General features: G+C 62.6%; 51 protein-coding genes, 1 tRNA gene and 3 pseudogenes (2 of these 55 cut by a window edge). 24 read left to right on the forward strand and 31 right to left on the reverse strand.

What is annotated here, in order from left to right:
* Both F3W81_RS09135 and hpbA read right to left on the reverse strand, forming a co-directional pair.
* A protein-coding gene (locus F3W81_RS09135) for a glycoside hydrolase family 99-like domain-containing protein (RefSeq protein ID WP_193083278.1) crosses the window boundary here: on the reverse strand, positions 1-908 show its 5' end (the start). 2,350 nt of this gene lie to the left of the window's left edge; 908 of the gene's 3,258 nt are visible here — the first part of the coding sequence; it begins with the start codon at positions 906-908; its stop codon lies beyond the left edge, outside the window.
* Positions 909-1,148: 240 nt separating this feature from the next.
* Positions 1,149-3,185 carry an N-methyl-L-proline N-demethylase HpbA gene (hpbA, locus tag F3W81_RS09140; RefSeq protein ID WP_193083279.1) on the reverse strand — a complete coding sequence of 679 codons (2,037 nt, stop codon included), beginning with the start codon at positions 3,183-3,185 and terminating at the stop codon, positions 1,149-1,151.
* A gap of 306 nt (positions 3,186-3,491) precedes the next feature.
* Here hpbA and F3W81_RS09145 point away from each other — a divergent pair, with 306 nt between their 5' ends.
* Positions 3,492-4,133, forward strand: coding sequence for a TetR/AcrR family transcriptional regulator (locus tag F3W81_RS09145; RefSeq protein ID WP_193083280.1), 642 nt, complete (start codon positions 3,492-3,494; stop codon positions 4,131-4,133).
* Between the two features lie 48 nt (positions 4,134-4,181).
* On the opposite strand, the gene F3W81_RS09150 is transcribed toward F3W81_RS09145, so the two are convergent.
* From F3W81_RS09150 to F3W81_RS09160, 3 genes are all read right to left on the reverse strand, one after another.
* Positions 4,182-5,033: a fumarylacetoacetate hydrolase family protein gene (locus F3W81_RS09150; RefSeq protein WP_193083281.1), complete on the reverse strand. Its 852-nt coding sequence runs from the start codon at positions 5,031-5,033 to the stop codon at positions 4,182-4,184.
* 98 nt (positions 5,034-5,131) lie between these two features.
* Positions 5,132-6,154, reverse strand: a complete 1,023-nt coding sequence (locus F3W81_RS09155) for an NAD(P)H-quinone oxidoreductase (protein ID WP_226941928.1) — start codon at positions 6,152-6,154, stop codon at positions 5,132-5,134.
* Between the two features lie 51 nt (positions 6,155-6,205).
* Positions 6,206-7,183, reverse strand: a complete 978-nt coding sequence (locus tag F3W81_RS09160) for a VOC family protein (protein ID WP_193083282.1) — start codon at positions 7,181-7,183, stop codon at positions 6,206-6,208.
* A gap of 200 nt (positions 7,184-7,383) precedes the next feature.
* Here F3W81_RS09160 and F3W81_RS09165 point away from each other — a divergent pair, with 200 nt between their 5' ends.
* On the forward strand, positions 7,384-8,151 hold the full coding sequence (locus F3W81_RS09165) for a helix-turn-helix domain-containing protein (RefSeq protein WP_193083283.1): 768 nt from the start codon (positions 7,384-7,386) through the stop codon (positions 8,149-8,151).
* Positions 8,152-8,200: 49 nt separating this feature from the next.
* Here F3W81_RS09165 and F3W81_RS09170 read toward each other — a convergent pair whose 3' ends face one another.
* The 9 genes from F3W81_RS09170 to F3W81_RS09210 all read right to left on the reverse strand — a co-directional run bounded on the left by F3W81_RS09170 (position 8,201) and on the right by F3W81_RS09210 (position 18,113).
* Complete coding sequence (locus F3W81_RS09170; RefSeq protein ID WP_193083284.1) at positions 8,201-9,211, reverse strand: TRAP transporter substrate-binding protein; 1,011 nt, start codon at positions 9,209-9,211, stop codon at positions 8,201-8,203.
* 101 nt (positions 9,212-9,312) lie between these two features.
* Complete coding sequence (locus F3W81_RS09175; protein WP_193083285.1) at positions 9,313-10,614, reverse strand: TRAP transporter large permease; 1,302 nt, start codon at positions 10,612-10,614, stop codon at positions 9,313-9,315.
* A 27-nt stretch (positions 10,615-10,641) separates the two neighbouring features.
* Positions 10,642-11,199 (reverse strand): TRAP transporter small permease, encoded by a 558-nt coding sequence (locus F3W81_RS09180; RefSeq protein WP_193083286.1) that lies wholly within the window; start codon positions 11,197-11,199, stop codon positions 10,642-10,644.
* Positions 11,200-11,242: 43 nt separating this feature from the next.
* Entirely contained in the window at positions 11,243-12,841 is a 1,599-nt protein-coding gene (locus tag F3W81_RS09185) for a bifunctional 3-(3-hydroxy-phenyl)propionate/3-hydroxycinnamic acid hydroxylase (RefSeq protein WP_193083287.1), read from the reverse strand.
* 119 nt (positions 12,842-12,960) lie between these two features.
* Positions 12,961-14,622: a sulfatase-like hydrolase/transferase gene (locus F3W81_RS09190; RefSeq protein WP_193083288.1), complete on the reverse strand. Its 1,662-nt coding sequence runs from the start codon at positions 14,620-14,622 to the stop codon at positions 12,961-12,963.
* A 424-nt stretch (positions 14,623-15,046) separates the two neighbouring features.
* The gene (locus F3W81_RS09195; RefSeq protein WP_193083289.1) at positions 15,047-15,721 is read right to left on the reverse strand and encodes an SDR family oxidoreductase; all 675 of its coding nucleotides are present in this window, start codon (positions 15,719-15,721) and stop codon (positions 15,047-15,049) included.
* A 325-nt stretch (positions 15,722-16,046) separates the two neighbouring features.
* Entirely contained in the window at positions 16,047-16,250 is a 204-nt protein-coding gene (rpsU, locus tag F3W81_RS09200; protein WP_193083290.1) for a 30S ribosomal protein S21, read from the reverse strand.
* 889 nt (positions 16,251-17,139) lie between these two features.
* Entirely contained in the window at positions 17,140-17,436 is a 297-nt protein-coding gene (locus F3W81_RS09205) for an AzlD domain-containing protein (RefSeq protein WP_193083291.1), read from the reverse strand.
* Positions 17,433-18,113, reverse strand: a complete 681-nt coding sequence (locus F3W81_RS09210) for an AzlC family ABC transporter permease (protein WP_193083292.1) — start codon at positions 18,111-18,113, stop codon at positions 17,433-17,435. The genes F3W81_RS09205 and F3W81_RS09210 overlap by 4 nt, the downstream gene beginning before the upstream one ends.
* A 103-nt stretch (positions 18,114-18,216) precedes the next feature.
* On the opposite strand from F3W81_RS09210, the gene F3W81_RS09215 reads away from it, so the two are divergent.
* Both F3W81_RS09215 and F3W81_RS09220 read left to right on the forward strand, forming a co-directional pair.
* On the forward strand, positions 18,217-18,669 hold the full coding sequence (locus tag F3W81_RS09215; RefSeq protein WP_193083293.1) for an Lrp/AsnC family transcriptional regulator: 453 nt from the start codon (positions 18,217-18,219) through the stop codon (positions 18,667-18,669).
* Positions 18,670-18,767: 98 nt separating this feature from the next.
* Positions 18,768-19,961, forward strand: a pseudogene (locus F3W81_RS09220) (IS3 family transposase).
* A 249-nt stretch (positions 19,962-20,210) separates the two neighbouring features.
* Here the strand turns inward: F3W81_RS09220 and F3W81_RS09225 are convergent.
* From F3W81_RS09225 to F3W81_RS09245, 5 genes and pseudogenes are all read right to left on the reverse strand, one after another.
* Positions 20,211-20,687: pseudogene (locus F3W81_RS09225) on the reverse strand (transposase); the annotation flags it as partial.
* 251 nt (positions 20,688-20,938) lie between these two features.
* Positions 20,939-21,895 carry an ABC transporter ATP-binding protein gene (locus F3W81_RS09230; protein WP_193083294.1) on the reverse strand — a complete coding sequence of 319 codons (957 nt, stop codon included), beginning with the start codon at positions 21,893-21,895 and terminating at the stop codon, positions 20,939-20,941.
* Positions 21,892-23,781, reverse strand: coding sequence for a dipeptide/oligopeptide/nickel ABC transporter permease/ATP-binding protein (locus tag F3W81_RS09235; protein WP_193083295.1), 1,890 nt, complete (start codon positions 23,779-23,781; stop codon positions 21,892-21,894). The genes F3W81_RS09230 and F3W81_RS09235 overlap by 4 nt, the downstream gene beginning before the upstream one ends.
* Complete coding sequence (locus F3W81_RS09240; protein WP_193083296.1) at positions 23,778-24,725, reverse strand: ABC transporter permease; 948 nt, start codon at positions 24,723-24,725, stop codon at positions 23,778-23,780. The genes F3W81_RS09235 and F3W81_RS09240 overlap by 4 nt, the downstream gene beginning before the upstream one ends.
* An 86-nt stretch (positions 24,726-24,811) precedes the next feature.
* Positions 24,812-26,395 carry an ABC transporter substrate-binding protein gene (locus F3W81_RS09245; RefSeq protein WP_193083297.1) on the reverse strand — a complete coding sequence of 528 codons (1,584 nt, stop codon included), beginning with the start codon at positions 26,393-26,395 and terminating at the stop codon, positions 24,812-24,814.
* Between the two features lie 102 nt (positions 26,396-26,497).
* On the opposite strand from F3W81_RS09245, the gene F3W81_RS09250 reads away from it, so the two are divergent.
* Positions 26,498-27,205, forward strand: a complete 708-nt coding sequence (locus tag F3W81_RS09250; protein WP_193083298.1) for a DUF1028 domain-containing protein — start codon at positions 26,498-26,500, stop codon at positions 27,203-27,205.
* Positions 27,206-27,221: 16 nt separating this feature from the next.
* Here the strand turns inward: F3W81_RS09250 and F3W81_RS09255 are convergent, their stop codons facing one another.
* Positions 27,222-27,995, reverse strand: a complete 774-nt coding sequence (locus tag F3W81_RS09255) for a FadR/GntR family transcriptional regulator (protein ID WP_193083299.1) — start codon at positions 27,993-27,995, stop codon at positions 27,222-27,224.
* A gap of 597 nt (positions 27,996-28,592) precedes the next feature.
* Here F3W81_RS09255 and F3W81_RS21160 point away from each other — a divergent pair.
* Positions 28,593-29,959: pseudogene (locus F3W81_RS21160) on the forward strand (IS481 family transposase).
* A gap of 425 nt (positions 29,960-30,384) precedes the next feature.
* On the opposite strand, the gene F3W81_RS09265 reads toward F3W81_RS21160, so the two are convergent.
* On the reverse strand, positions 30,385-31,296 hold the full coding sequence (locus F3W81_RS09265) for a LysR family transcriptional regulator (RefSeq protein WP_193083300.1): 912 nt from the start codon (positions 31,294-31,296) through the stop codon (positions 30,385-30,387).
* A 93-nt stretch (positions 31,297-31,389) separates the two neighbouring features.
* Between F3W81_RS09265 and F3W81_RS09270 the strand changes: the two genes are divergently transcribed.
* Positions 31,390-32,271, forward strand: coding sequence for an aldo/keto reductase family oxidoreductase (locus tag F3W81_RS09270; RefSeq protein ID WP_193083301.1), 882 nt, complete (start codon positions 31,390-31,392; stop codon positions 32,269-32,271).
* Positions 32,272-32,469: 198 nt separating this feature from the next.
* Here F3W81_RS09270 and F3W81_RS09275 read toward each other — a convergent pair whose 3' ends face one another.
* The gene (locus tag F3W81_RS09275; RefSeq protein WP_193083302.1) at positions 32,470-33,093 is read right to left on the reverse strand and encodes a TetR/AcrR family transcriptional regulator; all 624 of its coding nucleotides are present in this window, start codon (positions 33,091-33,093) and stop codon (positions 32,470-32,472) included.
* Positions 33,094-33,241: 148 nt separating this feature from the next.
* On the opposite strand from F3W81_RS09275, the gene F3W81_RS09280 reads away from it, so the two are divergent.
* The 3 genes from F3W81_RS09280 (at position 33,242) to F3W81_RS21165 (ending at position 34,589) form a co-directional block, all read left to right on the forward strand.
* Positions 33,242-33,643 (forward strand): RidA family protein, encoded by a 402-nt coding sequence (locus F3W81_RS09280; protein WP_193083303.1) that lies wholly within the window; start codon positions 33,242-33,244, stop codon positions 33,641-33,643.
* Positions 33,644-33,824: 181 nt separating this feature from the next.
* Entirely contained in the window at positions 33,825-34,214 is a 390-nt protein-coding gene (locus F3W81_RS09285) for a hypothetical protein (RefSeq protein ID WP_193083304.1), read from the forward strand.
* A 99-nt stretch (positions 34,215-34,313) separates the two neighbouring features.
* A complete protein-coding gene (locus F3W81_RS21165; RefSeq protein ID WP_407692477.1) occupies positions 34,314-34,589 on the forward strand; it encodes a tyrosine-type recombinase/integrase in 276 nt (91 codons plus the stop codon).
* A gap of 81 nt (positions 34,590-34,670) precedes the next feature.
* Here F3W81_RS21165 and F3W81_RS09295 read toward each other — a convergent pair.
* From F3W81_RS09295 to F3W81_RS09305, 3 genes are all read right to left on the reverse strand, one after another.
* Positions 34,671-34,746, reverse strand: a tRNA-Thr gene (locus F3W81_RS09295).
* Positions 34,747-34,814: 68 nt separating this feature from the next.
* Complete coding sequence (locus tag F3W81_RS09300) at positions 34,815-36,485, reverse strand: ABC transporter permease (protein ID WP_193083305.1); 1,671 nt, start codon at positions 36,483-36,485, stop codon at positions 34,815-34,817.
* 186 nt (positions 36,486-36,671) lie between these two features.
* Positions 36,672-36,935 carry a DUF2312 domain-containing protein gene (locus F3W81_RS09305; protein WP_193083306.1) on the reverse strand — a complete coding sequence of 88 codons (264 nt, stop codon included), beginning with the start codon at positions 36,933-36,935 and terminating at the stop codon, positions 36,672-36,674.
* A gap of 164 nt (positions 36,936-37,099) precedes the next feature.
* Between F3W81_RS09305 and F3W81_RS09310 the strand changes: the two genes are divergently transcribed.
* Entirely contained in the window at positions 37,100-37,315 is a 216-nt protein-coding gene (locus F3W81_RS09310; protein ID WP_193083307.1) for a hypothetical protein, read from the forward strand.
* A 256-nt stretch (positions 37,316-37,571) separates the two neighbouring features.
* On the opposite strand, the gene F3W81_RS09315 is transcribed toward F3W81_RS09310, so the two are convergent.
* Positions 37,572-37,796 (reverse strand): hypothetical protein, encoded by a 225-nt coding sequence (locus tag F3W81_RS09315; RefSeq protein WP_193083308.1) that lies wholly within the window; start codon positions 37,794-37,796, stop codon positions 37,572-37,574.
* Between the two features lie 243 nt (positions 37,797-38,039).
* Here F3W81_RS09315 and F3W81_RS09320 point away from each other — a divergent pair, with 243 nt between their 5' ends.
* Genes F3W81_RS09320 through F3W81_RS09335 form a run of 4 tightly spaced genes read left to right on the forward strand, consistent with a single transcriptional unit; the run spans position 38,040 to position 40,212 of the window.
* Complete coding sequence (locus F3W81_RS09320; RefSeq protein ID WP_193083309.1) at positions 38,040-38,903, forward strand: MBL fold metallo-hydrolase; 864 nt, start codon at positions 38,040-38,042, stop codon at positions 38,901-38,903.
* A gap of 16 nt (positions 38,904-38,919) precedes the next feature.
* Complete coding sequence (locus F3W81_RS09325) at positions 38,920-39,345, forward strand: YeeE/YedE family protein (RefSeq protein WP_193083310.1); 426 nt, start codon at positions 38,920-38,922, stop codon at positions 39,343-39,345.
* Positions 39,345-39,776 (forward strand): DUF6691 family protein, encoded by a 432-nt coding sequence (locus F3W81_RS09330; protein WP_193083311.1) that lies wholly within the window; start codon positions 39,345-39,347, stop codon positions 39,774-39,776. The genes F3W81_RS09325 and F3W81_RS09330 overlap by 1 nt, the downstream gene beginning before the upstream one ends.
* A 10-nt stretch (positions 39,777-39,786) precedes the next feature.
* Positions 39,787-40,212: a TIGR01244 family sulfur transferase gene (locus F3W81_RS09335; protein ID WP_193083312.1), complete on the forward strand. Its 426-nt coding sequence runs from the start codon at positions 39,787-39,789 to the stop codon at positions 40,210-40,212.
* A gap of 186 nt (positions 40,213-40,398) precedes the next feature.
* On the opposite strand, the gene F3W81_RS09340 is transcribed toward F3W81_RS09335, so the two are convergent.
* From F3W81_RS09340 to F3W81_RS09360, 5 genes are all read right to left on the reverse strand, one after another.
* A complete protein-coding gene (locus tag F3W81_RS09340) occupies positions 40,399-41,517 on the reverse strand; it encodes a flagellar motor switch protein FliM (RefSeq protein WP_226941930.1) in 1,119 nt (372 codons plus the stop codon).
* A gap of 171 nt (positions 41,518-41,688) precedes the next feature.
* The gene (locus tag F3W81_RS09345; RefSeq protein ID WP_193083314.1) at positions 41,689-44,376 is read right to left on the reverse strand and encodes an ATP-binding protein; all 2,688 of its coding nucleotides are present in this window, start codon (positions 44,374-44,376) and stop codon (positions 41,689-41,691) included.
* Complete coding sequence (locus tag F3W81_RS09350; RefSeq protein ID WP_226941931.1) at positions 44,376-44,705, reverse strand: hypothetical protein; 330 nt, start codon at positions 44,703-44,705, stop codon at positions 44,376-44,378. The genes F3W81_RS09345 and F3W81_RS09350 overlap by 1 nt, the downstream gene beginning before the upstream one ends.
* Positions 44,702-45,070 (reverse strand): response regulator transcription factor, encoded by a 369-nt coding sequence (locus tag F3W81_RS09355; RefSeq protein ID WP_193083315.1) that lies wholly within the window; start codon positions 45,068-45,070, stop codon positions 44,702-44,704. Before F3W81_RS09355 ends, F3W81_RS09350 begins: the two co-directional genes overlap by 4 nt.
* A gap of 123 nt (positions 45,071-45,193) precedes the next feature.
* A complete protein-coding gene (locus tag F3W81_RS09360; protein WP_193083316.1) occupies positions 45,194-46,528 on the reverse strand; it encodes a helix-turn-helix transcriptional regulator in 1,335 nt (444 codons plus the stop codon).
* A 216-nt stretch (positions 46,529-46,744) separates the two neighbouring features.
* Between F3W81_RS09360 and F3W81_RS09365 the strand changes: the two genes are divergently transcribed.
* The 9 genes from F3W81_RS09365 to accC all read left to right on the forward strand — a co-directional run.
* A complete protein-coding gene (locus F3W81_RS09365) occupies positions 46,745-48,088 on the forward strand; it encodes a substrate-binding protein (RefSeq protein WP_193083317.1) in 1,344 nt (447 codons plus the stop codon).
* A 149-nt stretch (positions 48,089-48,237) separates the two neighbouring features.
* Positions 48,238-49,269, forward strand: a complete 1,032-nt coding sequence (locus tag F3W81_RS09370; RefSeq protein WP_193083318.1) for a branched-chain amino acid ABC transporter permease — start codon at positions 48,238-48,240, stop codon at positions 49,267-49,269.
* A gap of 3 nt (positions 49,270-49,272) precedes the next feature.
* Entirely contained in the window at positions 49,273-50,475 is a 1,203-nt protein-coding gene (locus F3W81_RS09375; RefSeq protein ID WP_193083319.1) for a branched-chain amino acid ABC transporter permease, read from the forward strand.
* A gap of 9 nt (positions 50,476-50,484) precedes the next feature.
* Positions 50,485-51,246 carry an ABC transporter ATP-binding protein gene (locus F3W81_RS09380; RefSeq protein WP_193083320.1) on the forward strand — a complete coding sequence of 254 codons (762 nt, stop codon included), beginning with the start codon at positions 50,485-50,487 and terminating at the stop codon, positions 51,244-51,246.
* A 14-nt stretch (positions 51,247-51,260) separates the two neighbouring features.
* Positions 51,261-52,016 (forward strand): ABC transporter ATP-binding protein, encoded by a 756-nt coding sequence (locus F3W81_RS09385; protein WP_193083321.1) that lies wholly within the window; start codon positions 51,261-51,263, stop codon positions 52,014-52,016.
* Between the two features lie 131 nt (positions 52,017-52,147).
* Positions 52,148-54,100, forward strand: coding sequence for an acetate--CoA ligase (gene acs / locus F3W81_RS09390; RefSeq protein ID WP_193083322.1), 1,953 nt, complete (start codon positions 52,148-52,150; stop codon positions 54,098-54,100).
* A gap of 208 nt (positions 54,101-54,308) precedes the next feature.
* Positions 54,309-54,923, forward strand: a complete 615-nt coding sequence (locus F3W81_RS09395; RefSeq protein WP_193083323.1) for a PRC-barrel domain-containing protein — start codon at positions 54,309-54,311, stop codon at positions 54,921-54,923.
* Positions 54,924-55,186: 263 nt separating this feature from the next.
* Positions 55,187-55,681 carry an acetyl-CoA carboxylase biotin carboxyl carrier protein gene (gene accB, locus F3W81_RS09400; protein WP_193083324.1) on the forward strand — a complete coding sequence of 165 codons (495 nt, stop codon included), beginning with the start codon at positions 55,187-55,189 and terminating at the stop codon, positions 55,679-55,681.
* An 8-nt stretch (positions 55,682-55,689) separates the two neighbouring features.
* Positions 55,690-56,767: the 5' portion of an acetyl-CoA carboxylase biotin carboxylase subunit gene (gene accC / locus F3W81_RS09405; protein WP_193083325.1), read on the forward strand. It continues 272 nt past the right edge of the window; 1,078 of the gene's 1,350 nt are visible here — the first part of the coding sequence; it begins with the start codon at positions 55,690-55,692; its stop codon lies off the right edge, out of view.

A 56,767-nucleotide genomic window follows, 5' to 3' on the forward strand; every position in this document is an offset into this window, starting at 1 on the left:
TCGGCATGACGCGCTGCAAGTTGCTGCTCCAGATTGGCGACTCGTGCCTCTGCCTGCTGCGCCTTTTCGCCCAGTTCCCGCACTTGTGCCGAGATCTGATCTCGTGTGGTGATGAGGCCCGCAATCTGTTCCTCGGCTGAGGCCCGGTAAGCCTCGGACGAGGCGCGATAGGCTTCCGCGACATAGGGCTGCAACGTGCTTTGCGGTATTTCATAGGCTGAATGCGGGAAATCCGGCAAATCGTCATCTGATGCCAAAATCAGATCATAGCGGGCCTCGGGGACGCCCGGTTGGGACTCGTTGCCCGCAAAGACGAAAAACGGGGCGCTGTCGGTATCATTGGCAATGAGAGAGGCCGCACTGAGACGCTGGCCAAAATGCTTGGAATTCCTGAAATGACGGCCAACCAATTCAATGAACTCTTCAGTGTAGAGTTCGCGAACATGGAACGGGTTCGAATAGCCCGGCTTATCCGAATATTCGAGTTTGCTCGGGCTGGAAATCAGCAGAACTCCGCCAGGGCGCAGGACACGTTTAAGCTCCAGAAGCATCTCCTCGTGTTCGACGAGGTGTTCAATGGTCTCGAACGATACGATCATATCCACCGCATCATCTGAGACGGGAATATGTTTTGCGCCACCCACGCGGAATGAAACGTTTGGGTCCGGATAATGAAAGGCAGCGTGTTCGACGGCTGCTGCACTAATGTCGACGCCAATGACAGACTTGGCGGCCCCCATCAAAATCTTTGTGCCGTACCCCTCGCCACAGGCAATATCGAGTACGTCCAGACCTGCGGCGATTCTTCTGGCCAGCTGGTAGCGATGAAGGTGCTCCAATTCTATCGTACCAGCGAATTGCGGCAGATATCTTTCTCCGTCCGGCAGAAGCTCAGGAGGTTTTTTCATTTTTCTCACTTTGATGAATTTATTTCCGACCAGAGGTCAGCGCAGGATTTACGCGACTTTAATGGGCTGAATTAAACAAAGCAAGAAACTCCCTGCTCGGTCCCGCCAGGGCGCGTGAAACCGCAGAGGCCTTTGGCAGCGGAGGCAAATTTTGCGGAAACGTCAAATCCGTTCGGGATCAAAGCGGGCCGGCGCCCTGATACCGTCAGGTCAGAGCGCCAGAATAAGCTTGGTGCGCGATCAGAGGTCCTTCACGAGCCGGAGCGCGTCGTAAATCGCCGCATGGGTGTTGCGACTGGCCACGGCATCGCCGATGCGGAACAGCCGGAACGCCCCATCGGGGTTGGTGGCGACAGTCTGTGCATGCCCCGCGATCAGCGCCTGGTAGTCCACTTCGCCGAGGTTGAGGCTCTGCGGTTTCAGCGCGAAATAGAGATCATCGAGCGGACGGGTACCGTGGTTGACCACCACCTGATCGACCAGACGCACCCGCACCGCGTCGCCATAATCGCTGCCGACGGTGGCTTCGAGCTGATTGCCCGAGACGGCCACCGATTTCAGCCGCCAGGTCACGGTGAAGGTCGTTTCGCGCCCCTGAAGGCTGCGCATGTAGGGCACGAGGTTCATCGCCATGACCTCGGGTGCAAAGCTGCGATCGGGCGTCATGATCTCAACCTTCGCGCCAGTCGCCGAGATCAGATCAGCCGCCTGAATGCCCGCATTGTCACCCGCATCATCATAGACCAGAACATTGGTGCCCGGTTTGACATCGCCCGCCAGAATATCCCAGGCGGAGACGACATGTTCGTTTCCAGCCTCCAGAACCTCGGTATGGGGAAGGCCCCCCGTGGCGATGATCACCTCGTCAGGCCGGGTCGCGAGGATATCGTCTTCGTTGGCGAAGGTGTTGAAATGAAAGGTGACATCGTGCTTGGCGCATTGCATCATCCGCCAGTCGATGATCGAGATCATCTCGCGGCGACGCTCCTGCAGGCTGGTCAGGCGAATTTGGCCGCCCGGCTTGGCGGCAGCCTCAAACACGGTCACGGCATGGCCACGCTCGGCCGCGACGCGGGCGGCTTCCAGACCGGCGGGACCGGCGCCGACGATGGTGATGCGCTTCTTGACCTCTGCCACAGGGATCGTCTGCGGCATCGTTTCCTCGCGCCCGGTCGCGGCATTGTGGATGCAGAAGGCCAGACCGCCCTGATAAATCCGGTCGAGACAGTAGTTGGCCCCGACGCAGGGGCGAATGTCATCTTCGCGCTTCTCGCGGATTTTGCGCACGATATGGGGATCGGTCATATGGGCGCGGGTCATGCCGATCATGTCGACCTTGCCCGCGGCGATGGCATGGCGGGCGGTCGCCACGTCCTGAATCTTGGCGGCGTGGAAGGTGGGAAAGTTCGTCGCCTTTCGGATCTCGCCCGCGAAATCGAGATGCGGCGCGCTTTTCATGCCCTGGATCGGGATGACATCGGTCAGGCCCGCATCGGTGTCGATATGGCCCCGCACGACGTTGAGGAAATCGACAAGACCACTGTCCTTGAAAAGGCGTGAGGCCTCGAAGCCGTCTTTGGCGTCAAAGCCGCCTTTCAGCAGTTCGTCGCCAGTATAGCGCACACCGACCAGAAACGCCTCGCCGCAGCGGCGACGAATTTCCGCAAGCACCTCGAAGGTAAAGCGCAGGCGATTTTCCAGGCTGCCGCCATAGGGCCCGTCGAGGTCATTGGTCAGAGGCGACCAGAACTGGTCCATCAGATGCCCGTAGGCCTGAATTTCGATCCCGTCGAGCCCGGCAGCCTGCATCCGTTCGGCCGCATCGGCGTAGTCCCCGATGATCCGGGCGATATCCCAGTCCTCCAACTTCTTGGGAAAGGATCTGTGCGCAGCCTCACGTTCATGACTGGGCGAGACGACGGGCAACCAATCCGCCTTGTCCCATCTGGTGCGCCGCCCAAGGTGCGTCAGCTGGATCATCACCGCGCAGCCCTCGTCGTGGCAGGCATCCGAGAGCTTTTTCATGTGGCCGACGACTTCGTCTTTCCAGGCCAGAATATTGTTGAACACCGGTGGGCTGTCGCGCGCAACCGAAGCCGAGCCGGCGGTCATGGTCAGGGCGACACCCGCACGGGCGCGCTCCAGATGGTAGTTCAGATAGCGCTCCTTCGGCATGCCGTCCTCGGGATAGGCCGGCTCATGACTCGTGATCATGATGCGGTTTTTCAAGGTCAGGTGCTTGAGCTGAAAGGGCTGAAGAAGCGGATCGGTCGACATGTCAGATGCATTCCCAAAGTCTGCCACCACTGGCGATTGCCAGCAGATTTCTGAAAATGTTCACACCTGTCAATATAAAGTTCATTGATGTCTATTTATGCCATCTCAGACGTCTGAATGGCGGGCGGTCGCCTTTCGCCAAAGACAGCGTATCATTCTAATGGCTTGGCCTGCGTCGTTGCGCATTTGCCCTCGGACCTTTCGATGCGGGGCACGGAGAACGCCGTACAGGGAATGGACATCAACGCACATTTTACAGACAGTGCCTGAGGCGTGCGACCCTGCACCCGCGACGCGGAGATGAAGATGACGCAAGACACGGTGCAGGATCGCGGCTGGCGCGGCTCTCGGGAGCTTTGGCTGGATGCGGCCTATGACGTGCTTGTCGAGAAAGGTATCGATGCGGTGAAGATCATGCCGCTCGCCTCTGCGCTGAAGTTGTCGCGCACCAGTTTCTACTGGTTCTTCAAGGATCGCAAACAGCTTCTGGACGGCCTGCTGCAGCGATGGGAAACCACGACCACCCATCATCTTGTGCGCGCCACCACCGAGTTTGCGGCGACCGAAACTGAGGCGATGCTGAACGTGATCTCGTCCTTCCTGTCGGATACGGATTTCGATTCACGGCTAGAGTTGGCGGTGCGCAGCTGGGCCCAGCAGGACCCCGAGGTGCAGGACCGCCTGCAACGTGCGGATGGCGAGCGTCTGACGGCGCTTCGGGCCCTGCTGGAGACATGGGGACATTCCCCCATCGATGCGGATGTGCGGGCGCGGGCGATCTATCTGGTGCAGCTGGGTTATATCTCGACCCGCGTGCGCGAGGATATCGACGAGCGGCTGGCGCGTTTTCCGCATTATGTCGAGATCTATACCGGCAAGCGCCCCCCTGAGCATGAGATGGCCCGCTTCAAGGCCAAGATTGGTTACACGGCTGCGAAACCGGGCTGAGCTGATGCCCGTCCCGACGGGGCAACCGGGTCGGGACGGGCGCGCTCCTCAGGACTGATCGCGGATCGGGTTCGACAGGATGCCGATGCCCGAAATTTCGACCTCGATCAGATCACCGTCGGCCATGAACAGCTTGGGGTCGCGGAACAGGCCGACGCCGCTGGGTGTGCCCGTGGCAATGATGTCGCCCGGCAAAAGCTCGGTCACGATCGAGAGGTAGGCGATCAGTTCGGGGATCGAGAATGCCAGATCGCTGATCGGGGTCGATTGCACCACCTGGCCATTGAGACGGGTTTCCATCGTCTGTGCCGCCGGGTCCGTCATCTCGTCCACAGTGACCAGCCAGGGGCCCATGGCGCCGCTGTCGACAAAGTTCTTCCCCGCCCAGAACTGCGAGGTGTGCCGCTGGTAATCGCGCACCGAGCCGTCGTTGAAGCAGCTGTAGCCCGCGACGTGGTCCATCGCGTCCGCTTCGGAAATGTCGCGGCCCCGGGTGCCGATGATGACCGCCAGTTCGCCTTCGAAATCGAACCAGTCCGAGGCGCGCGGGCGGATCATCGGGACGTCGTGGCCGACGATGGAGGACGGATAGCGGGTGAAGATCGACGGCTTGGCCGGTTTGTCGCGCCCGGTTTCCTTGATGTGGGTCATGTAGTTCAGGCCGATGCAGATGATCTTGTCGGGGTTCGGTACCGGCGAGACCAGCGTGACATCGGACAGGGCGATCGCTTCGCCGGACTGCGCCGCCGTTGCGACCTCGGACAGGGCGCCGGCCGCGAGGACCGCGCGCAGATCGGGATATTTGCCGCGCAGCGCTGCGCCGGCATCGTGCAGCTGGCCCGCGTGCACGACCCCGTACGAGGCTGTTCCGTCTGAGGTGATGTAGGAGGATATCCGCATGGTTGTGATCCTGTTACTGCGTTTCGTCACCGTGATAGGTGTGCTGTCAGGCCGGGGCCTCTGCTGCGTGGCGCATGTCCACTAGATGGACAGTGGCGTCAGGAAGCGACCGCGAGGACGATCTTGCCGATGTGGCGCCCCTCCTCCATCTGGCGGTGCGCCGCTGCGGCTTGTTCCAGCGGGAAGGTCGCGGCGAGGTGCGGGCGCACCCGGGTGCCCAGCAGGGGCAAGACATCGCGGCGCAGCATCTGCGCCACCTTGGCCTTGCGCGACAACGCCAGAGGGCGCAGCAGGGACCCGGTGATCCTGATGCGCTTGGCCATCAGCGCCTTCAGAGGGACATTCAGCGTGGCGCCGCCACCACCGGAGAGGTGGGCGATACAGCCATCGGGTGCCATCATGGCCAGATCAGCCGCCAGATGCGCCCCGGCAGAGACGTCGAGCAAGGCTGAGATCCCGACGTCGCCCGTGGCCTTCAGCACCTTTTGCGCCAGATCCGGGTCGTTATAATGGAAGGCGTCAAGGGCGCCAAAGCGCCGGGCCGCTTCGATCTTGTCGGCACTGCCAGCCGTGGCAATCACCCTGTAGCCAAGCGCTGACATGGCCTGAAGAGCCAGATGGCCGACGCCGCTGGTGCCACCATGGATCAGAGCGACGCCCGAAGTCTTCAGCTCCATCAGGGCGAAGAAGTTCCACCAGGCGGTGAACAGCGCCTCTGGCACGGCGGCGGCGTGCAGCATGTCCAGACCTTCGGGTACCGGCATCGTGACGGCGGCCTCGGCCAGAGCGAAGGGCGCATAGCCACCGCCCTGAAGCAACGCCATCACCGCATCCCCGATGCCGAACTGCGTCACACCGGCCCCGAGGGCGGCGACATGGCCCGCCGCCTCAAGCCCCGGAACCGGCTGACCATCATGGTGAATACCCGCGGCGCGCTGGAGGCAGTCGTGGCGGTTGATCCCTGCGGCAGCGACCCGGATCAGGATCTGGCCGGGCCCCGGCGCCGGGACGGCGACCGTGGCGGGGTGCAGAACCTCTGGCCCCCCGGCCCCGGTGATCACGATGGCGGTCTGTTCGGTTGGCAGTTTGTGGGAAATGGTCATCGGGCTATGGGCGATCATGGATCCCCCCTCCTGTCAGTTTGGCGTAAATGAAGATCGCGTGGGCGGGCGCTATTCGCGGCGCACGACACTGTCCAACCAGGCGCAATCGGGGACCGGGTCGCCCGCGCGCCTGCCCCGTCGTGCCGCATCCATGCGCATCTCGCGCAGGCTGTCGCGTGCCGGGTCGCCTTCGGGCAGATAGAGCCGGTCATGGCCCCAGTAGCTGGGTCCGTCCGTGGTCTCATGCGGCTGCCAAGTGTCGGGATCGATGACCCGCGCACCCCAGCCGTATTCGACGAAAAAGCCCGAGGGGCTGGTGGCGTAAAAGCTCATCATGTGGTCGTTGGAGTGACGGCCCAGCGTATAGGCGACATTGCCGTCGGCCTGCGCCAGATCATAGCCCTGCCCGACATCATCCAGCGACTGCAGCTCAACCATGAAATGGTGCAGGCCCTTGCGACCGCTGCCCACCATCGCAAAGCTGTGGTGGCGTCCGTTCAGGTGAAAGAAGTAGAGCTGATAGGGCTGCATGCCATAGTCGGTCACGCTGAAGCCCAGCAGATCGCGATAAAACGGCAGCAGAGCCTGCGCATCCGTGACGTGCAGGACCGCATGGCCCATCCCCAGAGTGCCGGTCTTGAAGCCCGAAATCGGACGCGCCGGCACGAAGGGGTCGGTGGCGATATGCGGCGCGCAGAACACCTCGATGTGGTTGCCATCCGGGTCGCTGAACGAGATCAGAGACCCCACCAGCCGCTGGTCGGCCAGCGCGGCGCTTTCGAGCCGCACCGCCACGCCCGCGTTTTCAAGCCGCGTGGCGAGACGATCCAGCTCGGCGGGGCTGTCGACTTCCCAGCCCATGAAGTCCAGCCCTTCGCTGCCGACATCCGTGACCATGAGGCGTTGCTTGCGGTCATCCATGCGAAAGGCGGCAGACCCCGCACCACGGTCGACCTGCTGCATGCCCAGAAGCTGCGTCGCAAAGCCGCCCCACTCCTCGGTCCGGGAGGAGCGGATGCCGATATAGCCGAGGGATTTGAGTGCCATCAGTCGATCTCCTGCGCGGTAAGGAGGCGCGCGAGCGCCCCTGTCCCGGCATGGGTAGCGCCCTGCTGGCCCCGAGGCGCGGCCAGCGCCGCAGCTGTCCGCCCTATGGACAGACCCGAGGCGCAGAAGCCCGCAAGCCTTGTCCGGGTGCAGCATGGCCGATACCACCAGAGCAGGTGAGGCATGCGGAGGAGAAGGCCATGGCGGGTTTCGGATCAGTCAGATCGCTTGAGCGCGGCTTGCAGGTGCTGCAGGTGGTCAATCAACGCAATGGCCTGAAGGCGGCGGAAGTGGCGGCAGAAACCGGGATTCCGCGTCCGACCGTCTATCGTCTGCTGGAAACGCTGGAGGGGCTGGGTTTTGTCGGGCGCGATCATTCCTCCGACAAGTGGCGCCCGACACTGCAGACGAAATCGCTGAGCTCGGGCTTTCGCGACGAGGACTGGGTGTCACAAAGTGCCGTGCCGGAAATGGTGCGGCTGGGACGGGAAATCCTGTGGCCGCTGGATCTGGTGATCTTCAACGACCACCGCATGGAAATCCGGGAATCGACTCATAACATCAGCCCGTATTCGATCGATCACGGCATGGTCGGTTTGATGCTGCCGGTGCTGGAGACGGCGGGCGGACGGGCTTACCTCGCGTTTTCGCAGGAAGAGGAAAGTGCCCAGACGATCCGCGGCTTGCTGGCCAAAGAGAGACAGACGCACCCGGTCATGCTGAGCGACGGGCCGCTGGAGTACGTCCTTGAGCAGTCTCGAAAGCTCGGCGTCGGTTTCCGCAGAGAAGGCTATCGACTGGCCACCCAAAGCATCTCTGCCCCGATCTTTCGCGACACACGGGTCATTGCCTGCCTGACGATCATCTGGACCGGAAGTGCCCTGTCTTTCGACAGCGCGGTCGAGCGGTATCGCGACAAGCTGGTGGCGACGGCGCGGCGGATTTCGCTGGCCCTGGAGCAGGTCTAGCACCACGGCCGGCAGGCGCGAGCGGCAAAGCCCGCGCCCTGTCGTCAGCTCATTGCGCGGTGCCGGCCTTGGCGAGCGCGGCCTTGAAGGCATCGTAGATCTGCTGGCCGTTCTCTGTGTCTGCGATCCAGTCTGTCGTCGCGACCGAGACCGCATCCTGCCACTGCGCCGCGAGGGCCGCATCCGGCGCAACAAGGTCGATGTCGTATTTACCGAGGATGCGGGCACGGGCTTCGGCCACGTTCTCATCAAAGGATGCCCCGAAGCGCTGCGAGAAGGCCGCGCCGGAATTGGCGTCTATCGCCGCGCGGGCCGTGTCGGAGAGGCTGTCGTATTTTGCCTTGTTCATCACGATCAGCATCGGCGTCGCGCCCAGCGGCAAATCGACATAGGTCTTGATCACCTCATCGACGCGGAAGGTCTCGATCGCGCCGAACTGCACGAACGTGCCGTCGATCAGCCCGCGATTGATCGCTTCGGCCATGGTTGGGCCGGTGATCCCGCCGACAGGCACCGCATCCAGAGCACTGATCGCCGACAGCATGACCGGCCCCGGCGCACGCACGTTCAGGCCCTTTAGATCGCCGGGCGCCGTAATGCTGGCAGTGCTGGCAAAGCCGTTCGGAGAGGACGTCATGATGCCGATCATCTTGAAGTTCGCATAATCGCCGCTCAGCACGCCCTGTTCGTAGAGATCCCACATGGCGTCCGACCCGATGGTGGCACTCGGCACCAGAAACGGCAGTTCGGCCACGGTGCCCTCGTTGAAGCGGCCGGGCGTATAGCCCGGAATGACCCAAGCGATATCCGCGACGCCATCCTCGACCAGCTTCAGCTGTTGCGCGGGATTGCGCCCCAGAGTGCCGCCTGGAAAGATCTGGATGTCCAGTTCTCCGCCCGAGGCCGCGTTCACATCCGCCGCCCAGGGCGTGAGGATGTTCTTTGTCACATGCGCAACCGGCGGCTCGAAGCTGGACAGGCGCAGAATTTCTGCGTTGGCGCCGCTGGCCACCGTGACGATGGCAAGCGACGCGGCAAGTCCGATCCCTTTGAGTGTCATGATTCCCTCCCTTTTAAACGATGTATTGAGCAACACTGTGTCTGGCTTGGCGGATCCGCTCGACCGGGCTGCTCGGGGTGTCCACCTGCTGAACAGATCCCTCACCCCAGCACCGATGGCAGCCAGAGTGTCAGCGACGGGAACAGCACCAGCACCGTGAGGCGCACCAGATCGGCGATCAGGAAGGGCACGATGCCGCGATAGATCGTGGTGATCGGGATGTCGCGATGCATGGAGTTCAGCAGCATGACGTTGATCCCGATGGGCGGAGAGATCATGCCGATACCGATCACCACCACGTTGATGATGCCCCACCACACGAGATCGTAGCCCATGCCCTGGATCACCGGGATGACAAAGGGCAGCGTGATGACCATGGCCGCCACCTCGTCAAAAAACGCGCCGAGCAGAATATAGAGCAGCAGGATCCCGAAGATGACCACAAGGGGATGCAGCCCCGCGCCCGAGATGGCACCGACCAGAAAGGACGCCCCCCCCGTGACGGAAATGAAGTAGGAAAAGATCGTCGCGCCAAAGACCATGATGTAGATCATCGCGGTGGAGCCGCTCGCCTCGGCCATCACCCGCAGGAAGGTCGCGCGGCTCAGCCGGCGGCGCAACAGGGCGAAGATGAAGGCGATGACGACGCCAATGGCCGCGGCTTCGTTGACCGTGAAGATGCCCGAGTAGATGCCGCCCAGCACCACGACTGCCAGCAGGATCACGCCCCAGGCCCGACCGATGGCGGCGAGCCGGTCGCGCAGCGGCATCTTGTCCGACCTTGGTGCATGGTCGGGGTGGCGGATCGCGGTGATCTGCACGGCGATGGCGTAGAACACCACGGCAAGGAGCGCTGGAATGATCGCGGCCGTGAACAGACTGAGCACGGATTGTTCGGTCAGCACGGAATAGAGGATCATCATCGCCGAGGGTGGCACGATGATCCCCAGCGTCCCACCCGCCGCAATCGCTCCGGAGGCGAGGCTGGGGTGATAGCCGCGCGACAGCATCTCCGGCATTGCGACGCGCCCGAAGGTCGCCGTCGTGGCCACGCCGGACCCGCAGATCGCCCCAAAGCCCGCACTGGCCAGAACGGTCGTCGTCGCCAGCCCGCCGCGCCGGTGACCGAACAGCGCGCCGGCCATGTCATAGACGTCCGTCGCCAGCCCGCTGGCGGCCGCAAGGCTGCCCATCAGCATGAACAGCGGGATCACCGCCAGATCGAGCGAGCCCATGGCCGAGGCAGGCTCGCTTGCCATCAGCGACAGCGCCGGGCCCCAGCCGACCACCTGGGCAAAGCCGGTCATGCCGACCAGCGCCATCGAAATGCCGATGGGCACATGCAGAACGATCAGCAGCATCATTGCGCAGCAGCCCAGCAGGGCGAGAATAAGCGGGTCCATCATCGTGTCCTTGATCCTGAGCGCATTTCAGAGCGGGGTGCCGGTATCGTCCGGCGCGACCGCGACAGCGTCGGTGTCTAGACCAAGACCGCTGGCCCTGCCCCGCACCAGCGCGGCAAGGTCGAAGACAAAGACCATCGCCTGCACGAAAGCAGCGAGCCACATCATCAGGGCGGCGACGCTCCACCACGGCCAGACCGGCCATCCCAGAACCCAGGTCCGATCACCATTCGCCTGCAGCGAGGCGGCATAGGGTACGAACTCCCAGGCGATCAGCAGGATGAACAGCAGGGTCAGCGCACTGGAGAGCGCCTCGAGCAGGCGATGCAGTGTCTTGCCGCCAAGCGAGCCGAAGACCTCGACCCGGATGTTCTGTTTCATGGCCAGATTGGCGGGGATGCAGGCGGCGATCACCACCGCCATCACCACCGAGCTGACATCGTTGACGCCCTGTATCGGGGCCTTAAAGAGCCAGCGCATCAGAACATCCGTCGTCGTCATCAGCGCCAGAATCAGCAGGCCTGTGAAACCCAGCAGGGCCAGCCCGCGGGCCAGCAGATGGGACCGGGTCCAGATCATCTTCATTGTCGTCCTCCCTCACTCTCACGCGACCCGCAAGGCCGCCTCGTCACGCCAGCGGAGCACGGCCCTGCGGGTGATCACCGTCGTCGCGCAGTAGTCCGCCATAGCGCGCCAGCCCCTCCTCCAGCGCGTCGGGGAACATCGCGGCGGCGCAGTAGCGGTCCGGGCGCACCAGAAGGATCTGGTCGCGATGGGTCAGGAAAGGCCGGGCAATCGCGCTGTCCTCGGGGATCAGCCCCGTGCCAGTCCCCATGGTCGAGAGGCAGACGCGCGAGAGAGGCAGGCCCAACAGGCTGTCCTGGTCCAACCCTTCCAGCGCTGCGGTTGCCAAGGGCCCCTGCGCGATCAGCGCGAAGCCCGCGCCAAGCGCGCTGTCCAGCCGCCCGAGGTCACGGATCCAGGGCTGCGGGATCATTTCGCCCACCAGCGAGGCTTCGAACAACGGCGCCTCAAGATCCAGGAAAAGGCCCTGTCCATAGCGCGGCTTGGGCTTGAAGCGCATCTGGATCAAGTAGTCGCGGACATTGGGAAACGGCGCCAGCGCCTTCAGCAGCAGATCACGAAACACGATCTGGTCGCGCCCTGATGGCATGACAATACTGCCCATGGCGACGGCCAGCTGGATCATGTCCCAGGCGGGCTTGCGCCGTTCGTCATCGTAGCTGTCCATGATCTGCGGCGCGACACCGCCCCTGACGATGGCTGCGATCTTCCAGGCGACGTTGTGGGCATCGCGCAGCCCGGCGTTCATGCCCTGCCCGGCAAAAGGCGGTGTCAGATGCGCGGCGTCCCCCAGCAGCAGGCAGCGCCCGGCACGGAACTGTTCGGCCATGCGGGCATGAAAGGTGTAGACCGTCTTGCGGATGATATCTTCGCGCTTGAAGGGGCGCAGCGGCGCCATCACCTCGGCCAGGAAGCTGTCGGTCAGGACGTCTTCGCGGGTTTCGCCGGGCAACAGCATGAATTCGTAGCGCCGCCCGCCATGAGGGGCGGGTACGCTGACGGCCGGGCGCACATCGCTGCAAAAGAACTTTGAATGCAGGCTCTTGTCGGGATCATTGCGGGTGTCGACAACGATCCAGTCTTCCTCATAGGTGTTGCCCGACATCGCGATGCCCAACCGTTCCCGGATCGGGCTGCGGCCCCCATCACAGGCCAGCACCCACTGCGTGCGGATGCTATGGCTATGGCCCGCAGCATCCCTAACGCTGACGAGGGCATGATCGCCGCTCTCCGCGATATCTCTGACCTCAGCCCCGAAGCGCAGAGCACCGGGGGCAAGCTGTTCGAGGCGTGCGCGCAGAGCGGCCTCCAGCTCGGGCTGAAAGATGAACTGACGCTTGGCAAAGCCGAAGTTGCTGGGGCCGCGTCCGGTCTCGGCAAAGCAGTTCCCGTCATCGTCGTAATAGCGCGATCCGTCGCCCGCCAATGTGTCACGGAGATAGGTCTGATCAAGGCCGAAGACCTGCAGCGTGCGCGCGCCCTCATCGTCGATCACGATCGCGCGGGGCAAGTTCATCGGGCCAATGTCGCGCTCCAGCACCACGAACTCCACGCCGAGCGTCGCCAGAAGACAGGCTGCTGTCAGACCCGTCGGGCCTGCGCCCACGATCACCACTGGCACCTCTTTCGGGTATGAGGACATTGCTGCTACCTTTTCCTGAGTTGCCCTGAGAGGGCCTGTCATGCGTCTGCCACTTGTCCGCTGCCGGTCGGTCCCGCGTCCATCTGCGGACCGGAAGTGTTCACACAGTGGACGCGCGATCAGTCCTGTGGACGCCGGATCGGGGCGGTCCGGCCGCGATAGGCGACGATCAGATCCTGCGCGGTCTCGGTTTCGTCGAAGACGCCGAGGACAACGCCACGCCGCCGCAGGCTGTGACGCAAATCGACCAGCTCCGCCTCGGTCCGGGTGGTGCGTTGCGACACGCGCCGGGTCCAGCGGAACAGCTTGTCGTACATCGCGGCGACCACCTGAGCATGCTGCGGGTCGGCGCCCAGATCGATCAGCTCATCAGGGTCGTTTTGCAGATCAAACAGGATGGGAGGGAAGCCACCCTCGACGTGGATCAGCTTCCAGCGGGTATCTGCGACCATGAACATCACGGCATCGCGCACCGACAGCCCCAACTTTTCCGCGAGAGGCGTCGCGGAGAAATCGTATTCGCAGATCACCCGATCACGCGTCCACGTCGCCTCCCCGCGCAGCAGCGGCAAAAGCGAATGGCCTTCAAGGATATGCTCTGGCACCTCCCCGCCCGCGACATCGACGAAGGTCGGCGCAAGGTCGATCGCCTCGACAAGCGCATCACAGACGGTGCCGCGCGTCACGTCCGCGGCTTCCGAGGGATCATAGATGATCAGAGGCACCTTGACGGCCGCGTCGTGGAAAAAGGTTTTCTCCCCCATCCAGTGATCACCCAGAAAATCTCCGTGATCAGAGGTCAGGACAATCATCGTGTCCTGCATCCGCCCTGTCCCCTCAAGCCAATCTAGCAACACGCCCAGCTGGTCGTCACATTGCTTGATCAGGCCCATGTAGGCCGGGATCACCGCCTGTCGCACGTCATCGCGGCTGAAGGCCTGCCCCACCGGGGTGGTCATGAAGGCCTTGAGCACCGGATGCGCCGCCGCATACTCCGCATCCGAACGCACGGGGGCAAGGACATGCTCCGGGCCGTACATGGTGTTGTAGGGCGCAGGCACGATATAGGGCCAGTGCGGCTTGATATAACTGAGATGACAGAGCCATGGCGTGTCGTTCCGGCTGGCGATGAACGCCATGCCGCGCCGGGTCAGATAGGGTGTTTCGCTGTCGGCTTCCTCGATATTGGCGGCCTCGGGTGCGTGGCGCATGAACCAGCCCGACAGCACGTTTCCCTGCGCATCGACGCCAGAATTCGCGTGGTCGTGCCAGGGGTTGTCGCCATCGTATCCGCGCGCCCTGAGGTAGGCGTCATAAGCTGTGCCGCCCGGTTCGCTCAGCGGGCCATCGGGGCCGACAGCGCGCATGCCGTCTTCGCGTTCAAAGACGTCAAAGCCGCATTCCGCGACACGGGCGCCGATCAGGCTGTCCGGTTCCAGCCCCAGCCGGGCCATGCCTTCGGCGTCGGCGGCCATGTGGGTCTTGCCGACGAGCCAGCAGTCCATCCCCGCGCGCCGAAGGTGATCACCCATGGTCATTTCGCCGACCTTCAGCGGAGTGGCATTCCAGCTGGCGCCGTGACTTTGCACATAGCGGCCCGTATAGGTCGACATCCGCGAAGGCCCACAAAGCGGCGCCTGCACATAGGCCCGGGAAAAGCGCACCCCCATGGCCGCCAGCCGGTCCATATGCGGCGTCTCCAGATGCGGATGGCCATAGCAACTGAGGTAGTCCCAGCGCAGCTGGTCGAACATGACGAACAGGATGTTTCTGGCTTTCATCGCAGCGTCCCCTCTGGTCAGGTCCTGCGCCCTGTCTGAGACCAGAGCCCGCTGAGACAAAGGGCCGCAAAAGCCCTGTCCAACTGACGGACACACGCCACTAGGAAGATTTCACGTCAGGCAGAGGGGCTGGTGTTATCCGTCTGAGGGTCGAAGCTGTTTCGTCAGCTCGCGCCTATCGCGGACACATTCTGTAATATCAGGGGGGGATTTTGGGGTGCTGTCGAAAAATACGAGCCTTTCAGTCGAGGCCCAATATGAGCGGCGCCCACGCCGCGGATCAAGGGGCTAACCTTCCATCTATGGACAGGCACATTTGGGTTGCCCATGAGACGCACAGTCGTGACCAGCCCGGCGTTGAGGAGCGCCACAGGTCCGCTTTCAAACGGACCTGTGGGCCTGACAGACAGAGAGGGAATCGCCCTCAGTTCGCTGGCATAACGAAGATTTCCCGGACGCTGGCGCGGGGATCGGCCTCCAGCGCGAACAGGACGGAGTTGGCGATATCTTCGGGCTTCAGCTTGTCCGGCTTGGCCTCGTCGAAAAAGGGCGTGTCCACCATACCGGGCGCAATGACCGTCACGCGGGCCCCCCACTCCTTGAACTCTTCGGCGAGGTTGCCAGCGTATCCGTGCACGAACCACTTGGTCGCCGAATAGACCGACCCCTTGATATGCGTGCGCCCGGCCGCAGAGCCGGTGAGAACGAGATGCCCGCGATTCTTCTGGAAATACGGCGCAACAGCCTTCGCCGTCCACAGCACCCCCATTACGTTCAGGTTCACCATGGATTGCCAGTCTTCCGCATCGCCCTCTAGGGTTCCGGAGGCGGATGCACCACGGCCGGCGTTGGCGAAAGCGGCTGTCACATCGCCGAAATGCGCGGCAAGCGTCTCGACAGCAGCCTGCTGCTCCGACACCTGGGTGGCATCACCGGGCAAGGCCAGAGCCTTGTCGCCAAGCTCCTCGACCAGCGACTCAAGTTTGTCGGCGCTGCGTGCAAACAGCCCGACATTCCAGCCCTTCGCGACGGCCTGTCGTGCCGTTTCAGCACCAATTCCCGAGGATGCGCCTGTGATGAAAAGTGTCTTCTCTGCCATGATGATGGCTCCTTCCGGCTTCGGTGTTTCCAGACATATGGAGCGCTGAGAGGTCGGGACAACAGGGCGCTACTTTTCGCCGTCCATCGTACGAAGACGGCCGCGCAACAGTGTTGACACCGAGGCTTTGCGCGCACCACGCCCCCCCAGTTCAGTGGTGCTTAGCCCCAGCGAGCACAGCAATCTCTTGACCGAAACGACCAAAACGCGGCCTCGTTTCGCCCCCCGGAACCTGCAGCTATACCCTTGAAAAACCGCTGAAATAAAAAACTCCCGCAACCATCAGGCAACGGGAGTTCTGACTTTCAAACTGAAGAAGGGAAACTCAGCCCCCTTCACGTTCCAGTTTCTTGCGTGCGAGCTTACGGGCGCGGCGAACCGCTTCCGCTTTCTGGCGCGCGTTTTTCTCGGAGGGCTTTTCGAAATGTTGCTTGAGCTTCATTTCACGAAAAACACCTTCCTTCTGGAGTTTTTTCTTAAGGACCCGGAGGGCCTGATCGACATTGTTGTCGCGAACACTGACCTGCATGTGGTTGACACCACCTCTTTAGCTTAAAGTTGCGAAGATACTCAGACGTTAGGCGAATAGAAAACCTGTCCTAGCTTACACTGTATAACAGTTGCAAGTTGAACAGAAGTGATATCGTGATGCACCCAGCCATTGCCCGCTATGCTGAGTGGCAAGAAAGTCGCGGGCAGAGCGAAGCGTTTGGGGCGAAAATACAGACGCGGAGCACCGTTGCAAGAGACAATTGCACCGGCAAGCTGCTGAATTTGATAGCCCGCTTCAACATCGGAGTGCTTGAGATGAAGGACACCCTCAGCTCGCACCCAGCTGCAGGACCGCATGCGGTGTCGTTCAGCATAGCACCTTCGTCGCAAAACCCAGCGGATCGTCCACCCACCAAGTCACAGCACGCATCTTTGCGTTCGCCCCAAGATCGTAGTAACTTCCTTAAGTTCGATAGAGTTCGCGCCGGTGACAACCCGTGTCGCAGGACTGGGGACTGCCCCAAAGGCGGCGCTATTGCGAGCAGATCAAGCAGTGTATGTCTGAACACTTGCATCTTGGGGACACGTTTCATTAGGCCTTTCAGAGCCTGCAACGATCGTATCAACCTGTGCAACGAAGACATGATCGTTGACCAAGCGCAATGCTGCCTCAGGTCTTTCGAGACACTGCGTTCTTAAGTCAGCAGTGTAGGCGTGAATGTCCTATGAGGCTTGGCCCCGTACCCTTCACGCACGCGCTAAAGATGTTCGGAATGGGTCGTCCACGTCGACCAGTCCTGCCATTCGGGCGAAACGTCGCCGCGCCGCCGCATGGTCAGGCCTGAGCCATCTTCGCCGGATGCTGCGAGGTCCATGAATGGCGGCTTTTGTGACCTGGCTTTAAGCGACTGAAGTGTTGGTGAACGTCATATCCCGATCATTGCGAGTCCGGCAAAGACCAGGACGCCAACAGTCATCGTCGCAATGACATGATTGGTGAAGACCGCCACCCCCAATGCCGCGCCGGCAGCAATCCACGTCTGCAAGGGTTGACCCGCCAATGATGACGTAACCAGACAAATGATAATCAGGCCGGGAAGTTCATCCAGAACCCACGCATGACGCGAGGCGCGGATACGTCCGCCAGCGATCAATCCAACAACACGGATAGAGAACGCCGCAATGGCCAAAACGCCAATCACAGCCCAGTGCGCGCCGGTCATGGCTTCACCCTTTCAAATCGACGACGTGACGCTAAAAACACCAGCCCGCCCAATGTTCCGGCGACGATCGCATAGGCTTGGGGGACGCCGAGCGATACGCTGGAAATGGTCATTGCGGCTGCAACGAGCCAAGGCAGCATTTGCGACTGTCCGCGCCAAAGCCCTCGCGCCATCGCGATAAACGCCGCCGTGAAAGCAAATCCCAGACCAAATCGTTCAAGATCGGGCAATACCGCGCCAACCAAGGCTCCCGCCGTGGTCGAAGCTGTCCAGACGCTGATCATCACCAAACCCGATCCCAACAGGAAGTCAGACCCAACGTCAGGAGATTTTGCGCGTTCTGCCATTGTCAGCGCCCAGTTTTCGTCCCCTGTGATGTGGATCGCCAAGAGCTTGGTGCGCAAGGGCAGCCCTGCGAGCACGTCTGACAGGGACGCGACGATGCCGATGTATCGCAAATTCAGCGCCGCCCCCGCCAAAGCAGCGCCAAGCACTGTCTGCGTGCTGGCGAATTGTTCCACCGCGACGATTTGTGAAGATCCGGCATGGACAGAGGCGCTCATCAGCCCGACTCCCCACCATGGAAAACCAACTTGAGCGGCAAGCAGACCGAAAGCAAAGCCGTAGATGGCTGCTCCAAGAGCGAGGGGAAGAATAGCAAATGCACCGTGTTTCATATCAATTTTAATAGATTATGGACTTGATGCAAGATACATTGAACACTGCGATAAAGTGATCGTTTCGCATCACTAATTTAAGTAAAGTAGGGTTATGACGATCATGGATAAGACAGATCGCAAACTTCTCGACCACCTTCAGAAGAATTCAAGGACCCCTGTTCAAGCGCTCGCGGATGCCACTGGCGTCTCGACCGCTTCCGTCCAAAGACGTATGCGCTCCTTGCGCGACGCTGGCGTGATCAAACGCGAAGTGGCCATCCTTGACCCGAAACCCTTGGGATTGGGCATCACCGCCATCGTGACGGTCGAGTTGGAACGGGACCGGCTTGATCAGATTGACGCATTTAAACGCAAAGCGCGTGACGATCGGCAGGTGACGCATTTCTATTGCATCGCTGGCGCATCCGACTTCATCCTTGTGGTTATGGCAGAAGATATCGCAGCCTACGAGGCCTTCACGCATCGGTTTTTCTTTGCCGATAAAACCGTCCGAAAATTCTCTACATCCATCGTGATTTCAACCGAGAAGGCCACATCGGAACTACCGATCTGACAACAGCCATTGGCGCGACAGCAGTGAAGGCTCATGACCTGCTTCCCTGAAAAGTCCTCGATTTGGGGTGAGTCTTTTCCTTGTAAAGGAGACGGACGATGAAGCGATCACGGTTCACGGAAGAACAGATCATTGGCATTTTGAAGGAGCACCAGGCCGGGCTTGGGGCGAAGGATCTGTGTCGCAAGCACGGTGTCAGCGATGCGACCTTTTATAAATGGCGTGCCCGGTTTGGCGGCATGGAAGTGTCGGATGCGAAGAAGCTGAAGGCGCTGGAGGCTGAGAACGCGAAGCTCAAGAAGCTGCTGGCCGAACAGATGATGGATGTCTCGACGCTGAAGGAAATGCTGGGAAAAAACTTCTAAGGCCCGGTGTGTGGCGAAGAGCTGTGGATTGGGCCATGACACAGAAGGGATATCGACAGCGGCGGGCCTGCGCTTTGGTCGGGATTGATCCGCGTGTGTATCGACGACCGCCAACGCGATCGGAAGGACACTGAATTACGGGCCCGACTGAAGGATCTGTCGTCGGAACGGCGACGCTTCGGGTATCCACCGCCCGACAGGGCATTGCGCGGCAATGTCCCGAGAGGGGGCGGCTCCATCTTCTGCTGCGACGTGAGGGCTGGTCCGTGAACTGGAAGAAGCTGTATCGCATCTACAAGGAGGAAGGCCTCACAGTGCGCAAACGCTCCTTTCGGGCATTGCTTCGCAATACCCTGTCGGGCAAGGGGTGGCCGAAAGCGTGCCCTTGGCACCAGAGCGCCTATGGCCATTCCGCAGGGGCCGAACCAGCGCTGGAGTCTGGACTTCGTGTCCGACAGCCTGTCCTGCGGCCGTCGGTTCCGGATATTGAACGTGATCGATGACTTCAGCCGTGAGTGCTTGGCGGCCATTGTCGACACCTCTCTGTCGGGCATCCGCGTCGCCCGCGAGTTGGACCGGATCGCTGAGATGCGGGGTTACCCCTGCATGGTGGTCAGCGACAACGGGACGGAGCTAATCAGCAACGCGATCCTGAAGTGGCAAGAGGATCGGAAGGTTGAGTGGCACTACATCGCCCCGGGCAAGCCCATGCAAAACGGGTTCGTTGACTCTTTCAATGGCCGGATGCGCGATGAATTACTGAACGAGCACCTCTTCGACACCTTGCGCCATGCCCGCTATTTAGTGGCGGCATGGCGCGATGACTTCAACTACCACCGCCCGCATTCAAGCCTCGCTGGCCTGACAAAGCGGGAATATGCTAACCGGTCAAACGAAGACCAAAACCTGAACAGAGCTAACTCATAAACGAGGACTCTCTGGGGAGCAGCTCACTCACTTTGTCTGCACTTCAGACAGTCGACATCGAAAAATGCTGCTCAATGGACGAATGGCCGGTTCGGTGAAGCTGCGTCGCGGCATAGCCGGAACCAACCACGTTCAGCTTTGGGCCGAGGCTGTGTGGAAACTCTGCGTCGAGATTGATCTGCAACGGTTGGTGCGCGCGGCTGCATTGCCAGGTCCTTCTCGTGAGCGCGATGAAGCTGGCCGCACCACTCAGCCTGGAAACGCCGCCATCAGCCCCCGAATTTCGATCAGCGAGATCATCCGCTTGATATTGTAAGCCAGAACGTTCAGCGCCATTTCCGTGCGGACGTTTCTCAGCCGCCGGGTCAGGACGTTGGTCGTGCCCATCCAGGCCTTGATTGTTCCGAAGGGATGCTCGACCGTGGAGCGCCGCTCAGCCACGCGGTCGGGATCCCGCCCCAGCTGTCCGCGCATCTCGTCGTCCAGGTGTTCATGGTCCCATCTGGTCATCCGTCGTTCTTTGCCACCGGTGCAGCAGTATCGCAGCGCGCAGTGCCGACAGGCGTTGGTCCAGGTGCGGCCGACCTGCCGGCCGTCGCCTTCCCGCGTGTAGCGGTAGGTCACTTGATTTCCGGCAGGGCAGAGATAGACGTCGCGTTCCGGGAGGTCGAGGAAATCGGCCTTCACGAACATGCCCTTGCTGCGGTTGCCAGAGGTTGTTCCCCGGCATCCCTATGGAATTTATGGGCGCTTAATTCATAAAAATATCCATAACTGCAATCCTGCCAGGTTTGGTATATCGAGGCACGACGCATCGACTGAGCAGCGATCTGTTCATCCTCTGCGATATCCCGTCGCAGATCGCGGCCGCCCCTGCTCGCGCTGCTGCGCACAATGGCGCAGGCCGTCCAGCAGAGGACTATCTCTGGCTGAACGCTTCGGTGAAAATCGCACCCGAAACCTGATCAAAGCACAGGCTACAACGGGTGATGGCAGGCCGCGAGGTGATCGGTGCCGCCAACCGGCGCCAGCGGAGGCACCTCACGCCCGCATATCTCACTCGCCTTCGGGCAGCGCGCCTTGAACGCGCAGCCCTGTGGCGGGTTCAGCGGATCGGGCAACTCGCTCTCGCGTCCCTCAGGGGCGCTCAGCGGGCGGCCGACCACGGGCGCGGACTGTGCCAGAAGCCGGGTGTAGGGGTGGCGCGGCGCGGCAAAAACCTGCTCGGCAGGGCCGACCTCGACCACGGAACCGAAGTAAAGCACCGCCACGCGATCCGACACCGCCTCGACCACCGCCAGGTCGTGGCTGATGAACAGGTAGGTCAGCCCCAGCCGCACCTTGAGGTCCGCCAGCAGGTTCAGCACCTGCGCCTGAACCGAGACATCCAGCGCCGAAACAGGCTCATCCAAAATCAGGATCTTCGCCTCTGCCGCCAACGCTCGCGCGATGCCGATGCGCTGCGCCTGCCCGCCCGAAAACTCATGCGGGTAGCGATCCAGAAACTCCTCGCGCAGGTTCACACTGGCAAAGATTTCCGAGATACGCTGCGTGCGCGTCGCGCGGTCAATGTGATGCAACCGCTTCAGCGGCGCGTCCATGATCTGCCGTATGGTCTTGCGTGGATTGAGCGAGCTGATGGGATCCTGAAAGACGTACTGGATCTTCTTGCCGAACTCCGATGGGTCGGCATTGTCCAGTGGCGCGCCATTGATCTCGATCCGCCCAGACGTGGCGGGAAGCAAGCCGACCAGCATCCGCGCCAGCGTGGACTTGCCACAGCCGCTCTCGCCCACAATGCCCAGCGTCTCGCCCTGCTGGACGACCAGATCAACCGGGCGCACCGCGTGGACCATGCCCCTGGGGCCGCCGAACAGACGCTTGCCGACGGCAAAGCTTTTCGCCAGTCCGTCGAGTTTCAGAACCTCGCTCATACGCTCTGCTCCAGCCTGATGTCGGTTTCGGGAAACAGGCAGCGCACGACGCGCGCGCCCTCTTCGGCCAGCGCGATATCGCCCTGCTTGCAGACCGCCTGCGCCTTCAAACAGCGCGGCGCAAAGGCGCAGCCGGGGTCGAGGCGATCCACCGCAGGCGGCAGGCCGGGTATCGCCTCCAGCTTGCGCCGGCCCTCGCCCAGCTCCGGCACGCAGGCGATCAGGCGGCGGGTGTAGGGATGCGCGGGGGCAGCAAGAACGGCCTCGGTCGGGCCCTGCTCGACGATGCGCCCGGCATACATCACCGCCACGCGGTCGCACAGTTGCGCGACAACGCCGAAGTCATGGGTGATGAAGACGATGGCCAGCCCGCGTTCGCGGCGCAACTCGTTCAGCAGCGACAGGATTTGCGCCTGCACCGTGACATCCAGCGCCGTCGTCGGCTCGTCCGCGATGATGACGTCAGGATTGTTGGCCATCGCCATGGCAATGCCGACCCGCTGACGCATGCCACCCGACATTTCGTGCGGGAAACTGGTGGCGCGACTTTCGGGGTTGGGGATACGCACCTGTTTCAGCAGTTCGACCGCGCGGGCCCAGGCCTCGGACTTGCTGAGCGGGCGGTGGCTGCGGATTGCTTCGACCAGCTGATCGCCCACTCGGTAAAGCGGATGCAGCGTCGCCTGCGGGTCCTGAAAGATATAGGCGATGCGATTGCCCCTGAGATGGCGCAGCGTCTCATACGGGGCGCCGATCAGGTCCGCACCGTCATAACGCGCCGCCCCGGCAGTGATCACCCCGGGGGGCGAGGCGACCAGCCCCATGACGCTGAGGGCGGTGACCGACTTGCCCGACCCGCTTTCGCCGATGAGGCCAAGGCATTCGCCCGGCTTCACTTGCAGACTGACGCCGCCGACCGCCTTGTAAACGCGGTCCTTGACGTGGAACTGGGTCTCGAGGCCCTGCAGGGCAAGTACAGCGCCCGCATCCTCGTTCTGCGGCACTGGCGCCCTTCGCGCCACCCGCGTCGCCGCCATGGGCCGTGCCAGCGCACCAGACCGCAGGCGCGGGTCCAGCGCGTCGCGGACCCCGTCCCCCAGCAGGTTGATGCCCATCACGATCACGAGGATCATCGCCCCCGGCACGACCGAGGTCAGCGGATGCGTGATCAGCGCGCCGCGCGCCTCGCCCAGCATGCTGCCAAGGTCGGCTTGGGGCGGTTGCGAGCCGAGGCCGAGAAAGCTCAGCCCCGCCGTTTCGAGGATCATCCAACCGATGGTCGTCGACATGGCAATGACGATGACCGGCACGACATTGGGCAGGATCTCGGAGAAGATGATGCGGGTGTGACCCAGCCCGGCCAGCCGCGCGGCATCGATGAATTCCTTGTGCGCCAGCCCGACGGTGACGCCGCGGATGTTGCGCGCGAAAAAGGGGACGTTCACCGCCGCCACGGCGATCAGCGCGTTGACCAGCCCGGGGCCGAGGGCCGCGACGATGGCCAGCGCCAGCAGGATATAGGGAAAGGCCATAAGCATGTCGACGCCGCGCATGATCAGGTTGTCCGTGCGCCCACCGAAGTAGCCAGCGATGATACCGATCGCCGCACCGATCGAGGCGGCGAAGACCGCAGCGGCGATCCCGACGGCCAAGCTCAGCCGGGTGCCCCAGAGCAGGCGGCTCAGCTGATCGCGACCCAGGTGGTCGGTGCCCAGCAGATGTCCTGCGCTCAGAACCGGCTGAAAGCGGTTGGCGGTGTCGGTGGCATCGGGATTGGCCAGCGGCAGCACCGGCGTCAGCAGGGCCAGCGCCAGAACGATCAGCAGCACGACGCCGCCAGCAGCCGCCAGACGGTTGCGCAGAAGCAGGGTCAGGAACTGGCTCATGTCTTGATCCTCGGGTCCAGAAGGCTTTGGGCGACATCGACCGCGATGTTGAACAGCACGTAGCAGGCGGCGACGAAGACCACCCCGCCCTGCACCAGCAGGATGTCGCGTTTCAGGATGGCATCGACCAGCATCCGCCCCACGCCGGGCCATTGGAACACCATCTCGATATAGACCGCCCCGGACAGCACGAAGCCGGCCTGAATGCCCAGCACCGGGATGATGCTGACCATGGCAGAACGCAGCGCATGCCCCCAGATCACCCGCCCCTCGCTCACGCCCTTGGCGCGAGCGGTACGGATGTAGTCCTGGCGCAGCACCTCGAGCATTGCGCCCCGCGACAGCCGCGCGACGACACCGGTGGCCACCACCGACAGCGCCAACGCCGGCATCACCAAATGGTTAGCCACATCGGCAAACCCGCCGCCGCCGTAGGCCATCTTCATCCCCGACACCGGGAACCAGCGCAGATCGACGGCGAAGATCAGGATCATCATCATGCCCAGAAAGAAGCTCGGGATCGAGATGCCCAGCAGCACGACGAAGGTGATCGCCTTGTCCGCCAGCCCGAACTGGCGCGCCGCGCTGACCACGCCCGCCGCGATGCCGAGGACCGCGCAGAGCACGAAGGACACGCCCGCCAGCAGCAGCGTCGCTCCGAACCGCTCCAGCACCTCGTCCAGTACGGGCCGGTTGAGCGCGAAGCTCTGCCCGAAGTCGCCCTGCAGCATGTTGCCCAGCCAGATGAAGTACCGCGTGACCAGCGGCGCATCCAGGCCGAGGTCCCGGTTCAGCTTGGCGACGTTTTCAGGGGTGGCGTAGCTGCCAAGGATCGCCAACGCCGGATCGCCCGGGATCAGCGCCATGATCAGGAAGACGATCACCGTGATCCCCAGCAGCACCGGGATGGCCGAGAGCAGGCGTTTCAGGATGTAGCCGGTCATACGGGCACTTTCTGGCTGGGGCCGCACGGGGCCGCTCAGGTCTGCGAAAGGTCGCCCGCACGTTCAGGGCGCGGGCGACCCATGGCTCAGTTCTTTACGACGTCCTTCAGCAACAGGAAGAACGACGGCTCAAGCGCGAAGTTTTCGACCTTGTCGCTGGCGACGGCGTTCTGCTTCCAGTTGGCGACGAACAGCCAGGGCGCGTCGTCATGCACGATTGCCTGCATCTGCTTGTAGAGCGTGGCGCGTTCGGACTGGTCGGTGGCGACACGGGCCTTCTCCAACAGGCTGTCGACCTCAGGGTTGGAATAGTAGCCCGAGTTGAAACCGCCCTTGTCCGGCCAAGCATCGCTGCGCAGCGCAAGGTAGGGCAAGGTGTCGGGATCGTTGGTCATCCAGGCCATCTCGGCCATGTCCGCCTTGCCCTCGAGTCCGGGGTTCACCTCACCGAGGAAGGTATTCCACTCATAGGTTTCGATCTTGACGTCGAAACCGACGGCCTTGAGGTCGGCTTGGATCGCGGTGCCCATGGCGATCGGGTCCAGCATGCCCGAGCCGCCCTCGGTCACGAAGAAGGTCACCTCGGGGTGTTCCTGCCCGGCCTCGGCCAGCAAGGCCCGTGCCTTGTCAGGATCATAGGCATAGGGCTGCACGTCCTCGTTATAGGCCCAGGCAAAGGCTGGCGGGGTCGGCCCGGCAGCAACCTCGGCAGTGCCCTCAAGCACGTTGTCGACAAGGGCTGCCTTGTTGACCGCATAGTTCGCCGCCTGACGCACCAGCTTGTCGGCAAAGGGGCCTTCCTTGGCGTTCAGGATCGCGAACCAGACGTGCGGGCCAGCCTGCTCGAACACCTGATACGGATCGCCTTCAAACTCAGACAGCGCGACGGGAGGCACCTCGACCATCAGGTCGATGCCGCCTGCCAGCATCTCGGCGGTGCGGGTGTTGGCGTCGGTGATCGGGCGGAACACCAGGGTTTCCGTGGCCGGCGCGCCGTCCCAGTAGTCGGGATTGGCGTTCAGGATCACATGCTCGTTCGACTTCCACTCGGCAAAGGAAAACGGCCCCGTGCCACTGGGATTGCGGCCGAAGTCCGCGCCGAATTTCTCAACCGCAGCAGGCGAGACGATCAGACCTGTCGGATAGGCGAGGTTCGACAGGAACGGGGCATAGGGCGCGCTCAGCTTGAATTCGACCGTCAACGGGTCGGCCACCGTCACCTCCTCGACCGAGGAGAAGAAGAAGGACAGCGGAAAGGGCCCCGTGTCGTGGAAGGGGTGATCTTCCTTCAGCATCCGGTCGAAGTTGAACTTCACCGCCTCGGCGTCGAAATCCGATCCGTCGTGGAACGTCACGCCTTCACGCAGATGGAAGGTATAGAGCGTGCCATCCTCGTTGATGTCCCAGCTTGAGGCCAGCGCCGGTTCAACCTCCAGCGTGCCGGACTTGTAGCGCACCAGCCCGTCATAGACGTTCATCAGGATACGGAAGTCGTTGACGGCCGTGACCGCCGCCGGGTCGAGCGCCTTCGGCTCGGCGATCTGCCCAACGATCAGAACCCCGGGCGGGGTTTGCGCCATCGCAGGGGAAAGGGCGCCAAGAGCCAGCGACATCGCCACCCCTGCCCCCAGCACGCTGCGGCGCGTCCATGTGCTGAAATTCTGTGTCATCGGCCACTCCTGTCTCGCGATTGTCATTTATTGATCATGATAAATTGAAGTCACGCAAATTTTCATGATAAATTCAAGAGGCAAGTAATCTGGAGGTTGCCCATGACGTTTTCCATTCTCGCCCGTGACGCCGAAACAGGCATGCTCGGCGGTGCGGCGGCGACCGGATCGCTTTGTGTCGGGGGCTGGGTACTGCGCGGCCGGGTCGAGGCGGGGCTTTCGGCCAGCCAGGGCACCGCGCCATCGACGTTGTGGGGCGAGGCCACGCTGGATGAAATGCAATCGGGGGCCTCAGCGGCGCAGGCCGTGTCGCGGGTCACCACGCCGGACACGGGGCGCGCACACCGCCAGTTGGCCGCGCTGGACACTCACGGCGGCACGGCAGCCTTTACCGGCGACGCCTCGGTGCCGGCCTGCGCCAGCCGCAGCGCCGAAAGGGTCATCGTCACTGGCAACATGCTGACCAGCGAATCGGTTCTGGACGCCACGCTTGAGGCCTACGTCTCGGCCACCGGCTCGATGGCGGAACGGCTGCTGCAGGCACTGCAGGCGGGCGAAGCCGCAGGCAGCGACAGCCGCGGGCTGATGTCCGCCGCGCTGCTTTGCCTCGGCCCCGACATGCCGCCGCTAAGCCTGCGTATCGATTATTCCGAAACCCCGCTGCGCGACCTCACCGCGCTGTACGCACGCGCCACCGCCCGCCCCTACGCGGACTGGTCGCAACTGGTTCCGACGCGTCAGGCTCCGTTCCGGGCCCCATCCGAGCAGGACCTGCAACGGCTCGGGGCGGCGACCCCAACGACCGATTAGGCGAGGCGGGTCACGCTCAAGGCGTCAGGAACCGCTTCAGCATCAGCGCCTCCTGCCCCTCCATCAGGCTCTCGGCGGTCGCCATGTGGTCGGCCATGACCTGCCGCGCGCGATCCGCATCGCCCATGCGCAGCGCCTCGACCAGCTCCAGCTGAAATGCCCGCCCGCGCTGCCACAGCTCGCGGTTGGGCGGAGCGTAAAGATGGCGATAGACCGTCAGGTCGCTGAGGATCTGTGCCATGAAGCCGATGACGAACCCCAGCAGTTCGTTGCGCGCAAAACCCGCCAGCAGCTGGTGAAACCGCAACGAGGCGACGTGCTGTTCGCGCTCCTCATCGACTGTCACCGATGGCGCGTCGTAGCTGGCGATCACCGTCTCGAGCTCGGCCAGTTGCTCGGCCGTCAGCGTCCCGGCGAGCGAGGCGACAAGCTCCGGCTCAAGCAGGCGGCGCATCTGGTAGATGTCCTTCAGCGTCAGATCGCGGAAGTAAAAGTAGTTGCCCAGCAGAGCGCGCGCGCGCTCGCCCGAGACTTCGTGGACGAAACTGCCGCCACCCGGGCCGGTACGCGTCTTGACCAACCCCTGCGCCTCGAGAATGCGCATCGCCTCGCGTATTGTGCCTTTTGACATGGCAAAACGTGCGATCAGCTCGGCCTCGCTGGGCAGACGGTCGCCCATGCGTAGCCCCTGCTCGACCACCCAATCCTTGATCTGGTCGGCCACCTGAACGGGACGCGACCTCCGCGCAGGGGCGGCCTTGTCACCGTCGAATATCTCGCGATTTTTCATGATAATTTTCTGACAGCAAAAGGACCGGTGCGCAATGCCTAGGCCTTTCGATTTGAAGCACGGCAGCTTCGTGGCGTCCGTCCGAGCCATAATGGCCATCTTTAAATATGAGACTGCTAAACTTGATTATTCCCTAGCAACTTCAACCTTCGATGCCGCTCTGCTCAGTTTTCTCGAAGCCAACCTGCTTCTGATCCGTAGCGACTATGTCCATGAACGCAAAATCTTCGTTACCTGCGAACTGAACCACGAACTTGAACGGCTGAGGCTGCGCCCCCCGAACCAGTTCGCAAGCGCCTTCTACCAGCTCCAGGAAGACCTGATGCCGGTCATGGAAGAGCGTGTGATCCGCGCGTGGCACTGTACCAGGATGACAGGCGGAGAAATCGCTGACATGCTTCGCGACGGTATCCAGATATCAAGACCCGAGACGCTTTCCTGCCAGCGCGCGTATCGGCTGCGCCATGGAAACAAGGGGTCAGAGGCGGGCCAGATCACAAACAGATTTTTTCAACAACATAGGCGCATTCCAGACCCTAGTTGTTTGATCCCACGGTTTGATGGTGCGATCCTTTCTCAGGCTTGGAAGGAAGCATTATGGGACAAGTTCGTCACGGGAGCGCCACGACAACGCACTCCGTCAGAGCTGCAATACAGCGATCCGCTGCCCGGCAGGGTCATGCGCAGCATGATCCCGAGAGGGGCAAGCTTCGCTCGCGCAGTTAAGTAAGGAGCTGGGCAGTGAGGAGGATCAGAAAACGATCCGGTGAATCGTTTTCCCGACGAACCCCAAGACCGTTGCGAAGTGGCGAAAGCGCGCGACTGTCGAATACTTGAAGACCGGGCCAAAGGAGCCGCGTTCAACCGTTCTCACTGAAGCTGAGGAGGCAATGGTCGTCGCATTTCGACGACACACGCTGCTGCCGCTGGATGATTGCCTCTATGCTCTTCAGCCATCGCTTCCGCATCCGCCGACCGACAGGGTATTTCCGCAGGAAATGTCCCGAGAGGTTGACCCGGTCGGCATTGCATCTTGCGTCGGGGAAAACGATCCCCCGGATCGTTTTCTGACTCTCCTCACCTTCAGCGGCACGGGATCTCTCGCTTGCCGGATGTCGAGGGCGACAAGCCTAAGCGCCAGAAGTTCAAGCGTTACCCGATCCACTGCCCGGCAGGCGATGCTGGGATCGCCGAGAGGGGGCTTCTTTCATATCCGCTGCCCGTCAGTGTATGTTTCCATGCACGAGTGGGGATATCGCGGAAGTTCAGACGGTCGAGGGCAAGCTCTATCTCTTTGTTGGTATTGACCGGACCAGCAAGTTTGCAGTCACACAACTCGTGGATAAGGCAGACCGCAAGACCGCCTGGGAATTCCTCGAGCGTCTGCTCAAGGCAGTCCCCTATCGCATCCACACGATCCTGCCCCCCTTCTCGGGATCATGCTGCGCATGACCCTGCCGGGCGACGGATAACGGCATCCAATTCGCCGAGCAGCCCCGCAACCGGAACACAGCATACTCGCGGCAAATGCGCTTCGACATGATCTGCGAAGCAAATGGGATCGAACACCGACGGACCAAGCCAAACCATCCTTGGAGCCGTGAGGATAAGAAAACAGTCCGGGGGACTGTTTTTCCGAGGGGCGGCCAGGTCGAGCGGATGAACCGAACCATCGAGGAGGGTGAGGCCGCAAGCCGATCCGGGGGATCGGCGACGGCGGAACGTGAAACGATACCATTACGACAGCCATGATCAGCTGCGCACGCACCTCGCCGACTTCATCTTGCGTCGGGGCCAACAGTCCGCAGGACTGTCGGCTTCTCCCTCCTCACCTACAACGTCGCACGCAGGCTAAAGACCCTGAACGGCCTAACACCCTACGAATACATCTGCAAATCTGGACTTCAGAGCCAGATCGATTCATCATAAACCCGATCCACCAGATGCCGGGACTGAACACCTAGTTGCACGAGGTGCCAAAGTCTGGAAGGCGCAGATACTGTTGAAAAACTCGCCGGTGAGTCTGCGCGGCTGTGTTGGAAGGAACAACGTTCCCTTTTCTGAAGGTGGAGGCCGGAGATGAGCCCCGGTTCAGTATCGATAGGAACAAAGTTCCAACTTTAGACTACTGCTGAGAAGTAGCAGGAGTTTTTCAACAGTATCCGCAGAAAGCGGACTGTGCAAAGGCGGCCCTCTGACGAAATAGTGCGACGCTTCATGTTGCGATGTCGCGCGCAGAAGCCGCCGTTCGCTGCAGGTGCATCATTCAGGCACACCTGATCGGCAGCAAAGCGGACAAAACCGCCCTCGGTTCCTGCCAGCCCGCAATGTAAAACGATCATCTTACCTTCATATTCAAGGACGCCAAAGGAGGTTCCCATGTTTCGACTTACGAGATCCTCGTGTCTCGCGGACGAGCTTTGATGAAATCCACGAAGGCTCGGAGAGGCGGGGGCATGTGGCGGCGGCTCGAATAATACAGGAATGGTCCCTCGAAGCTGGGCCACCAGTCTTCGAGCACCGGGGTCAGCCGACCGTCATCCATGGCGGGACGCAACCAGTCCTCGAACGTGGCGACGATTCCCCGCCCGCTGATCGCCGTTGCAATGGCAAATTCGGCAGCTTGCGTGCTGATCGATAGGGGGCCGCTCGGATTGATCGTCAGACTTTCGCCGCCTTTTTCGAACGCCCACTCGGTGAATGCCCCGCCCGGAAACCTTGTGCGAAGGCAGGCATGCGCCAGCAGATCGCGCGGATGGCCGGGTGTGCCGTGCCTGGCCAGATAGTCAGGAGAGGCCGCGGTGGCGGCCCGCTGGCTGCGCGGTCCGATCGGCACGCAGATCGCATCCTGCGCCAGGGTCTCTCCATAGCGAATGCCCGCATCTGCCCCCCTCGAAAGTATGTCGACAAGCCCGTCATCGACCGTGATGTCGAGACTGACTTCCGGGTAGGCCCGCAGAAAATCCGCCGCGATCGGAGGCAGGATCGTGCGCGTGACCGCCCCTGGCACATTCAGCCGCAGGGTTCCCCGCAGGCCCTTTCCGAAACCAGCGACCGTCTCCAACGCGCTGTCGAGACCCGCGAGCACTGGGACGATCCGGTTCATCAGTTCCTCGCCTGCCACCGTCAGGGCCACGCTTCGCGTCGTCCTGTTCATGAGCCGCGTTCCGAGCTGGTCTTCCAGTCGTCTCACAGCTTCACTGACCGTCGACGCTGGAACTGACGTGACCCGCGCCGCTCCACGAAAGCCACCATGATGTGCCGCAGCAATGAAGAGCCGCAGATCCCGAACTTGATCCATTGTTCGCCTTTTCCGATCAGGCCGTCCGCCTTAAACGATCTTATCGAACAATGAGTTGGAGTCTAGTTTCAGGGCAGCAAAAGGAGCAATCGGATGACAAAGAGCACTGAACTTGGTGGCAGCTTCACCCTGCCCGGAACCGACATCACTTTAAACCGGATGGGCTATGGGGCCATGCAGCTTGCCGGCCCCCATGTCTTCGGCCCACCGAAGGATCACGACGCGGCCGTTGCCGTTTTGCGGGAAGCGATCAGGCAGGGCATAAATCACATCGACACCAGTGATTTTTATGGGCCGCACGTCACCAACCAGATCATCAGAGAGGCGCTTGCCCCATATCCGGACGACCTGACGATCGTGACGAAGATTGGCGCAGTGCGCGGCGCTGACGCATCATGGAATCCCGCGATGTCGGCCGAGGCTCTGGAGCAGGCCGTAAACGACAACCTCGCCAACCTAGGACGCGACACGATCGATGTGGTTAATTTACGGATCATGTTCGGAGAGGGGCCGACCGAGGGCTCGATCAAGGAGCCCCTCTCTGCGCTGGCCAAACTGCAACAGGACGGGCGCGTTCGACATATCGGACTGAGCAACGTCACGGCCGCGCAGGTCGAGGAAGGGCGCGATATTGCGGATATCGTCTGCGTCCAGAACCTCTACAACCTTGCCCACCGCAGCGACGATGCGATGATCGACGCACTGGCAGCCGATGGGATTGCCTATGTGCCATTTTTCCCGCTCGGCGGCTTCTCTCCGCTGCAATCGGACGCCCTATCCGCCGTGGCGGCAGACCTCAGCGCCAGCCCTCTGCAGGTCGCGCTGGCCTGGCTTTTGCAACGCGCGCCGAACATTTTGCTCATACCCGGCACGTCGTCGGTCGCCCACCTGAAGGAAAACATCGCCGCGGCGTCGTTGGACCTGCCGGAAGAGGCATGCATGACGCTGGACGCTATCGGATCCACCGGACACTGAAGGACGCCGCCAACTCATACCCCCCATGATTGAAAAGTGGACGTTCAGATAAGACATCGAGCGTCCACAAAGCGGACGTTCCCGAATTGGAGAATGCTGCGCATAGCCTTCAGCGGCTGCGTTGGGAAAACAGCGATGCACCAAAGCCTGATTGCAAGCACGGCAAGTCAGGGCCGGGCTTGGAGGTGACTTAACGAATTACCCTTTGGCTCCGTCATTGGTCGCCTCCGAATCTGGGGCAAGGAGGCCTTCCGCGAGCATCCGGAAGGCCTCCTGCGCCTTCAACAGCATCGCCTCTGGGTTGTCACAGGACGCGACCCAGAGCGCTGCATTGAGAGCGGCGCCGTTCAGAAGGCGGGAGGCGGCCTCGATATCGACGGGCCTCAGCACGCCGTTGGCCAGAAGCTGCGTGACCGCCTCGCGGGTCGCGTCGAGGCAGCAGTTCTGGCTGGGCCAGTGGGCCGGGTCCCCCAGCACCGCGGGGCCGTCGCGCAGGACAATGCGCTGCACTTCGGGGTCGAGGGCCATCTCGATATAGGCACAGCCCTCTGCGAGCAGGGCGCGCCATACAGTGCCCTCACCCTCTGCGAGGCCACGGGCACGGGACGCCATCTCTGCATCGATCTGGTCGACCACGGCCGCGAACAGCCCCTTCTTGTCCCCGAAATTGTGGTAGAGCGCGCCGCGCGTCAGGTCGACCGCGGATGTGAGATCATCCATCGACGTCTTGTGAAACCCCTTTTCCACGAAGGCCGCGCGGGCCGAGGCAAGTAGCTTCCGCCGCGTCCCATCCATCATTTCTGCACGTGTTCGTTTGGCCATGCATCCCCCATTGGCATCGTCTGCGCGCCGAATATTGACATACGTTGCGTATGTGAATATTCGGCATACACAGCGTATGTCAATTTTGGATCGCGTGAAAGCCATCACGCGGTCTTCGCACCCGTCAATCCAAGAAAAGGAGTCCCCAATGGGCACCCGTGAACCGATCTACCCCGCCGCGTCTGCGCGCCATGCGCTTTATGACCAGCATGGGTATTCCCCCGCCGTGCGATCTGGCGACCTTCTGTTCGTGTCCGGCCAGGTCGGCAGCCGCGAGGACGGCACGCCTGAAGAGACCTATCCCGCACAGGTCGAACGGGCCTTCAAGAACCTCGAAGCCGTGCTGGATGCAGCAGGGTGCAGTTTCGATGACATCATCGACGTCACGACCTTCCACACCGATCCCGAAGCACAACTCCCCGACCTCATGCCGGTCAAGGAACAGTATTTTCCAGGTAGGCCGTTCCCGGCTTGGACCGCTGTCGGCGTAACCTGGCTGGCTGGCTTCGACCTTGAGATCAAGGTAGTCGCGCGCATTCCCGGCAATTGATCGCCACATTACAGATTGAAGCAGGACGGTAGACAGGTCCGGCAGCCTTGCGAAGACGCAGCGCTGTCGGATCGGGCAGTATTTGACCTCGACCTCATGCAGTTTGCCCAGGCTCACCGCTGGCGACGCCTCCCCCATGACGCTCAAACAGCGCCGCTCTCTGCTGTAGAAGGTCTGCGACATGACAGACCCGGAGGGCAAGCGGCTGGGCAATCTGCACTATGACCTCGGCCCCGAGGGCGTCATCCATCTGATGGACCAGTGGCAGGGCAAGACAACTCAGGCCGACAACAGCCGCAAGGCCCTCAGCGCAGGTTACAGATGGGCGATCCCGCGTGGCCGCGTGAAGACCAATCCGTGCGTTGGGATCGCGAACACCCACAAGAGCCGCGGCAGCGCGAAGCCGTGGACAGCTGCCGAGGTCAAAACCTTCATGGCGCACCACCCGCATGGCTCTATAGCGCGACGCTGGCTGTTCCTCGCCATGTTAACCGCTTGCCGAATTTCTGACGCGATCACCTTGGGTCGCAGCAACGAAGTGATCAGGGACGGCATCACCTACTTGGACTGACAGGCGCAGAAAAAGGGATCACCATTCGTATCGGTCCCGATTGCCAACCAGCTGCTGACTGAGCTGCGCGCGACCAAGGTCGAGGGAAAGGCATATATCCTGAGCGAGCACGGGCGCCCCTTTCGCAGCGCAGCTTCTCTGCACGAACGGGTGCGCCGCTGGGTCGCTGCAGCGGGTCTGGAAGGTCTCAGCCAGCACGGATTGCGCAAGGCCATGGGTGAGCTCCTGGCCGAAGCTGGCGCCATTCAACACCAGATCATGGCGGTGATGGCACACACTCAGCCAGCCACATCCGCGATCCACACCAACAAGGCGGATCGCCGCAGAATGGCGACGGCCGCTATGGATTCCATCAGGGAATTTTCACTCGGGTAATGCCCGATGTGTCCCACACCATTTTTTCGTGGGACAGAATTGGAATATTATCCAATGTTTTCAGTGTATTTTTTTGAAAAGTGGTGCCCCCACACGGACTCGAACCGCGGACCTACTGATTACAAATCAGTTGCTCTACCAGCTGAGCTATAGGGGCATTGAGCGCCATTTACGCGGTGATGCCGCCACGATCAAGGGTATTTTCGCCCCGCCCGCACAAAAGCCTCAGCGGTTGGTGCGTGCCAGCAGTGCCACCGCCAACAGTCCCACCAGGATCACCAGAATGGCTGCGGGCGCTGCCTCGCCCAGCCGCTCGAGGCTGGCTTTCTCAAAGACGCGTGTTGCCAGTGTGTCGTAGTTGAAGGGGCGCAACAAGAGCGTCGCGGGCAGCTCCTTGACGCAGTCGACAAAGACCAGCAGCAGGGCAGATGCCAGCGATCCACGGATCATCGGGAAGTGTATCTCTCGCAGCGTGGCAAACCGGCTGCGGCCAAGCGAACGGGCCGCCATCGGCAAGGAGGGCGGCACGCGCCCCATAGCGCCGTCGGCGGCGCCCTGCGCAATGGCGAAAAAGCGCACGCAATACGCCAGCACGACCGCAAAGGCGGTCCCCGTCAGGATCAGCCCCGGATCCCGGCCTGTCAGCATCTGCGTCATATCCGCCAGCCTGTGATCCATCAGCGCCAGGGGAATCAGGATGCCAACCGCCAACACCGCGCCGGGTGCCGCGTAGCCGATCGTGGTGATCGGCATAAGAAGCTTTGGCAGAGCGGCTCCTGAGACCCGCACGCCATATACAAGAAACACGGCCGCCAGCACGGTGACGACAGCCGCAATGCCACAGACCGTAATCGTATGCACCAAGGCGCGCAGCAGGCCAGGATCGCTCCATGCGCCGGACTGCGACCAGGCGTGCGACAGGATCACCGCGCAGGGCAGCACGAACCCAAGGACGAAGGGAAAGGCGCAGAGCAGCATCGCCACCCTGCCCCGCCAACCGGGCAGCGGCACGCGCACAACGGGACGGTGGCGGCTCGACAGAGCATAGAACTTCAGGCGACGCCGGCTGGATTTCTCCAGCAGCACCAGCGCCACGACTAGACCCAGGATCACACAGGCGATCTGCGCCGCACCCCCGGCATTGTAGCTTTGCAACCAGACAGAGAAGATGCCGGTCGTCAGGGTCTGAACCGCAAAGTAATCGACCGTGCCGAAATCATTCACTGTTTCCATCATGACGATCGCAACGGCGGCGGCGATGGCGGGACGTGCCATCGGCAGCCCGATACGCCAGAAGCGCGCGAAGGGCCCCTTGCCGAGGGACATGGCGACCTCTTCCGCGCCGCCAGATTGCTCGCGAAAGGCGGCGCGCGACAGCAGGTAGACATAGGGGTAGAGCGAGGCAGACAGCACGATGATGGCGCCGGTCTTTGTACGGATGTCGGGAAACCAGTAATCGCGCGCACTGCTCCAGCCGAACAGGCTGCGCAACCCGGTCTGCACCGGCCCTGCGTACTCCAGAAAGTCGACCAGCGCATAGGCCCCGACATAGGCAGGGATCGCGAGCGGCAGCAGAAGAAGATACTCAAGCCAGCGCGAGCCCGGAAAATGATAGCGGGTGATCAGCCATGCGGCGCCCGTGCCTGTGGCCGCCGTGATCGCGCCGACCGTGGCCATCAGGATGAGAGAATTCGACAGGTAGCGCGGCAGGGTGGTCGCAACGAGATGGGGCCAGATGTTCTCCTCTGGCCACAGCGCCGTCCAGATCACCGACAGGATCGGCCCCAGCACCACCAGCGCAATCAGCGCCGCGCCGAAAGACCAAAGGCCCGTGCCACGGAAAAACCTGCGCCTTGCGCCGGAAACGGAGGGAGGGGGAGGAGCGCCGCGCTGCATGTCCGTCTGGTTGCCCTAAACGCTCAGGTCTGTCCAGATCAGAGCGGGCGATAGGTGATCAAACAGGCAGTGGCGTTGCAGCGGGTGTCACAAGACCAGGGCGCCGACATCTTCAGGCCCCGATCTTGTGCAAAGTTTATCGCGGGTCTGCGGCCCCGCCCGGCGAGGCCGCACAGACCAGATGCCTCAGGACATCCCGAGGGCTTCTTTGTACATCTCAAGAACCGCTTCTTCTTCAGCGATATCATTGGGTTCACGCTTGCGCAGAGCGATCACCTTACGAATGATCTTGGTGTCATAGCCACGCCCCTTGGCTTCGGCCATCACCTCTTTCTGCTGTTCAGCGAGGTCCTTCTTCTCGGCGTCGAGGCGCTCGATCCGCTCGATGAACTGACGCAATTCGCCAGCGGTTACGCGGTAGTTGGAATCGGCACTGGTTTCGTCTTCCATGGTCTTCCTTGCGTCTTCGAATTGTGTTGAGCAGCAGCAGACCCCTTGCTAGCCGCCCCGGCCCCCTGCCGCAAGAGGCGAGACGCCCTTTGCGCGAGGCTTGCAACACTGACGTGACTGCACTAGGCGCTTTTGCAAACACGCCAGTCTGAGAGGGCATAAGCATGGAATGGATGATCTGGATCGGGGCGGCTGTGTCGTTGCTGGGGCTGGTCTCACTGGTCTGGTCGATCATCATGGTGACCCGCGCCAAGCGGCATGCCGCCGATGATGACGCCCTGCGCGCCGCGATCAAGGCGGCGATGCCCTACAACATGGGCGGCATGGCCCTGTCGGTGCTGGGCCTGATGGCCGTCATCGCCGGGATCTCGCTGAGCTGACGCTGCGGCGCCTGCGAAACGGTTAAAAACTGCGACAATTTACGCCACGGTCTTGGGCAACACCCGGCTGCAAAATCATCGCTCGGCGCCTGCGTTTTCGCGGAAACCGGTCGAATCGCAGGTGTGCAAATGTTGCCGCAGAGCAGCGAAAGTCGTTGGTGCAAATACAGAAAAACCCGCCGGGGCGTCTGCTCCCGGCGGGTTTTGTTTTGACACGACCTTGCCCGTCTGGCCCCGATATGCGGGCCATCAGCGGTCAGATCGGCATATTGTCGAAACGCGATTCAATCGCCTCGTTGGTCAGGTCTTCCTGCATCTGGCGCAGAGTTGTCGGAACCCCGACGCCTTTGCGGGCAAAATCTCCAACAAGTTCATGCAGTTTGGGCAGGTGTTGATGTCTTGCGCCCGGCCGTGTCCCTGAGATCAGATCCGCGATATCGGCGAATTTTCTCTGCAACTCCTGCGTGGTCGTCGGCGTCATACCCTTTCCTCCTCGACTGACGGGTATCGCGCCATGTGCAGTGGCAGACATGGTGAAACCCGATGATGTAACGATTGGGCCGGGCGCTCCTCCATCCGCGATCCGGCCTTGCACAACTATAGCGAATCTAATCGCTCCCTACCAAAGAAAATGACAAAGGCGCCGGCGACCCTCCCCTTGTATTATATTCAATTTTTATTATATGTCGTTTCAGCAGACATGGAGCGACGAGAGGAAACCGAGATGAACCCGGACGTGACAGCATTCTTCGACGAGGCGACAAACACGATTTCCTATGTCGTGCGCGATCCGGCGGGCAGCACCTGCGCGGTGATCGATTCGGTCCTTGATTTCGACTTTTCCTCGGCTCGCACGGACACCCGATCGGCAGATGCGATCATCGATTTCATCACTCAGAACGGCCTGAGTCTGGAATGGCTGCTGGAAACGCATGTCCATGCCGATCACCTCTCTGCCGCGCCCTATATTCAGGAACGGCTGGGTGGGAAGATCGGGATCGGCGACCAGATCACCGTGGTTCAGGACACCTTCGGCAAGATCTTCAACGAGGGGACCGAGTTCCAGCGCAACGGCAGCCAGTTCGACGGCTTGTTCAAGCAAGGTGACGTCCTGCAGATTGGCGCGCTGAAGGTCGACGTGCTGCATACACCCGGCCATACTCCGGCGTGCCTGACCTATGTCATCGGCGATGCTGCCTTTGTCGGCGACACCCTGTTCATGCCCGATTTCGGGACCGCGCGCTGCGATTTCCCCGGGGGATCCTCCAGCGTTTTGTTCGCCTCGATCCAGAAGATCCTGGCTCTGCCCGACGCAACCCGCATCTTCGTTGGCCATGACTACAAGGCCCCGGGGCGCGAGGACTATGCCTGGGAAACCACCGTTGGCGAGCAGAAGGCGCTAAACATCCACGTCGCCGCCGGTAAATCCGCCGAGGACTTCGTCCATATGCGTGACGCCCGCGACGCGACGCTGGCCATGCCCAAGATGATCATTCCTTCGCTGCAGGTGAACATGCGCGGGGGCCGGATGCCAGAGCCTGACAAGGACGGAAACGTCTTCCTCAAGCTTCCCGTCAACAAGCTGTGAAAAGTAAGGGTAACGAATGGATATCGACTGGATTTACGGCTTGATCGGGGGCGCGCTGATCGGCACCGGCGGCGCGGTCTACCTGCTGGGCAACGGCCGCATCATGGGCGCCAGCGGGATTATCGGCGGCGTGGTCGACGGCTCTGGCCGCAGCAATATGGCTGAGCGGGTCCTGTTCCTGGCCGGCATGGTTCTGGTGCCGCTGCTGCTCAGCTTCACGGTGCAACGCCCTGATACACATGTCACGTCCAACGTCTGGGCGCTGGTGGCCGCCGGGCTGCTGGTTGGTGTCGGCACACGCATTGCCAATGGCTGCACTTCGGGCCACGGCGTCTGCGGGATCTCGCGGCTGTCGTTGCGCGGCATCGTCGCCACGGTGTTCTATATCCTGGCGGGTGGCCTCTCGATCGTGTTCTTTCGGCATATTCTGGGATGGATCTGATGCAAAAGTGGATTGGTTTTCTGTCAGGCAGTCTGTTCGGCGCAGGGCTGTTTGTGTCCGGCATGACCGACACCACCAAGGTGCAGGGCTGGCTTGACGTCTTTGGCGACTGGGACCCGACCCTGGCCTTCGTGATGGGCGGAGCGATCCTGCCGATGGCGATTGCCTGGCAGATTTCACGGCGGATGAGGCACCCCTATGCGGGGCAGGCTTTTCCTGCGGCCTCAGGTCAGGTAGACCGCAAGTTGATCATTGGCTCCGTGCTGTTCGGTATCGGCTGGGGTCTGGTTGGTCTGTGCCCCGGTCCCGCCGTTGCTTCGATCAGCTATGGTGGTATGGGTGGCGCGGTATTCCTCATCGCGATGCTCATCGGCATGCGCGTGGCGCCTTTGGTACGGAGCGGGCTGGATCGCTTCGTTGCAGCAGAATAAGGATCTTATCGTGGATATTCGTCAGATTACGCCCGTTTACTCCGTCTCCCCACAGATTGAGCCGTCTGATTTCGCAGCTCTCAAGCAGGCAGGTTTTGCCCGCGTGATCTGCAACCGGCCCGACGCCGAAAACCCTGCTCCGCTGCAGGCCACGGCCATGGCAGAGGCTGCAAAGGCTGCCGGCATCGACTTTTTCGTGCTGCCGCTGACGCATGACACGATGACATCTGACAATGTTTCCAAGCAGATGGAGGCCATCTCCTCGGCCGAAGGGCCGGTGTTGGCCTATTGCGCTTCGGGCACGCGCAGCTCGGTCATCTGGTCGCTGGGGCAGGCTTCAGCGGGCGGCGACGTGGACGAAATTCTGACGACGGTGGCCAAGGCTGGCTACGATCTCTCCGGTTTGCGCCCCCGTCTGCAGCAGCTGGCGGACTGAACCGACACCGGCCAGAGCGGCAAATCGGCATGTCGGTATCCGGTCGGTATCTGAACGGTATCCGGTAGGTGCACCGAGCGGCAAAATCGCGACACCGACAAGCCCACATGACAACGCCATCCCTGTAAGGGGATGGCGTTTTGCGTCTTGACCGGGCCGACACCGCAGGGCGCGGATCAGGCGCTTTCAGTTTTCGAGGTCTGGCAGGTCGCCCATCGACATCATGGGAAAGCCACCATCGAAATCGGTTTCCCCGTCCTCACCGCCCGAAAGTTCGGGCAGGTCGGACAGATCCGGCAGGTCAGGCATTTCGCCCATGGCCGGGAAATCGCCCAGCGCGGGGAAATCGCCCTCCTCCTCCGGATCGGAGCCAAAGCTGCCAAGGTCCGGCAGGTCGTCGCCCCCCATGCTCCCGAGCGTCGGCAGTTCCTCGGCGTCTTCCATGTCGGCGGCAAAGCTGCGCGCGCTGGAGGAGGCCATGCCCCCGATCTCAGCCTCGCCCGCCTCAAGGGCGGATCGGGCTTCGGCCAGACCGTCCATGGTCAGGCGCACCGCACGGAAGCCATTGACCTGACCAAGACGCACCTTGCCGAGGCATTGGCCACGCCCGATCTCAAGTCGGGTGTTGGACAGCGCCTCCTGCGGGACAGGGATCAGATCACCGGGTTTCAGGCGGGTCACATGCGACAGCGGCATCGACAGGCGCAGCAGGACGGCATCAATGACGGCAGGCGCCGACATCACGGCGGCACTGATATTGCTGCGATCCCGCTCGGCACCCTCCTGCAGGGAGGCCTCGTCCTCGATCGCCTCGCGGTCCGGCAGGGCGAGCATGATTTGCCCCTGTTTCAGCCCGGCCAAATCGACCTGAATGCGGAAGACATGAAATTCGGTGGCACTGAGGGCCAACCCGAGCAGTCGCTTGTTTTCGATCCGCACGCCAAAGCCATAGCCGCTGAGCCAATCCGCCGCCGGGTCCCCCTCAAGCATCAGCGAGGCGCGCAGCAGCACGTCATCAAGCAGCGGCGCGACCAGCGCGGCATCGGTTGCGGTCGTGGCGCGCGGTTCTGCGGCAAGCGGGCTGACACGGCCCATGGTGCTTTGTTCCACCAGCGCCGAGGTCGCCTGAAGATCCAGCGTCACCGCCCCCGAGGTGCCGCCCAGACCATCGAGCAGCATCAGCAGGTCATCATCGGTCAGCATCCCGGCAAAATTCTCAGCCGAGACGAATTCATAGCTTGTCGATATCACGACCAGCGGCAGATCCAGCAGATCATCCGCGCTTTTGGACAGGGCAATACGCAAGGCTTTCTCAGGGGACATAGCACGGGCCTGATAGACCTCGCGCGCAGCCACCGCCTTTCTGCGCAACACTGCATTTGAATTGCCGTTTACCATACGCTCCGCCACCGCCTCATGCGGACAATCCCCTTGGTTGTAGAGGTCAGAAGGTTACCATAGCCTTTAGAGCCGACGCTATTGCGCAGCATTTGCCGCGGGCATCGGCAGAGTGACGCGAAAGGCGGCACCTCCCTGCCCCGGCAGATAGGTGATCGAGCCCTCAAGGCGGGCCATGATCTCGCGGCAGATGGCGAGGCCGAGACCCGCGCCGCCCGCCTTCTGGTCGCCGATGCGGGCGAATTTCTCAAATATCAAAGTCTGTTGATCGGTTTCGATGCCGGCGCCGTTGTCGATGAAATCCACCATCAGACTGCCCTCGCCGGTGCGCACGGCGATGCGCAGCTCTGGCGTGGTGGCATCGCAATATTTTCGGGCATTGGCGATCAGGTTGATGAAGACCTGCGCCAGACGGTCGGTATCGGTTTGCAGCCAAAGGCCCTCGCGCGGCTTGTCGCGGCGCAGTTTCAGCGCGCTGGGGTCGCCGCCCGCCGCAGCCAGTGCGTGATCGAGGATATCGCCCAGCCGCGCCCGGGTGATGTTGAGGCTGACCTGACCGTTTTCCAGCACCGCCAGATCCAGCAGATCATCCAGCAGGCGGGTCAGGCGCACGGTCTCGTCGTGGATGATATTGGCGTATTTGTGCTTTTGCGGCTCACTCAGGCCGGGCGCGTCGCGCAGGATCTCCGAGAAGGCGCGAATCGAGGTCATCGGGGTGCGCAGTTCGTGGCTGATCTGGCTGAGGAAGGCGTCCTTTTGCACCGAGAGCTGGGTCAGCTTGGCGTTGGCGTCGCGCAGTTGGCGTGCGGTGCGGAGCAGCTCATCCGACTTCGCCTCAAGCTGGTTGGAGTACTCCATGATCTGCGCCGCCTCGTCCGCGACGGCCATCAGGTCTTCGACGGAGACCGCCGCCCCGCCGACGATCTGGCCGACCATGGCATGGGCGGTGGCGGCCCCGACAGAGCCGGAAAGCTCACGCTCAAGCCGTTGCAGGAAGTCGGCGTTGGGATCGGGCAGATAGCCCTGCACGCCTTGCCGGGCGGCCTCGGACTGGAACAGCTTCTGCGCCTCGCGCGCGCCCAGAAGGCGCTGCGCCATGATCATCAGGTCCTCGCTCTGGGCGGTGCCGCCGGTCCAGCCGCGCGGGCTGGCGGAGTGCTGGTAGACATTGACGAACTGCGCGCCCTGCAGCCGCTCCATCGGCGAGGGGAAGGAGAAGATCGACAGCCCCGTGAAGGCCAGCGTGTTGAGCAGGACGGACCAGAGCACGCCATGCACCAGCGGATCGAGGCCGGTGATGGAGAAGAGCGCGTGCGGGCGCAGCCAGCCGAGGCCCCAGGGGCCGTTGGCGATGACACCGGCGGGCAGGACCACGCCATCGCCGAAAGAGGGCAGGAACAGGCACCAGAGCCAGATCGCGAAGCCAAGGAGCAGGCCCGCGAAGGCGCCGTTGCGCGTCGCCCCCCGCCAGAAGATGCCGCCGAGCATCGAGGGCAGGAACTGTGCGACCCCGGAAAAGGAGATCAGGCCAATGGCCGCCAGCGCCGTGCCCCCGCCCGACAGGCGATAGTAGAGGTAACCGAGGAACAGCACGCCGATGATCGAGATCCGGCGCGCCATGATGACGACGTGGCGCACATCCCCCGACACCATCGCGCCCTTGCCACTGAGGCTGAGCCAGATCGGCATGACGATATGGTTCGACACCATGGTCGAGAGGGCAATCGCCGCCACGATCACCATGGAGGTGGCCGAGGAAAATCCGCCCAAGAACGAAAACACCGCCAACCCGGTGTGCCCCTCCGACAGCGGCAGGGTCAGGACGAACATGTCGGGGTTGGCGCCCTCGGGCAGCATCGACAGGCCCGCGACGGCAATCGGCATCACGAACAGGCTCATCGCGATCATGTAGGCGGGAAAGGCCCAGGAGGCGGTGCGCAGGTGCCGCTCGTCTTCGTTCTCGACCACCAGCACCTGAAACATCCGTGGCAGGCAGAGCAACGCCGCGCCCGACAGAAAGATCAGGCCAGACCAGCGCCCCGGTGCCATCTGCCACTGGCCCAGCTGGGCCGAGGCGTCGATGCGCGCCAGCGTCTGCCCGACCCCGCCGCCGATGCCCCAGACGGTGAAGATGCCAACGGCGAGCAGCGCGCAGAGCTTGACCACGGCCTCCAGCGCGATGGCCATGACGACGCCGTGATGGCGCTCGTTGGAGTCGAGGTTGCGGGTGCCGAACAGCACCGTGAAGGCCGCCAGCCCCGCCGCCACCCAGAGCGCGGTGGCGCGGTTGTCGGCAGGCAGCACGATCGAGGGATCGGCGGCGGCAAAGGCGGCGACGCTCTGTGTCACGGATTGCAGTTGCAGCGCGATATAGGGGGTGGTGCCGACGACGGCGATCAAGGTGACGGCGACGGCCAGCAGGTTGGACTTGCCATAGCGCGATGAGATCAGGTCGGCGACCGAGGTGATGCGCTGGCTGCGCCCGATGCGCACGATTTTCCGCAACGCCCAGACCCAGCCGATCATGACGATGGAGGGACCGATGTAGATCGTCAGATACTCCAACCCCGAGCGCGCGGCGTAACCGACTGCGCCGTAGAACGTCCAGGCTGTGCAATAGATCGACAGCGACAGCGTGTAGACCACCGGAGAGCGCAGCCACCCTGCCCGCCCCTTCATCGCCGCACGCTCGGCCCCGAAGGCGACGGCAAAGAGGAAGGCGACATAGATCAGGCTGACCGCGACCAGCAGGTTCAGCGACGCCATCAGCGGGGGCCGATCTCTGGGCCAGTCGCGGGGGCAATCTCCGCACCAGAGACCGGACCAGTGGGTTTCGGTGTCTCGGGGTCATCCGCGGCCAGATCCGACAGGCGGCTGACCAGCACTGCCGAGGCCAGCGCCAGCAGCGCCCAGACCCCGAAGATATAGATCATCGCGTGCGAGGTCGGCATCGCCTCCGCCCCGCCGTTCGGCCAGAGCAGCGGCACGCCCAGCAGCACCAGCCCCAGCATCGGCAGCACCCGCGCGGCGTCCAGCATGCGCCGCTGGCGATAACCGCGCCGCTCAAGGAAAACGGGACCGGGGCGCGGGCTCATGGCCGGATCAGGGCGTTGACGGCCTCCAGCACCTCGGCGTTGGAGAAAGGTTTGGTCATGAAGCGACTGGCGCCGATCTCCTCGGCCAGGGCGCGGTCCTTGGGCTGGCCACGGGCGGTCAGCATCAGCACGGGCAGGCCACCGGTTTCGGGGCCGGCGCGCAGTTCGCGCAGGATGTCGTAGCCAGAGCGGCCCGGCAGCATGACGTCGAGGATCACCAGATCGGGACGGCGCGCCCGCACCGCCTCGACCGCATCCACACCATTGGAATGGGTGGCAACGTGCCAGCCATCGCGCGACAGGATGAAACTGATCGCCTCGCTGATATTGGGTTCATCCTCGATCACGAGAACAGATTTGCCCATGCGGGTCTTCCCCCCCTCCCAGAAGAGTGACTGGCCGTTTCGCAGGCGCAATCGCGGTAGTGTTAGCAGCCTTTGCGCGAGTGGGGAAACCTTCACATGACCCTTGGGATGTATTTTCCCTGATCAGATCGCCTCGGCCATAATCGAGGGCTCGCGCCGCCCCCGACAGCCCGCCTTGGGGCAGATCCGGCAGGTGACACCAACGCGCGGCAGATCCGCCTGTGCCGGGTCCAGCGCCGGGTCGGTGCGGATCGGCTGGATCAGCATATGCGCCTCGAACATCGGTTCGCGGTTGGGCACCTGCGGGCCGTAGGGCTGGGCGATGGCATGGGTGAGAAAGACCCCCTCGGATCGACCCGCAAGGCGGATCACCTGACGCAGTGGCATCATCGGACGGCTGAGCGCCTGAAACAGCGGCCAGAGCGGACAGGCCGCGCCGACACGCGGCAGCGGGAAGGGTGCCAGCGGCTTGCGGAAGGTCAGCGTGCCGGAGGCGTCGCAGGCGACAAGGCCCAGCGGCGGCTGACCCCGGTCCGCCAGCACCGCCCCCGGCAGAGTCGCGAGCCGCCGCATCATCCGCCCGGGATCGACACCGAAGCGCGCGGCGAGCTGCGCCGGGTCCAGCCGCGTGGGGCCTTCGGGGATCACCTCGGCCACCGCCTGCAGCGGCAGGGCGCGGGCGTCCTGCGCGTAGAGGTCAAGGAAGCGGCGCGCGATCAGCCGGGCCGAGGCAGAGGCGAGGCGCGTGCCCGCCTCGCTCAGCAGGGCATCGACCGCGCCGGGGTCGGCTTCCAGCGCGGGGATGTGGAAATCGTGGTCGGACAGGAAGGCCTCGACCTCGTCCTGCGGCGACGACAGGGTGGCGTCGCGCTGCCCCCCGGCCTCGATCTCGTCCACCAGACGGCGGGCGCCTTCGGCGAGGCGGGCGGAATCCTCGGAGATGTTGCGGTGAAAGCGGGCGCGCCATTCGGGTTCCAGCTTTGGCTCCGCCACGAGGATTTCCGCCGAGGCATGGATGGCAGTGACGGTCGAGAGGACCTCGTGCATCGAAGCGGCGATGTGTGGATCATGCGCGAGGCGGTCGGTCAGCGCCTCGACCGCCTGTTCCAGCGCGCCGAGGCGACGTTGCTGGCTGGACAGCAGCTGCGCCCAGCCGGGGAAGCGGCCGACGAAATCCTCGACCTGGGTGAGTTCGGCTGCGGCCTCGGCCCGGTCGGCGGCGGCCTGGCGCAGGGTGGCGAGCAGCGCGGCCTCGGCCCCCTCGGACAGGGCGGAGGGTTCGACATCCAGCGCGGCGGCAATCGACAGCAGAAGCGAGCCGCCGATTCTGCGCTTGTTGTGCTCGATCAGGTTCAGATAGCTGGCCGAAATCCCGGCCCGGCGCGCCAGATCCGCCTGACGCATCCCGCGCATCGTCCTGCGGTCACGGATGCGTGAGCCTGTCAGTGTCCGGGCCATGAAAATTCCCCTGCGTTATCAATGAATTTCTGCACTGCGATAGAATTTATTTACAGATTCCGCGCCGCCATTGTGTATTTCTTTACAAAAAAATCAAGCAATCAAAAGGAGTTGTTGCTGAATTTTCGGTAAGGGTGCGATGATCCCTTTGCACGATCGTGCACGCGACCAGCGCAAGAGGAGGCGCTGCCGCACCAAATCCAAGGGAGGATTTTCATGTCGAAGTTACTGACACGCCGGGGGCTGCTAAAGTCCGGTGCCGTGGGTGGCGCGGGGTTGGCCTTGCCAACCATTTTCACCGCGTCCTCGGCCTCGGCCTTCACCAACGAGCCGACGGGCGGCACCGTCACACTGGGTTTCAACGTCCCCCAATCCGGCCCCTACGCTGACGAGGGCGCGGACGAGCTGCGCGCCTACGAACTGGCGGTGGAGCATCTGAACGGCGAAGGCGACGGCGGGATGCTGAACACCTTCAGCTCCAAGGCGCTTGGCGGCAACGGGATCATGGGCAAGAAGGTCGCCTATGTCACCGGCGACACCCAGACCAAATCCGACGCAGCGCGCGCCAGCGCCAAGTCGATGATCGAAAAAGACGGCGCGATCATGATCACCGGCGGCTCGTCCTCGGGCGTGGCGGTGGCTGTGCAGGGGTTGTGCCAGGAGGCGGGCGTGATCTTCATGGCCGGGCTCACCCACTCCAACGACACCACCGGCAAGGACAAGAAGGCCAATGGTTTCCGGCACTTCTTCAACGCCTACATGTCGGCGGCGGCGCTCGCGCCCGTGCTGGAAAAGCTCTATGGCAGCGACCGTGCGGCCTATCACCTGACGGCGGATTACACATGGGGCTGGACGCAGCAGGAATCGATCCAGGCCGCGACCGAGGCGATTGGCTGGAGAACCGTCAACAACGTGCTGACGCCGCTGGCCGCAACCGACTTCTCGTCCTATATCGCGCCGGTGCTGAATTCGGGCGCAGATGTCCTGGTCCTGAACCACTACGGCGGAAACATGGTGAACTCGCTCACCAACGCCGTGCAGTTCGGGCTGCGTGAAAAGCAGGTCAACGGCAAGAACTTCGAGATCGTCGTGCCGCTGTATTCGGAGCTGATGGCCAAGGGTGCCGGTCAGAACATCAAGGGCATCGTCGGGTCGCAGAACTGGGACTGGAAGCTGGGCGACGAGGGCACGGCCGCCTTCGTGAAAAGCTTCGGCACCAAGTACGGCTTCCCGCCGAGCCAGGCCGCACAGACCTGCTACGCGCAGACCATGCTCTATGCCGATGCGGTCGAGCGCGCCGGTTCGTTCAACCCCTGCGCCGTGGGCGAGGCCCTTGCGGGCTTTGAGTTCGACGGGCTGGGCAACGGCAAGACGCTGTACCGCGCCGATGACCACCAGTGCTTCAAGGACGTGCTGGTCGTGAAGGGTGCGGAAGATCCGCAGGATGAATTCCACCTCGTGGAGATCGTCGAAGTCACTCCGGTCGCTCAGGTCACCTATGACCCCGAGCATCCGATGTTCGCGGGCGGTGCCCTGGGCGAATGTAACCCGGGCGCCTGAGGCGACCCTTCTGACCGGCCGCGCGAGGGGATCGCGCGGCCGGTTCTTGCGGCCCCCAACAGGCCACCCCCCGATGCAACACGACCAAACAGGGGCCAGAGGCGGCCCCTGCGGCGCATCGCAACTTCCAAGAAACGCGAGTGGTGACAATGGAAGCGATCCTTCTGCAAGTTCTGAACGGGCTGGACAAGGGCTCGGCCTATGCGCTGATTGCGCTCGGCCTGACGCTGATTTTCGGCACGCTCGGCGTGGTCAACTTTGCCCATGGCGCGCTGTTCATGATCGGGGCCTTCTGCGCGGTGACCGTGCAAAAAGTGCTGACCCTGTCGAAAATCACGCTGGACCCGGTCAAGACCGACTTTCTCGGCAATCCTCTGCAGATCAAGACGCCGTACGTCGAGGGCTGGTTCGGCCCCGAGTTCGGCGCGGCCCTGATCGACTGGTCGGTGCCGCTGGCGATCCTGTTCGCCATTCCGATCATGCTGGTCATCGGTGTGGTGATGGAGCGCGGGCTGATCAAGCATTTCTACCGCCGCCCCCATGCCGACCAGATCCTGGTGACCTTCGGCCTGGCCATCGTGCTGCAGGAGCTGATCAAGCATTATTTCGGCGCCAACCAGATCGCCACCCCTGCCCCGGACGTATTTCGCGGCAGCTTTGATTTCGGGGCGATGATGGGGATGGACCCGAACGTGGTCATCTATCCTTACTGGCGGCTGGTGTACTTTGCCTTCGCGGCCGTGATCATCGGCGCGGTCTTTGCCTTTCTGCAGTTCACCACCTTCGGGATGGTCGTGCGCGCCGGCATGGCGGACCGCGAGACCGTCGGCCTGCTGGGCATCAACATCGACAAGCGGTTCACCATCATGTTCGGCCTGGCCGCCGCTGTCGCGGGCATGGCCGGGGTGATGTACGCCCCGATCAATTCACCCAACTATCACATCGGCATGGATTTTCTGGTGCTGAGCTTTGTCGTGGTCGTCGTCGGCGGCATGGGCAGTCTGCCCGGTGCGGTGCTGGCGGGCTTCCTGCTCGGTATCCTCGAGAGCTTTGCCTCGATGAACGAGATCAAGTCCCTCATCCCCGGCATCGACCAGATCATCATCTACCTCGCCGCCATCATCATTTTGCTGACACGTCCGCGCGGCCTCATGGGTCGCAAGGGCGTGATGGAGGACTAATCCATGCTGGGTATCAAAGGCAAAGACCTGACCCTTTTGTGTGTCGTGGCGGTGCTTGCACTGTGCGCACCGTTCATCCTGAACCCTTTCCCCCAGAGCAGCGCCATGGCGCAGTTCAACGCGGGCTATCCCGACCTGATGCAGCGCTTCGTGATCTTCGGGATCTTCGCGGTCGGCTTCAACATCCTGTTCGGGCTGACCGGCTATCTGTCCTTCGGGCACGCGGCCTTCCTCGGCGTCGGGTCCTATTCCGCCGTCTGGATGTTCAAGCTGCTGAGCATGAACGTCATCCCCGCGATCATCCTGTCGGTCATCGTGGCGGGGCTGTTCGCGCTGGTCATCGGCTTCGTATCCCTGCGCCGATCGGGCATCTACTTCTCGATCCTGACGCTGGCCTTCGCACAGATGAGCTTCAACCTCGCCTATTCCGTGCTGACACCGATCACCAACGGCGAGACGGGGCTGCAACTGTCGCTGGATGATCCGCGGATCTTCGGCACCTCGGTCAGCGATACGGGCGGTATTCCGGTGACCAGCCTGTTCGGGATGGAGATGCGCGAGACCTCGACGCTGTCTCTCGGCGACTGGAGTTTTCAGTTTTCCAACGGCTATTACCTCTGCGCGGTGCTGCTGCTGGTGTCCTTCTACATCTCGATCCGCATCTTCCGCTCGCCCTTCGGGCTGATGCTGCGGGCGGTGAAGTCGAACCAGACGCGGCTGAACTACACCGGGCTGAACACCCGCCCCTACACGCTGGCGGCCTTCGTGATTTCGGGGATGTATGCCGGGCTGGCCGGTGGTCTGCTCGCCTCGATGGACCCGCTGGCGGGCGCCGAGCGGATGCAGTGGACGGCGTCGGGCGAGGTGGTTCTGATGACCATCCTTGGCGGCGCGGGCACGCTGATCGGGCCGGTGCTGGGCGCGGGCTTCATCAAGTACTTCGAGAACATCTTCTCCAAGATCAACGACAACGTGCTGCATCAGTGGTTCGGCGGTCTGCCCGAGGGGCTGGAGAACGCCGTCGTCTGGTTCACCGAACACTTCGTCGGCTCGGGCTGGAACCTGACGCTGGGGCTGCTGTTCATGCTGGTCGTCACCTTCCTGCCCGGTGGGCTGGTCGAGGGCGGCACGCGCATCGGCCGCCTGATCCGTGGCAAATCCAAGCGGGCCGAGAAGAAAGCCGCGCAATCCAAACCCGCGGAATAGGAGCGCACCATGGGAATTCTTGAGGTCAAGAACGTCAACAAACGCTTCGGGGGCTTGCAGGCGCTGGGGGATGTGAACCTCAGCGTGGCCGAAAACTCGGTCCACGCGATCATCGGGCCGAACGGCGCGGGCAAATCGACGCTGCTGAACTGTCTGGTGGGCAAGCTCATCCCGGACACAGGCTCGGTCATGTTCGACGGCCAGTCGGTGCTGGGGCGCACCCCGTATGAGATCAACCAGATGGGGATTTCCCGCGTGTTTCAGACGCCCGAGATCTTCGGCGATCTGACGGTGATGGAAAACATGCTGATCCCCTGCTTCGCCAGGCGCGACGGGTCGTTCAAGCTGAACGCGATCCGCAGCGTCGAAGGCCAGGCAGATATCCACGACAAGGCCGAGGCGATGCTGGTCGACATGAACATGGCCGACAAGCGGCACATGCACGCGGCCTCGATGTCGCGCGGTGACAAGCGGCGGCTGGAAATCGGCATGTGTCTGGCGCAGGAGCCGCGCCTGCTGCTGCTGGATGAACCCACAGCCGGCATGGCGCGCGCCGACACCAACAACACCATCGACCTGCTGAAACAGATCAAGGAGGAGCGCAACATCACCATCGTCATCATCGAACATGACATGCATGTCGTCTTCTCGCTGGCGCAGCGGATCACGGTGCTGGCGCAGGGCAGCCCTCTGGTTGAGGACACCCCCGACAAGATCAAGGGCCACCCCAAGGTGCGCGAAGCGTATCTGGGCGAGAGCACTCCGGCGTAAAAGGAACCATCGCGATGAACGTCAAACCCGATTTCAACAAGGGCAAGAACTACGCCGAAACCGCCCCCGCCTTCCTGTCCGTCTGGAACATGGAGAGCTATTATGGCGAGAGCTACATCGTCCAGAACATCTCCTTCAACGTGCATGAGGGCGAGATTCTGGCGCTACTCGGGCGCAACGGGGCGGGCAAGACCACGACCCTGCGCTCCATCGCGCGGATGAATTCGCCGCAGGTGACGGCGGGCGAAATCTGGCTGGACCATCAGCCGCTGCACAAGATGGCAAGCTATGAGGCCTCGCGCGCCGGAATCGGGCTGGTGCCCGAGGACCGCGCCATCATCCCCGGCCTGACGGTGGAGGAGAACCTGCAACTGGCGCAGATCGCCCCGCCCATCGGCTGGTCGCTGGAACGGCTCTACGATCTGTTCCCGCGTCTGGGCGAGCGGCGCAAGCAGGAGGGGGTGACCCTGTCGGGCGGCGAACAGCAGATGCTGGCGATTGCCCGCGCACTGGCGCGTGACATCAAGGTGCTGCTGCTGGACGAACCCTATGAAGGTCTGGCCCCGGTGATCGTGGACGAGATCGAAAAGACCCTGCGCATCATCAAGGAACAGGGCATCACCACCATCCTGGTCGAACAGAACGCGGTGCGTGCGCTGGAACTGGCCGACCGGGCGGTCATCCTCGACACGGGCACCATTGTGTTTGACGGCGCAGCGGCAGAAGTTCTGGGGAACGAGGAGCTGCGGTCGGAATATCTGGCGATCTGACGCTTGCAGGGCCTTGCAAAGCCTGTGCTTTTTGCCCGACCCTGCGGGGACGGGCCTAAAGGACGGGTTGCAGCCGCCTGCCCCTGCGCCCTAGGAATGACCGCGCATGATCGTGCGATGAGGAGACCGCGATGACTGAAAAGATGTACCCCCCTTCCGATGATTTCGTGGCCGGCGCCCATATCGACGCCGACACCTATGCGTCGATGTATCAGGCCTCGGTCGATGACCCGGACACCTTCTGGGGCCGCGAGGCGAAAGACCGGCTGGACTGGATCGAGCCGTTCTCGGTGGTCAAGAACACCTGCTTTGATCTCGGGAAAGTGTCGGTGAAGTGGTTCGAGGATGGCGTGCTGAACGTCGCCTACAACTGCATCGACCGCCACCTTGAGAGCCGTGGCGACCAGACCGCGATCATCTTCGAACCCGACGACCCCGAGACCCCGGCCCAGCACATCACCTATACCGAGCTGCACGAGAAGGTCTGCCGTTTCTCCAACGTGCTGCTGGCGCAGGGCGTGATGCGCGGCGACCGGGTGATCATCTATCTGCCGATGATCCCCGAAGCCGCCTATGCCATGCTGGCCTGTGCCCGGATCGGCGCGATCCATTCCATCGTCTTCGCAGGCTTCAGTCCCGACGCGCTGGCCAACCGGATCAACGATTGCGGCGCCAAGGTGGTGATCACCGCCGACACCGCGCCGCGTGGCGGCCGCCGCACCAACCTGAAGTCCAACACCGACGCGGCCCTGCTGCACTGTTCTGACAAGGTGCGCTGCCTTGTCGTCAAACATACCGGCGACCAGACCACCTGGATTCAGGACCGCGATGTCGACGTGAAAGCGATGATGGCGCAGGTCGCGCCCGATTGCCCGATCCGCCCGATGAATGCCGAAGATCCGCTGTTCATCCTCTATACCTCCGGCTCGACCGGCAAACCGAAGGGCGTGGTGCACAGCTCGGGCGGCTATCTGCTCTATGCGGCGATGACGCAGAAGCTGACGTTTGATTACCACGACGGCGATGTCTTCTGGTGCGGCGCGGATGTCGGCTGGGTCACCGGGCACAGCTATATCGTCTATGGCCCGCTGGCGAACGGCGCGACGACGCTGATGTTCGAGGGCGTGCCGACCTATCCCGATGCCTCCCGCTTCTGGCAGGTGATTGAAAAGCACAAAGTGGCGCAGTTCTACACCGCCCCCACCGCGATCCGTGCGCTGATGGGTCAGGGCACCAGCTTTGTCGAGGGCTGCGATCTGTCCTCGCTCAAGGTGCTGGGCACCGTGGGCGAGCCGATCAACCCCGAGGCCTGGACCTGGTACAACGACAATATCGGCAAGGGCAAACTGCCCATCGTCGACACCTGGTGGCAGACCGAAACCGGCGGGCACATGATCACCCCCCTGCCCGGCGCCATGGCGACGAAACCCGGCTCCGCCACAAAACCGTTCTTTGGCGTGCAGCCGGTCGTGCTCGACCCGACAAGCGGCAAGGAACTGCACGAGACCAAGACCGAGGGTGTGCTGGCGATCAAGGACAGCTGGCCGGGGCAGATGCGCACCGTCTGGGGCGATCATGAGCGGTTCGAGACCACCTACTTCAGCGACTACAAGGGCTACTACTTTGCCGGCGACGGCTGCCGGCGCGACGCCGATGGCTATTACTGGATCACTGGCCGGGTTGATGACGTGATCAACGTCTCGGGTCACCGGATGGGCACGGCGGAGGTCGAGAGCGCCCTTGTCGCCCATGCCAAGGTCGCCGAGGCGGCGGTCGTCGGCTACCCCCATGCGGTCAAGGGTCAGGGCATCTATGCCTATGTCACGCTGATGAACAACGAAGAGCCCTCCGACGAGCTGCGGCGTGAGCTTGAGGGCTGGGTGCGCACCGAGATCGGGCCGATCGCCAAGCCCGACCTGATCCAGTGGGCCCCCGGTCTGCCCAAGACGCGTTCCGGCAAGATCATGCGGCGCATCCTGCGGAAAATCGCCGAGAACGACTATGACGCGCTCGGCGATATCTCGACGCTGGCGGACCCTTCTGTTGTCGAAGAGCTGATCGAAAACCGGATGAACAAGGCCTAAACCCCTATATATCAGCGACTTACACCGGCCCCGGCGCAGATGCTCCGGGGCCGGTTGGCGTTTGGGGGCGGCGCATTTGACGCGCGTGCATCCGCGCCCCCTCCCCCGGCTTGCGCAAAAGACGGTGGAACCTGCGCGCCCTATCCGGGGTTGGGTGATCAGACGACGACACGATACGTCGAACGAAACAAAGTTTAGGAGACCCCAGATGAACACGATGAAAACTCTGCTGTCCGGTGCCGCCGCTCTTGCCCTGCTGTCCGCTCCGGTGATGGCCGATACCGCCAAGACCACCGTTGATGACGAAGCCTCGACCAGCGTACAGGCCGACCCTCAGGTCGACAGCGTTGGTGAAGAGCTGGGCGATGTTGCCGATGCAACCGGCAACGCGATTTCCAATGGCGTCGATGCCACTGGCAATGCAATCGACAACGCCGCTGACTCTGTGGCTGAAGAAACCAACGAGCTGACCACGGACACCACGAAGACGGCCGAAAAGATCGGCGATGACGTCGCCCCGATGACGATGACCGCCGATGACCTCGAAGGCTATTCGGTCAAGACGACCAACGGCGATGTGATTGGCGAGGTCGACAATGTCGTTCTGGTCAACGGCAACGCGATGGCCGTGGTCGGGATCGGCGGCTTCCTGGGTCTGGGCGAACATGACGTGGCGCTGCCGCTGTCCGAGCTGACCTTCGACGGCACCGATGTCTGGGCCGAGGGCTATACCAAAGCCGAGCTTGAGGCGATGGCCGAGTTCGACAAGGACAGCGCGACGGAAGTCAACGACGACGAACCCGTGCTGCTCGGCAAATCCTGAGACCTGAGCGCGCAAGCTGAGGCATACATCCGGGCCGCTCCCTTTTCCGGGGGCGGCCCGTTCTCTTTCCGTCAAACGCCGCAAAATTCTGCCCGGCTGCCCCCCGGCGGCCCCGGTGAACCCCGCATGGGTCCGGCCAGAGCCGTTTTCACCGGCCTGCCCTGACATCCACGCCTTTTCACTCGGAACGGCTTTCTCTATAAGCGGTGCAATCATATGAGTGCCTCCGCGGATTGGGGGGCGTATATCCGATCGAGGGTGCAATGACTGACAAGACGCATGAAGCAGACGTGGCCTTTATCAAGGCATTGGCAGAACTGCTGCGCGAGAATGATCTGACCGAGCTTGAGGTCAAACGCGAATACGCCAAGGATGACGGGCTGAACGTCCGTGTCAGCCGCAAATCCGAAGTGACCGCCACCATGGCGATCCCGGCCCCGGCAGCACAGGCCCCGGCCTATGCGCCTGCCGCAGCCGCCGCGCCGGCCCCGGTGGCCATCGCCTCTGACGACCCGGCAGATCATCCCGGCGCAGTGACCTCGCCCATGGTTGGCACGGTCTATCTTCAGCCCGAACCAACTTCGCCCGCTTTCGTCAAGGTTGGCGATACGGTGTCTGAGGGCGACACGCTGCTGATCGTCGAAGCCATGAAGACCATGAACCACATTCCCGCGCCCCGCTCTGGCGTCGTCAAGCGGATCCTCGTCGAGGATAAGGCCGTCGTGGAATACGGTTCGCCCCTGATGATCATCGAGTAAGGCATCCCATGTTCGAAAAGATCCTGATCGCCAACCGCGGCGAAATCGCCCTGCGTGTCATCCGCGCCGCGCGCGAGATGGGCATTCGCAGCGTCGCCGTCCACTCCACCGCGGACAGTGACGCGATGCATGTGCGCATGGCCGATGAAAGCGTCTGCATCGGCCCGCCCTCCTCCACCGACAGCTATCTCTCGATCCCCGCGATCATGGCCGCCGCCGAAGTGACCGGCGCGCAGGCGATCCACCCGGGCTACGGTTTCCTGTCGGAAAACGCCGCCTTCGTGCAGATCGTCGAAGACCACGGGCTGAGCTTTATCGGTCCGCGCGCCGAACACATCCGCATCATGGGCGACAAGATCACCGCCAAGGACACGATGAAGGCGCTCGGCGTGCCCTGCGTGCCCGGCTCGGATGGTGGCGTCGCCACGCTCGACGACGCCCGCCGCGTGGGCGAAGAGATCGGCTATCCCGTGATCATCAAAGCCACGGCGGGTGGCGGTGGTCGCGGCATGAAGGTCGCACAGACCGCGAAGGACATGGAAAGCGCGTTCCACACCGCCCGCTCCGAGAGCAAGGCGGCCTTTGGCAACGACGAAGTCTATATCGAGAAGTACCTGACCACGCCGCGCCACATCGAGATCCAGGTCTTTGGCGATGGCAAGGGCACGGCTGTGCACCTGGGCGAGCGCGACTGCTCGCTGCAGCGCCGCCACCAGAAGGTGCTGGAAGAGGCCCCCGGCCCCACCATCACCCCCGAGGAACGCGCCCGCATCGGCAAGGTCTGCGCCGACGCCGTCGCCGCGATCAAATACGCCGGCGCCGGCACGATCGAGTTCCTCTACGAGAACGGCGAGTTCTATTTCATCGAGATGAACACCCGTCTGCAGGTCGAACACCCCGTCACCGAGGCGATCTTCGGTGTCGACCTCGTGCGCGAACAGATCCGCGTCGCCGAAGGCCTGCCACTGTCGTTCACGCAGGACGACCTGCAGATCAACGGCCACGCCATCGAGGTCCGCATCAACGCCGAAACGGTGCCCGCCTTTGCGCCGCGTCCCGGCAAGATCACCGCCTACCATGCCCCCG

This window comes from Pseudooceanicola spongiae (genome assembly GCF_014899185.1).
Classification (GTDB): domain Bacteria; phylum Pseudomonadota; class Alphaproteobacteria; order Rhodobacterales; family Rhodobacteraceae; genus Pseudooceanicola; species Pseudooceanicola spongiae.

Excerpts from the sequence above, each read along its gene's own strand:
- hpbA (WP_193083279.1), bottom strand. The coding sequence starts at position 3,185 with ATGTCGACCGATCCGCTTCTTCAGCCCTTTCAGCTCAAGCACCTGACC.
- F3W81_RS09145 (WP_193083280.1), top strand. The coding sequence starts at position 3,492 with ATGACGCAAGACACGGTGCAGGATCGCGGCTGGCGCGGCTCTCGGGAG.
- F3W81_RS09150 (WP_193083281.1), bottom strand. The coding sequence starts at position 5,033 with ATGCGGATATCCTCCTACATCACCTCAGACGGAACAGCCTCGTACGGG.
- F3W81_RS09155 (WP_226941928.1), bottom strand. The coding sequence starts at position 6,154 with ATGATCGCCCATAGCCCGATGACCATTTCCCACAAACTGCCAACCGAA.
- F3W81_RS09160 (WP_193083282.1), bottom strand. The coding sequence starts at position 7,183 with ATGGCACTCAAATCCCTCGGCTATATCGGCATCCGCTCCTCCCGGACC.
- F3W81_RS09165 (WP_193083283.1), top strand. The coding sequence starts at position 7,384 with ATGGCGGGTTTCGGATCAGTCAGATCGCTTGAGCGCGGCTTGCAGGTG.
- F3W81_RS09170 (WP_193083284.1), bottom strand. The coding sequence starts at position 9,211 with ATGACACTCAAAGGGATCGGACTTGCCGCGTCGCTTGCCATCGTCACG.
- F3W81_RS09175 (WP_193083285.1), bottom strand. The coding sequence starts at position 10,614 with ATGGACCCGCTTATTCTCGCCCTGCTGGGCTGCTGCGCAATGATGCTG.
- F3W81_RS09180 (WP_193083286.1), bottom strand. The coding sequence starts at position 11,199 with ATGAAGATGATCTGGACCCGGTCCCATCTGCTGGCCCGCGGGCTGGCC.
- F3W81_RS09185 (WP_193083287.1), bottom strand. The coding sequence starts at position 12,841 with ATGTCCTCATACCCGAAAGAGGTGCCAGTGGTGATCGTGGGCGCAGGC.
- F3W81_RS09190 (WP_193083288.1), bottom strand. The coding sequence starts at position 14,622 with ATGAAAGCCAGAAACATCCTGTTCGTCATGTTCGACCAGCTGCGCTGG.
- F3W81_RS09195 (WP_193083289.1), bottom strand. The coding sequence starts at position 15,721 with ATGGCAGAGAAGACACTTTTCATCACAGGCGCATCCTCGGGAATTGGT.
- rpsU (WP_193083290.1), bottom strand. The coding sequence starts at position 16,250 with ATGCAGGTCAGTGTTCGCGACAACAATGTCGATCAGGCCCTCCGGGTC.
- F3W81_RS09205 (WP_193083291.1), bottom strand. The coding sequence starts at position 17,436 with ATGACCGGCGCGCACTGGGCTGTGATTGGCGTTTTGGCCATTGCGGCG.
- F3W81_RS09210 (WP_193083292.1), bottom strand. The coding sequence starts at position 18,113 with ATGAAACACGGTGCATTTGCTATTCTTCCCCTCGCTCTTGGAGCAGCC.
- F3W81_RS09215 (WP_193083293.1), top strand. The coding sequence starts at position 18,217 with ATGGATAAGACAGATCGCAAACTTCTCGACCACCTTCAGAAGAATTCA.
- F3W81_RS09230 (WP_193083294.1), bottom strand. The coding sequence starts at position 21,895 with ATGAGCGAGGTTCTGAAACTCGACGGACTGGCGAAAAGCTTTGCCGTC.
- F3W81_RS09235 (WP_193083295.1), bottom strand. The coding sequence starts at position 23,781 with ATGAGCCAGTTCCTGACCCTGCTTCTGCGCAACCGTCTGGCGGCTGCT.
- F3W81_RS09240 (WP_193083296.1), bottom strand. The coding sequence starts at position 24,725 with ATGACCGGCTACATCCTGAAACGCCTGCTCTCGGCCATCCCGGTGCTG.
- F3W81_RS09245 (WP_193083297.1), bottom strand. The coding sequence starts at position 26,395 with ATGACACAGAATTTCAGCACATGGACGCGCCGCAGCGTGCTGGGGGCA.
- F3W81_RS09250 (WP_193083298.1), top strand. The coding sequence starts at position 26,498 with ATGACGTTTTCCATTCTCGCCCGTGACGCCGAAACAGGCATGCTCGGC.
- F3W81_RS09255 (WP_193083299.1), bottom strand. The coding sequence starts at position 27,995 with ATGAAAAATCGCGAGATATTCGACGGTGACAAGGCCGCCCCTGCGCGG.
- F3W81_RS09265 (WP_193083300.1), bottom strand. The coding sequence starts at position 31,296 with ATGGATCAAGTTCGGGATCTGCGGCTCTTCATTGCTGCGGCACATCAT.
- F3W81_RS09270 (WP_193083301.1), top strand. The coding sequence starts at position 31,390 with ATGACAAAGAGCACTGAACTTGGTGGCAGCTTCACCCTGCCCGGAACC.
- F3W81_RS09275 (WP_193083302.1), bottom strand. The coding sequence starts at position 33,093 with ATGGCCAAACGAACACGTGCAGAAATGATGGATGGGACGCGGCGGAAG.
- F3W81_RS09280 (WP_193083303.1), top strand. The coding sequence starts at position 33,242 with ATGGGCACCCGTGAACCGATCTACCCCGCCGCGTCTGCGCGCCATGCG.
- F3W81_RS09285 (WP_193083304.1), top strand. The coding sequence starts at position 33,825 with ATGACAGACCCGGAGGGCAAGCGGCTGGGCAATCTGCACTATGACCTC.
- F3W81_RS09300 (WP_193083305.1), bottom strand. The coding sequence starts at position 36,485 with ATGCAGCGCGGCGCTCCTCCCCCTCCCTCCGTTTCCGGCGCAAGGCGC.
- F3W81_RS09305 (WP_193083306.1), bottom strand. The coding sequence starts at position 36,935 with ATGGAAGACGAAACCAGTGCCGATTCCAACTACCGCGTAACCGCTGGC.
- F3W81_RS09310 (WP_193083307.1), top strand. The coding sequence starts at position 37,100 with ATGGAATGGATGATCTGGATCGGGGCGGCTGTGTCGTTGCTGGGGCTG.
- F3W81_RS09315 (WP_193083308.1), bottom strand. The coding sequence starts at position 37,796 with ATGACGCCGACGACCACGCAGGAGTTGCAGAGAAAATTCGCCGATATC.
- F3W81_RS09320 (WP_193083309.1), top strand. The coding sequence starts at position 38,040 with ATGAACCCGGACGTGACAGCATTCTTCGACGAGGCGACAAACACGATT.
- F3W81_RS09325 (WP_193083310.1), top strand. The coding sequence starts at position 38,920 with ATGGATATCGACTGGATTTACGGCTTGATCGGGGGCGCGCTGATCGGC.
- F3W81_RS09330 (WP_193083311.1), top strand. The coding sequence starts at position 39,345 with ATGCAAAAGTGGATTGGTTTTCTGTCAGGCAGTCTGTTCGGCGCAGGG.
- F3W81_RS09345 (WP_193083314.1), bottom strand. The coding sequence starts at position 44,376 with ATGGCGTCGCTGAACCTGCTGGTCGCGGTCAGCCTGATCTATGTCGCC.
- F3W81_RS09350 (WP_226941931.1), bottom strand. The coding sequence starts at position 44,705 with ATGAGCCCGCGCCCCGGTCCCGTTTTCCTTGAGCGGCGCGGTTATCGC.
- F3W81_RS09355 (WP_193083315.1), bottom strand. The coding sequence starts at position 45,070 with ATGGGCAAATCTGTTCTCGTGATCGAGGATGAACCCAATATCAGCGAG.
- F3W81_RS09360 (WP_193083316.1), bottom strand. The coding sequence starts at position 46,528 with ATGGCCCGGACACTGACAGGCTCACGCATCCGTGACCGCAGGACGATG.
- F3W81_RS09365 (WP_193083317.1), top strand. The coding sequence starts at position 46,745 with ATGTCGAAGTTACTGACACGCCGGGGGCTGCTAAAGTCCGGTGCCGTG.
- F3W81_RS09370 (WP_193083318.1), top strand. The coding sequence starts at position 48,238 with ATGGAAGCGATCCTTCTGCAAGTTCTGAACGGGCTGGACAAGGGCTCG.
- F3W81_RS09375 (WP_193083319.1), top strand. The coding sequence starts at position 49,273 with ATGCTGGGTATCAAAGGCAAAGACCTGACCCTTTTGTGTGTCGTGGCG.
- F3W81_RS09380 (WP_193083320.1), top strand. The coding sequence starts at position 50,485 with ATGGGAATTCTTGAGGTCAAGAACGTCAACAAACGCTTCGGGGGCTTG.
- F3W81_RS09385 (WP_193083321.1), top strand. The coding sequence starts at position 51,261 with ATGAACGTCAAACCCGATTTCAACAAGGGCAAGAACTACGCCGAAACC.
- acs (WP_193083322.1), top strand. The coding sequence starts at position 52,148 with ATGACTGAAAAGATGTACCCCCCTTCCGATGATTTCGTGGCCGGCGCC.
- F3W81_RS09395 (WP_193083323.1), top strand. The coding sequence starts at position 54,309 with ATGAACACGATGAAAACTCTGCTGTCCGGTGCCGCCGCTCTTGCCCTG.
- accB (WP_193083324.1), top strand. The coding sequence starts at position 55,187 with ATGACTGACAAGACGCATGAAGCAGACGTGGCCTTTATCAAGGCATTG.